At 32.7% G+C, this 44031-nt stretch carries 36 protein-coding genes; 19 read left to right on the forward strand and 17 right to left on the reverse strand.

The genetic code is table 11. From position 1 onward, the window contains the following. Positions 1-602: 602 nt before the first annotated feature. On the reverse strand, positions 603-1520 hold the full coding sequence (locus tag LQ679_RS13790) for a nucleoside hydrolase (protein WP_239763358.1): 918 nt from the start codon (positions 1518-1520) through the stop codon (positions 603-605). A 265-nt stretch (positions 1521-1785) separates the two neighbouring features. Between LQ679_RS13790 and LQ679_RS13795 the strand changes: the two genes are divergently transcribed. Both LQ679_RS13795 and LQ679_RS13800 read left to right on the forward strand, forming a co-directional pair. Further along, on the forward strand, positions 1786-2148 hold the full coding sequence (locus LQ679_RS13795; RefSeq protein WP_206166687.1) for a helix-turn-helix domain-containing protein: 363 nt from the start codon (positions 1786-1788) through the stop codon (positions 2146-2148). 18 nt (positions 2149-2166) lie between these two features. Then, the gene (locus tag LQ679_RS13800; RefSeq protein ID WP_239763365.1) at positions 2167-2727 is read left to right on the forward strand and encodes an RBBP9/YdeN family alpha/beta hydrolase; all 561 of its coding nucleotides are present in this window, start codon (positions 2167-2169) and stop codon (positions 2725-2727) included. Between the two features lie 82 nt (positions 2728-2809). Here LQ679_RS13800 and LQ679_RS13805 read toward each other — a convergent pair whose 3' ends face one another. Beyond that, a complete protein-coding gene (locus LQ679_RS13805) occupies positions 2810-3556 on the reverse strand; it encodes a transglycosylase family protein (RefSeq protein WP_232181121.1) in 747 nt (248 codons plus the stop codon). Between the two features lie 616 nt (positions 3557-4172). On the opposite strand from LQ679_RS13805, the gene isaB reads away from it, so the two are divergent. The 4 genes from isaB to LQ679_RS13820 all read left to right on the forward strand — a co-directional run bounded on the left by isaB (position 4173) and on the right by LQ679_RS13820 (position 8378). Next, positions 4173-4685 carry an immunodominant staphylococcal antigen IsaB family protein gene (gene isaB / locus LQ679_RS13810; protein ID WP_051575469.1) on the forward strand — a complete coding sequence of 171 codons (513 nt, stop codon included), beginning with the start codon at positions 4173-4175 and terminating at the stop codon, positions 4683-4685. Positions 4686-4918: 233 nt separating this feature from the next. Beyond that, positions 4919-6532, forward strand: a complete 1614-nt coding sequence (abc-f, locus tag LQ679_RS13815; RefSeq protein WP_239763368.1) for a ribosomal protection-like ABC-F family protein — start codon at positions 4919-4921, stop codon at positions 6530-6532. Between the two features lie 99 nt (positions 6533-6631). Then, positions 6632-6760: a hypothetical protein gene (locus LQ679_RS14870; RefSeq protein ID WP_275589953.1), complete on the forward strand. Its 129-nt coding sequence runs from the start codon at positions 6632-6634 to the stop codon at positions 6758-6760. 406 nt (positions 6761-7166) lie between these two features. Beyond that, entirely contained in the window at positions 7167-8378 is a 1212-nt protein-coding gene (locus LQ679_RS13820; RefSeq protein ID WP_239763371.1) for an MFS transporter, read from the forward strand. Between the two features lie 95 nt (positions 8379-8473). Here LQ679_RS13820 and LQ679_RS13825 read toward each other — a convergent pair whose 3' ends face one another. Then, positions 8474-9679 carry a S41 family peptidase gene (locus LQ679_RS13825; RefSeq protein WP_239763374.1) on the reverse strand — a complete coding sequence of 402 codons (1206 nt, stop codon included), beginning with the start codon at positions 9677-9679 and terminating at the stop codon, positions 8474-8476. Positions 9680-9744: 65 nt separating this feature from the next. Beyond that, positions 9745-10347, reverse strand: coding sequence for a GntR family transcriptional regulator (locus LQ679_RS13830; protein ID WP_239763377.1), 603 nt, complete (start codon positions 10345-10347; stop codon positions 9745-9747). 114 nt (positions 10348-10461) lie between these two features. Between LQ679_RS13830 and LQ679_RS13835 the strand changes: the two genes are divergently transcribed. The 5 genes from LQ679_RS13835 (at position 10462) to kynA (ending at position 15692) form a co-directional block, all read left to right on the forward strand. Then, positions 10462-11337, forward strand: coding sequence for an NAD(P)-binding domain-containing protein (locus tag LQ679_RS13835; RefSeq protein WP_239763380.1), 876 nt, complete (start codon positions 10462-10464; stop codon positions 11335-11337). A 9-nt stretch (positions 11338-11346) separates the two neighbouring features. Next, positions 11347-12714, forward strand: a complete 1368-nt coding sequence (locus LQ679_RS13840; RefSeq protein WP_239763383.1) for a four-carbon acid sugar kinase family protein — start codon at positions 11347-11349, stop codon at positions 12712-12714. 24 nt (positions 12715-12738) lie between these two features. Continuing rightward, the gene (locus LQ679_RS13845) at positions 12739-14100 is read left to right on the forward strand and encodes a gluconate:H+ symporter (protein ID WP_239763387.1); all 1362 of its coding nucleotides are present in this window, start codon (positions 12739-12741) and stop codon (positions 14098-14100) included. A 126-nt stretch (positions 14101-14226) separates the two neighbouring features. After that, positions 14227-14847: a cyclase family protein gene (locus LQ679_RS13850; protein ID WP_239763389.1), complete on the forward strand. Its 621-nt coding sequence runs from the start codon at positions 14227-14229 to the stop codon at positions 14845-14847. A 2-nt stretch (positions 14848-14849) separates the two neighbouring features. Next, complete coding sequence (gene kynA, locus LQ679_RS13855; RefSeq protein ID WP_025906919.1) at positions 14850-15692, forward strand: tryptophan 2,3-dioxygenase; 843 nt, start codon at positions 14850-14852, stop codon at positions 15690-15692. Between the two features lie 366 nt (positions 15693-16058). Here the strand turns inward: kynA and LQ679_RS13860 are convergent, their stop codons facing one another. Further along, on the reverse strand, positions 16059-16841 hold the full coding sequence (locus tag LQ679_RS13860) for a putative hydro-lyase (RefSeq protein ID WP_239763391.1): 783 nt from the start codon (positions 16839-16841) through the stop codon (positions 16059-16061). A gap of 132 nt (positions 16842-16973) precedes the next feature. Here LQ679_RS13860 and LQ679_RS13865 point away from each other — a divergent pair, with 132 nt between their 5' ends. The 4 genes from LQ679_RS13865 (at position 16974) to lrgB (ending at position 20685) form a co-directional block, all read left to right on the forward strand. Beyond that, positions 16974-18728: a sensor histidine kinase gene (locus LQ679_RS13865; protein WP_239763393.1), complete on the forward strand. Its 1755-nt coding sequence runs from the start codon at positions 16974-16976 to the stop codon at positions 18726-18728. Continuing rightward, complete coding sequence (locus tag LQ679_RS13870; protein WP_025906916.1) at positions 18728-19450, forward strand: response regulator transcription factor LytR; 723 nt, start codon at positions 18728-18730, stop codon at positions 19448-19450. Before LQ679_RS13865 ends, LQ679_RS13870 begins: the two co-directional genes overlap by 1 nt. A 120-nt stretch (positions 19451-19570) precedes the next feature. Beyond that, entirely contained in the window at positions 19571-19987 is a 417-nt protein-coding gene (gene lrgA / locus LQ679_RS13875) for an antiholin-like murein hydrolase modulator LrgA (protein ID WP_037590236.1), read from the forward strand. Further along, entirely contained in the window at positions 19984-20685 is a 702-nt protein-coding gene (gene lrgB, locus LQ679_RS13880) for an antiholin-like protein LrgB (protein ID WP_025906914.1), read from the forward strand. The genes lrgA and lrgB overlap by 4 nt, the downstream gene beginning before the upstream one ends. Before the next feature lie 50 nt (positions 20686-20735). Here lrgB and LQ679_RS13885 read toward each other — a convergent pair whose 3' ends face one another. The 10 genes from LQ679_RS13885 to LQ679_RS13930 all read right to left on the reverse strand — a co-directional run bounded on the left by LQ679_RS13885 (position 20736) and on the right by LQ679_RS13930 (position 31399). Further along, positions 20736-21113, reverse strand: coding sequence for a GtrA family protein (locus LQ679_RS13885; protein WP_107576659.1), 378 nt, complete (start codon positions 21111-21113; stop codon positions 20736-20738). A 27-nt stretch (positions 21114-21140) separates the two neighbouring features. Next, complete coding sequence (gene kynU, locus LQ679_RS13890; RefSeq protein WP_239763395.1) at positions 21141-22424, reverse strand: kynureninase; 1284 nt, start codon at positions 22422-22424, stop codon at positions 21141-21143. Positions 22425-22740: 316 nt separating this feature from the next. Continuing rightward, positions 22741-23871 carry a zinc-dependent alcohol dehydrogenase family protein gene (locus LQ679_RS13895; protein WP_204257006.1) on the reverse strand — a complete coding sequence of 377 codons (1131 nt, stop codon included), beginning with the start codon at positions 23869-23871 and terminating at the stop codon, positions 22741-22743. Positions 23872-23897: 26 nt separating this feature from the next. Beyond that, a complete protein-coding gene (gene ahlS, locus LQ679_RS13900) occupies positions 23898-24746 on the reverse strand; it encodes an AhlS family quorum-quenching N-acyl homoserine lactonase (RefSeq protein ID WP_239763396.1) in 849 nt (282 codons plus the stop codon). A 378-nt stretch (positions 24747-25124) separates the two neighbouring features. Further along, entirely contained in the window at positions 25125-25934 is an 810-nt protein-coding gene (gene phnE / locus LQ679_RS13905; protein ID WP_037590241.1) for a phosphonate ABC transporter, permease protein PhnE, read from the reverse strand. Continuing rightward, the gene (phnE, locus tag LQ679_RS13910; protein WP_025906908.1) at positions 25931-26728 is read right to left on the reverse strand and encodes a phosphonate ABC transporter, permease protein PhnE; all 798 of its coding nucleotides are present in this window, start codon (positions 26726-26728) and stop codon (positions 25931-25933) included. The genes phnE (LQ679_RS13905) and phnE (LQ679_RS13910) overlap by 4 nt, the downstream gene beginning before the upstream one ends. Further along, positions 26729-27502 (reverse strand): phosphonate ABC transporter ATP-binding protein, encoded by a 774-nt coding sequence (gene phnC, locus LQ679_RS13915; protein ID WP_025906907.1) that lies wholly within the window; start codon positions 27500-27502, stop codon positions 26729-26731. Between the two features lie 69 nt (positions 27503-27571). Next, on the reverse strand, positions 27572-28528 hold the full coding sequence (locus LQ679_RS13920; protein ID WP_025906906.1) for a phosphate/phosphite/phosphonate ABC transporter substrate-binding protein: 957 nt from the start codon (positions 28526-28528) through the stop codon (positions 27572-27574). 265 nt (positions 28529-28793) lie between these two features. Further along, the gene (locus tag LQ679_RS13925) at positions 28794-30332 is read right to left on the reverse strand and encodes a bifunctional metallophosphatase/5'-nucleotidase (protein ID WP_239763397.1); all 1539 of its coding nucleotides are present in this window, start codon (positions 30330-30332) and stop codon (positions 28794-28796) included. 431 nt (positions 30333-30763) lie between these two features. Further along, the gene (locus tag LQ679_RS13930; RefSeq protein WP_025906904.1) at positions 30764-31399 is read right to left on the reverse strand and encodes an FMN-dependent NADH-azoreductase; all 636 of its coding nucleotides are present in this window, start codon (positions 31397-31399) and stop codon (positions 30764-30766) included. A gap of 172 nt (positions 31400-31571) precedes the next feature. On the opposite strand from LQ679_RS13930, the gene LQ679_RS13935 reads away from it, so the two are divergent. Then, a complete protein-coding gene (locus tag LQ679_RS13935) occupies positions 31572-32162 on the forward strand; it encodes a histidine phosphatase family protein (protein WP_206166698.1) in 591 nt (196 codons plus the stop codon). A 42-nt stretch (positions 32163-32204) separates the two neighbouring features. On the opposite strand, the gene LQ679_RS13940 is transcribed toward LQ679_RS13935, so the two are convergent. Then, positions 32205-32906, reverse strand: a complete 702-nt coding sequence (locus LQ679_RS13940; protein WP_025906902.1) for a GntR family transcriptional regulator — start codon at positions 32904-32906, stop codon at positions 32205-32207. A 143-nt stretch (positions 32907-33049) separates the two neighbouring features. Between LQ679_RS13940 and LQ679_RS13945 the strand changes: the two genes are divergently transcribed. Then, complete coding sequence (locus LQ679_RS13945; protein WP_107576652.1) at positions 33050-34492, forward strand: 6-phospho-beta-glucosidase; 1443 nt, start codon at positions 33050-33052, stop codon at positions 34490-34492. Positions 34493-34670: 178 nt separating this feature from the next. Here LQ679_RS13945 and LQ679_RS13950 read toward each other — a convergent pair whose 3' ends face one another. After that, on the reverse strand, positions 34671-36713 hold the full coding sequence (locus tag LQ679_RS13950; protein WP_239763399.1) for a helix-turn-helix transcriptional regulator: 2043 nt from the start codon (positions 36711-36713) through the stop codon (positions 34671-34673). A 492-nt stretch (positions 36714-37205) separates the two neighbouring features. On the opposite strand from LQ679_RS13950, the gene LQ679_RS13955 reads away from it, so the two are divergent. Then, positions 37206-40880, forward strand: a complete 3675-nt coding sequence (locus LQ679_RS13955; RefSeq protein WP_275589955.1) for a fibronectin-binding protein FnbA — start codon at positions 37206-37208, stop codon at positions 40878-40880. Positions 40881-41255: 375 nt separating this feature from the next. Beyond that, positions 41256-44031 (forward strand): YSIRK-type signal peptide-containing protein (locus tag LQ679_RS13960; protein ID WP_239763407.1); only part of this gene is annotated, 2776 nt, incomplete at its 3' end.

Genomic DNA, 44031 nt, shown 5'->3' on the forward strand with positions numbered 1-44031 from the left:
ATCAAGATTGACCAAACAAGATAAATAGGAGCTCTGTATTTATCAAGACTGGCCAAACAAGATAAATAGGAGCTCTGTATTTATCAAGACTGACCAAACAAGATAAATAGAGGCGTTGTATTTATCAAGACTGACAAAACAAGATAAATAGAGGCGTTGTATTTATCAAGACTGAGCAAACAAGATAAATAGGAGCGTTGTATTTATCAAGACTGAGCAAACAAGATAAATAGGAGCGTTGTATTTATCAAGACTGCCCAAACAAGATAAATAGGAGCATTGTATTTATCAAGACTGAGCAAACAAGATAAATAGGAGCCTTGTATTTATCAAGACTGTCCAAACAAGCAACATAGAACGCTCGTATGTTGCAAGACTACTTAAACAAGCAACATAGAACGCTCGTATGTTGCAAGACTGCCCAAACAAGCAACATAGAACACCCGTATGTTGCAAGACTGCCTAAACAAGCAACATAGAGCCACCGTATGTTGCAAGACTCTCCAAACAAGCAACATAGAGCTCGTCTCCCTCAAATTTCCCATATGAAAGAGACTGGAATGCAATATTCCAGTCTCATTATTTTATATAAACAAGTATGGTTATTGATCTTGATGTATTGCTTTAATAAAGTCTACAAATTTTTCTCGGAATTGTTCGTTTTGTGCATGCATACATACTTCTACTTTACCTTCATCGCTAAATTCTGTGTATGTACATCCTGCTGCTTGTCCTTCTGTTATGACAGATACATCGGCACGCTCTGTTGTAAACATTTCTGGATATAATAAGTAGAAAATTGTACATAAGTCATGAATGATATGTTCATGTTCTTCGCCGGCATTAACATCGTTGTAAGAAGATAACATATCTATAATGATGTTTCCAAAGTCTCCTTGTGTTTGAATGATATTTAAATCATCTTTATTGATCATAGTTTCTCTCGTTACATCAAGTCCACACATTACGATTGGGACATCTTGATCGAAGACAATTTTTGCTGCATGTGGGTCTACAAAAATATTAAATTCTGCAACGGGCGTAGCGTTTCCTCCAACTGCTGCGCCACCCATTAATACAATTTGTTTAATGTTCTTTTTAGTTTCAGGAAATAGTGAGAATAACAGTCCTATATTTGTTAGTGGTCCAATTGGTACGAGTGTAATAGGTTCTTCAGAATTTAAGATGGTATCTCTCATTGCGATAACAGCATGTTCTTCTAAAATATCATTATGTAAATTGGTCTTGATGTGAGCATTTCCTATACCATTTTGACCATGTACATGTTCTGCTGTTTCAAGTGTATTGATGAGTGGTTTGTCTACACCTTTAGCAACTGGAGTATTTAAATGAAAGTAACTTACAATATCTAATGCATTTTGTGTTGTACGTTCAATGCCTACATTACCACCAATAGTTGTGATTAATTTTACATCTAATTCTTTACTATGTAGTGCTGCAGAAATCGCTATAATATCATCAATTCCAGGGTCCGTGTCAATAATAATCGGGATTGTCATGTTGTTCGCTCCTTTATCGATATGATATATATAGTATAACAAAGTACAATTATAATTACGGAATGTACGATTAATAGCATTTTTTGAAAATAAGACAGAAGGCAGAGTAACCTCTAAAAATAAATGACGTATTGTTAAAAAAGTATATAATGGTGTTAAAGGTTAGTATCATGCGTTTGCAACTTCAAGTTGCTCAGGGTGCAAAGTATAGTATCGGGATATTTTAAAGTAGTCGTTATATAGTAAACATAAGGAGTTGGTTGATATGAATATTGGAGCTAGAATTAAAGAAGAGAGAGAAATTAATGGATGGTCTCAAGAAGAACTTGCTAACAAATTACATGTCACAAGACAAAGTGTTTCTAAATGGGAACTCGGCAAAGTATATCCAGGTATAGATATATTGGTACAAATGAGCGATATCTTTGATGTATCTTTAGATGAGTTAATCAAAGGGGATAAAAATTTAAAAAACACGATTATTGAGACTTATCGAAATGACCCTAACCATAATCAAAATTATTATGATCGTCCGATGAATGGTTGGGAGTTCTTATCAAGATTTTGGTGGCTCGTATTTCCATTCGGAGGTATTATAATAGGTATCATTAACGCGCTCTTACAATAAATAGAATAGGTGATGAATATGGATAAACATTTATATATAGCACATGGCTATACTGCAAACAGTAAAAAGCATTGGTTTAAATGGTTAACAGAACAAGTTGACGATATAGATAGTAAAATATTGGACTTTCCTAATTCATCAAATCCAGTGTTAGAAGATTGGAATTCAACTTTACTAAATGAAGTAGATATAACGAGTGGTAATAATGTAATCGTTGCACATAGTTTAGGTGTTGTGACTGTATTAGATTATCTATCTAGATATGAAGGAGAATGGAATGTTAAAGGACTTGTTCTTGTGGCAGGCTTTTATGAAAAGATTCCTAACTTGAATAAAATTGATACTTACATGGATCAAACACAAGTAGATTTTGAGAAGATTATTAAACAAGTACCCAACATTGTGAGTGTCATAGCGTCTAATGACCGTTTAGTCCCGAGAAATTTAAGTGAACGATTGGCAGAAAAGCTTCAATCTACAGAGGTTATTGTTGAACATGAAGGGCATTTCTGTGATTCAGACGGTTATACTGAGTTTCCAGAAGTTGCTGAAATCGTAAATGATATGTTTCATAAATAAAATATATACAAAAAAACGCCCCTGGCTATTGCCGGGGGCGTTGGATTAATGTGTTGAATAAAATTTTAATACTGCTTATATATTATGCAGTTACCCATTGTGAAGGGCCTGCAGTGTTGTATAATTTAACAGCTGCTGCATCTTGTACTGATTCTGGAGCTTCTGTTGGAGATTTACCTACCCATTCAGATGGTGCTACTGAATCCCAAGTGCTTTGTAAGAATTGGTATTTACCTGCTGCACCTGAAGTTGGGTTAACAGCTTTTAAGTCTCCGCCAGATTCACGTTGAGCAATAAGTTTTAAGTGATCATTAACATTTACACTTGAACCTTCAGAAGCTGAAGATGAAGTTGTAGATGTTTGAGTTGTTTGTGTAGTAGTTTCTTGAGTTTGTTGAGTTTGTTGTGTTTCTTGTTTTGGTGCTTCTACTTGTTGAGGTGCTTCTTGAGTTGCTTGTTCATTAGCTGTGTTGTTTGCTGCTGGAGCTGGAGTTTGTTCAGCTACGTTTTCTTCAGCTACTGGTTGTTGTTGCTCAGCTACAGGAGCTTGAGTGCTTTCAGAGTCAGCTGCATTAGTTGCATGGTATTCCCAAGTAAAGTTATAACCATCTGATTGGAAGTTATACTCGAAACCATCTAATACGAAGTTAATGTTATATGCGCCTTCTTGAATCGCATGTTCATTAAGTTCTGGTGAATTAGATTGAGCTAATTGAGCTAATTGCTCTTTATTTACGTCCTGTTCAGCTGCGTCTGCTACTTGTGTAGATGCAACACCTGTTGCTCCGATTGCTACTGCTAATGATGAAGTTAAAAATGCTTTTTTCATAATTTTAAAACCCTCCGAATAATTTTTTTATTTATAGTATCTTTTTTAAGATGATAATTTCTTTGTTAGTTAAAAATTCTTCCCTTAAATTTGGGACAAGACAACAATAACACATATAGAGGCTTTGTAAATTACAGTCAAATAACAAAAGATTACAATGTAGAAGAAATAATGTAATAATGAATTACGCTCGTTATATTTTGTAATATTACACCTAAGTTTACCGATTGTATACAATTGGATGATAAAATAGTCGGATTTTATATAATGAAATAGAATCCTTTCATGACGGTTTTGAAAGTAGATATATAAAATTTTAAAGTCGATTTCATTACTAAGAAATAAGATCATAGAATAAAAATGTAAAATTTTAGATGTGTAAAATGAATCAATTATATTTTGATTATGAAAAGTTCATAGCAAGAATTTAATATTTCTTATAATGCTTCTATAGTTAGTGCGCGTATGTTTCAGCATGATTATGACAATAATAGACTGAATTATCAGTAATATTACTAATGCTATACCTACAATCCATTTGTGTAATATTTTTGATATCATTGTAATATTGTTGTAACATTAAGGTGTACAATTATACTAAAAGGGAGTGATGATAATGAATAAAATAACTAAATTAACAATTGCAACAGGAATTTCTTTCGGAACAATTTTTGGCATTGTAGATTTTCCTGGTCAAGACAGTCATGAAGTTGAAGCAGCCACAACACCTTACTACACTTATAAAGGTTACACCGGTCATGACGGTAGTTTTATTTTAGATTCAGCTTTCATCAATGCTTTAGTGTATAAGAACGTTACAATGAATAATTATAGAATTGTTCAACCACAATCTTATGAAGGAAATATTTATACGCATAGAACTTCATATGATCAAACATTCTATTTCGGTGGAAAATATGAAGAAGAATATGCTGCAAGTGCTAAATTCCCGGTGAAAAAGCATCACATTTCAAAAGCACAAATTCTTAAAGCTTACGGAAATGATTATACTATAGAAGAAACTCGTAACGGAGATGAATATAGATTCCTAGTAGGTGGCAATCTTATCATATTTACAATAGATGATAATTACGTCACAACAGTTAATATTGGTGAGAATTTAAAATAGCATAAAGACATTGAATTATTATTTTTACAACTATATAATGAAACTAACTTAAATGAACGGAGGTGTTTTAGATGTTTCTTTTAGCTCAAAGTTGCAGATTTTTCGTAATCGTACGCAACAAATTTGCGGATGTTCTTCCAAAATTGGCGGAGTATGTCTTTTTTGAAGAAAAATATAGCTATAAGGAATGTCTAACACCAGCTTCCTTATAGACCGATTTTGGAGGAAGCAAAATGAATGTTATTAATATGTCTAAACTATCAAAGTCTTACACAGGTGATCTCATCTTTGAAGATATTAAATATGACTTGAATGAAGGAGATTGCGTTGGACTAGTTGGAAGAAATGGTGAGGGTAAGAGTACATTATTGAAATTGATGGCTGGTATCGAAGTGCCGACAGAGGGGCAAATAAGCTGGCAAAAGAACATTTCAATTGGATATCTAAACCAGTTACCACAGTATGAAGCAGATAAAGAAATTTATGAATGTTTATCAGAAGTATTTAAAGAAATCAATTACGTCTCTAAAAAAATGAAATTTTTAGAAGATGAAATGGCAAATAATACGGATGATTTAGAAAGTTTATTAAAACAATATGGCGCATTACAAGAAACATTTGAAGAAATAGGTGGGTATGAAAGGGATGCACTTATAAGAAGAGTTAGTCATGGTTTGAAAATTGATCAATTATTAAATCAAACTTGGGGGAACCTCTCTGGAGGAGAACGTACTAAAGTAGGACTCGCACAAATATTATTGCAACAACCTAAACTACTATTATTAGATGAACCAACCAATCATTTAGATATTTCATCTATTGATTGGTTAGCAGATTTTATTAAACAATATAATGGTGCAGTTATGATCGTGTCACATGATCGATACTTCTTAGATGAAACAGTCAATCAAATATTAGAAATCGATCAAGGACATCTGCACATTTATCACGGTAATTATAGTTATTTTGTGAAAGAAAAAGAAGCACGCATTATACGTGAATTTGAAGCATATCAAACACAACAGAAGAAAATTAAAAAAATGGAAGACTCCATTAAACAATTAAGATTGTGGGCGAGTCAAGCAAAGCCACCGAATGCTGCAATGTATAAACGTGCGAAAAGTATGGAAAAAGCATTAAATAGAATTAAAAGGTTAGAAAAACCTGTACTAGAAAATAAAAAAATGAATGTAAACTTAACAGAAGGACAGCGTGTCTCAAATGATGTAATTGAATTCAAAAAAGTTTCTAAAATGTATGAAGATATACTATTCGAAGATATCGATTTACTTATCAGAAGAAAAGAACACGTATCCATTATCGGTAACAACGGTACTGGGAAAAGTACATTATTAAAAATGATGATGCATCAAGTAGAACCAGACGATGGAGAAGTTCATTGTGCTTCAAACTTAAGAATAGGTTACTTATCTCAACATACGTTTGAAAATATAGAAAATCAAACAGTCATAGAAACTTTTAGGGATGTCGTGCATGTAACAGAAGGACAAGCAAGACACATACTTGCACAATTTATGTTCTATGGAGAAGATGTATTTAACAAAGTGGAAAGTTTAAGTGGTGGAGAAAAAATGAGATTAAGATGGGCACAAATCGTTAACCAAGACTTTAACGTGCTCATACTTGATGAACCAACAAACCATTTAGATATAGATTCAAAAGAAACAATAGAAGAAGCACTGTTAGAATACGAAGGTACCGTAATAGCCGTATCACATGATCGATATTTCTTAAATAAACTATTTGATATAACGTATTTACTACAAGATAAACAACTCACAAAATATGAAGGAAATTATGATTACGTAAAAGAGAAGTTATCATGATAAAAATAAAGCGACGCCAGGAAAAGGCGTCGCTTTTCATATTATATATAGGTTTTGTAAGGGGTTTGTATCGGATTTTGGACCGGCTAACGCTCAAGAGTGGAAAACAAGATCGTTAGCAAACGTGAACCAGCGCAAAAAATGAAAAAATGTCGTTCTAACGCTCAAGACTGCAAAACAAGATCGTTAGAAATTCTAACGTTCAAGAAACCGAAACAAGATCGTTAGCGCATGAGAATCAGCGCAAAAACAGAAAAAATATCGCTCTAACGCTCAAGAGTGGAAAACAAGATCGTTAGAAATTCTAACGCTCAAGAAACCGAAACAAGATCGTTAGAAATTCTAACGCTCAAGAAACCGAAACAAGATCGTTAGCGCAACATTTTTCATTTAAATTTAATGCGAAGTAAATCTATTTATAGCTGTTTCTAAGATGATTTGAACAAATCATGTTTCTAGTCTATTATATTTTTTAAGAAGTAACGATTTTATATGCTTATGTATAATCAAATAATTTTTTTATGCTATATTCAAACGTATATGTAAAATTAAATATATAGTTGGAATACAGAGAAGTCTAACGAATTCAACAGGCTGGTAACACTTACTTTTATCAGAAAGGGAGCGAGTATATATGAAGAAATTTTTAAAAATTAATGATTTTTATTTGATATTATCTTCTTTAGCTCTTACAAGAATTAGTGAATCTTTATTAGGAATAGCTGTATTGTGGAGCTTATATGTTTATACAGATTCAGTGTATTTAGTGGGCTTATTAACACTTTTTCAAGTTTTACCAATTATAATCTTTTCTTTTTATTCTGGTGCACTGGCTGACTATTATAATAATAAATCGATCTTAATTATAACGAATCTATCACGCTTTGTTCTTTTAATGGTATCAGGACTACTTTTTTATACTATTCAAAGTGATTTGTTAAACATTATATTGTTATACATATTAGTTTTTATTTTGGCTATACTAACTTCTTTTTATCTTCCAAGCTTCCAAGCAACAATTAAGAAAACGATAAGTAATCAAAAACTTATAAATGCTAATAGCTCGGTTGAATTTATCAAACATATTTGTAATATTTTCGGATTACTATTAGGGGGATTACTTGTTGATTCACTAGGATTAATTAACACACTTTTTCTAGGTGGCATATTATTTTTAGGTGGAGCAATACTTATGAAAATAGCATATATTCCAATTTTTTCTCAACAAATCATTGATAAAAAAATTAAAGGAAGTATATCAGAATCTTTTAGTTACTTAAGAAGAAGTTCAAATTTATTACAACAATCTATATATTATTTAATCATTATTAATATATCTGTTGCTCCTATTAGTTTAATATTTGTCTTAATGTCTGATCAATTAAAATTAGGATCAATAGGTTTATCTGTTTTAATGATTAGTTTTTCTATAGGCTCAATAATAGGAACAATTTGCGCATCATATATTTTAAAAATAGTAGAAGAAAGTAAAGTTAATTATTTATTAATCGTGATGTATTCAGTATTTGTGATATTTACAGTATTAATATCTAATACATTACTAGTAATATTATTAATATTTTTAACAGGTATAACTTCAAGTTTAAGTGTCATATTTATTAATACCTTTATTCAAAGAGAAACAAGTAATGAGTTTATAGGTAGAGTTAGTAGTTTTAGGTCACTAGCACTAAGAATACCACCTCCAATAATAGTTATGATATTTAGTTACTTAGTCGATATATTAAACATAGTTTACGCTGCAATTATTATAAATAGTATTACCATAATTTTAGCTACATTTGTATTTATAAAAAGACATAAAAAGATGGTTGGAAATGAATAACTCTTAATAATTAATATAAGAGACTGATCATTTTCAACCATTTATTTTATGTTTCAATAAAACAAGATCGTTAGCGCAACATTTTTCATTTAACTTTAATGTGAAGTAAATCTATTTATTGCTGTTTCTAAGATGATATCTTTTTCAAGTTCTTCTGGTGTCCATGGAATATAGTGGTCTACTGGTATACCTGTTTTTCCCATACTCTTACCTAAATCTACATTTCCGTCTTTAGAGTGTGGGACGCTTAATTTATATTTACCGTTAATATCGACAAACATAACATTACTATAATCGTTCATACCTTTAGTAGGTCTACCTATAATTTCAATGTTTTTAAATTCATGTGCAAATTTTACAAAGTTATCTCCTGAACTGCCGCATTCAAAGTCCGCTAGTACCTTTACATCTGGACAATTTTCTTGAATGCCTTTAATCGTATCAGGTTCTGGATTGTTATTGATATTAACAAGTCCTTTATCGTAGTTATCTTTAAATAATTTTAAAAATGATTTATATTCATCAAGATCATCTGAATCTGGTATCTGTTTTATGAGTTCAGAAATTGCATGTATTCTTTCATCGCAATATGCTTTTGTAAATCTATGATAATAAGGCGTATCATCAGTTATTGTAATACTTTCGCTTGTTAAATAAGGTAATAACTTTAAATAAGCTAAATCTGAACCACCGCGATTACCTCGCACATCAATAATGATTTGTTTCGCATTTAAAAGTAGTTTTTTATGCTTATCTATTAAGTTAGAGATTTTTAAATGATCAATAAAGTCGGTAAATTTTAAATAAATATAGGTATGTTTATTTTCGATAATGTATGATTGTTCAAAGAAATCCGGTTTATCCTTTTGTAAAATAGATATTTCTTTAGAATCGGATACGATATATTTATATTTTTTAAGTACGTCTGACCATTCCATTCTTTCTGGGTTACTGGATTTTAATAAATCATGATCATTTTCAAGTATATATTTGATTGAGTAAGAACCTAAATTATGAATAACAGTACCCGTAGGAATTTGTGAATTTCTGGAGTCTATCACATATAATTGATCATTATGTAATTGAACTCTAATATTTGGATAAAGTCCGTTAAGTTCAACTAATTTAAGATGTGGATCGTGAAATTTATTCAAATATTTAGTCATGTAAAAATAAAATTCTTCTTCACTAATATTAGAAATTTTAGATGGAAATTGTGTTATAAGTTCTTTTTTATCAAAGTAACCTGCATATTCATTAATGAGTTGATTTTCAATGATGTTAAATTCTTTTAATGTCATATGATGCACTCCATTCATTTTAATATAGTTGAATATTGTTTTTCCCTTCCCCACACTACATCTTCCTACGATTTCAAATAGTATAGACTGAATTCTAAGTCGTTTAATAAGTGTTCTTTCATGAGTTCTATTGCCGCTTCGGTTTGTCTTTTTTCTAGCATTTCTGCTATTTTTTGATGTTCTTCTATAAGACATGGGCGTTTTTTATTGATAACTGTTTTGCTGAATAGGTATATATAACTTTTTAATTTACTATACGTATCTATTATAAAACTATTTTTTGTGGCGCTCATGATTTTTTGATGGAATTGATCGTTGATTTGTATGATTTCTTCTTCTGTTTTGTCGTCTCCGATTGTTGCGTAACTTTTTAATTCTTCGATATCGTCTTGTGTGAATACGATACTCGCTTTTTTGATTGCGTGTGTTTCTATTAAAATACGCATCTCAAAGATATTTCGATATTCTTCTACTGTTGGTACATAAATATAACCATCTCTTATGAAGTATTCTAATTCTAGTTGTTTTATAGCTTCTCTTATCGGTGTTCTACTAACATTATATCTTTGTGCAAGTTTACTTTCTGTTATTTTTTCATTTTGCGTTAAGTCACCATTTATAATGTCATTTCTTATTTTTTGATATATGGATAATTCCTTATTTGCCATCGTTTTCACCTCGTTAACTTCATCTTACTATAAAAAAATTTGAAATAAAATGTATACATTTATTAAATTTTGGTATACAATACCTGTAAACGTTTACAGAAAAGGAGCATAAAAATGAAAATTGGATTTGTTGGATTAGGTATTATGGGTAAGCCAATGGTGAAAAACTTAATCAAAGCTAATAAAGAAGTATTAGTGAATGATTTAAATAAAGAAGCTGAAAAAGAGGTAGAAGCATTAGGTGCGAAAGTTGTAACTATTGAAGAAATGGCTAGAGATGCCGAAGTGATGATTACAATGTTGCCTAATGGCGCTATTGTTAAATCAGTTTTATACAGTGGTGAAACGACCGTATTAAACCAAAGTGAAATTAATGTCAAAATGGTTATTGATATGAGTTCTTTAACACCTAATGAATCTTTAGAAATTAGTAAAGTACTTGAAGAAAAAGATATTCAGTATGTAGATGCACCAGTTAGTGGAGGAGAACCACTTGCGATTACAGGAGAATTAGCTGTAATGGTTGGTTGTGATGAAGGTTTATTAGAAGATATTAAAGAAGTGCTTCGTCCAATTGCTGGATCTGTTGTAAGAGTTGGTCATGTTGGTTCTGGTAGTGTCGTTAAATTGGCGAATCAAATTATCGTGAATACAAATATTGCAGCATTGTCTGAAGCGGTTGTACTCGCTAAGAAATTTGATATAGATTTGACAGAAATGCATGAAGCAATCAAAAATGGTTTAGCAGGTTCAGCAGTTATGGAAGCGAAATTCCCTAAAATGATTGAACAAGATTATAAACCAGGTGGCACTTTAAACATTAATTTAAAAGACTTAAAAAATGTATCGTCAACAGCAGATACAGCAGGTTTAACTTTACCAGTTGTTAATCAAATTAAAGAAATTTATAAATCAGAAGTTGCACAAGGTAATGGTTTAAATGACCATTCAGGTATCATTCAATACTTCGAAAAAATCAATAATATGTAGGTGATAATGATGTTAACAAAAGATTTAATAAATGAATTTAAACATGATGATATAAACAAACATTTACCAGATTTAAAATATAAAATTATTGTACTAGATGATGATCCTACAGGCACTCAAACAGTTAAAGATTTACCTGTATATACGAAGTGGACTGAGGAATGGATTGAAGATGGTTTTCTTCAATCCCATAATATGTTTTACATTTTGACGAATTCTAGAGCGTTAAATGAACAAGAGACGATTTCTTTACACCAAGAGGTAAGCGCTAACATACAAAAAGTAGCTAATAAATTGGATATACCTTATTTAATTATTAGTAGAGGAGATTCTACATTAAGAGGTCATTTCTATTTAGAACCTAAAGTGTTAAGTGAATCTAGTGACCAAGATTTTGATGCTGTATTCTATATTCCAGCTTTCTTTGAAGGCAATAGATATACATATGAAGGCATTCATTACCTTAAAGAAGGCGAGCAATATATCCCAGTATCTGAAAGTGAATTTGCACAAGATACAACATTTGGATTTAAGTCTAAACATATGAATGACTTTATAAGCGAAAAAAGTTATGGCGAAGTTCAATCTGACGAAGTTTATCACATCACATTAGAATATTTACGACAAAGAGATAAAGAAACGATTTTTAATGTATTTTCAAATTTAAATGACTTTGATCAAGTCGTAGTAGATGCTGTAAATGATGAGGATATGGATTTCTTTGTAGCTTGTCTGACTGAATTTTTAGCACAACATGATAAACGCTTTATCTTTAGAACAGCGGCATCTTTTGTTAAAGCAATTTGTGAAACACCTGGAGAAATTATCAATTTAAATTCTTATAAAGAAAATGATAATGGTGGCATTATTGTTGTTGGTTCACATGTTAAAAAGTCATCAGACCAACTGAAATATTTATTAGACCATTCATTTATTAGTGAAATAGAATTTGACGTTACGCAAATAGCGTCATCCAATTTACAAGCTTATGTTGATGACATTACACAACTCGTTGAGCGATATATTGATAACGGAGAAGATGTTGTCATTTATACGTCAAGAGATGTTATTAGAACTGAGAACTTGCAACATAATTTAAGTATTTCTACTGCTATTTCAAATAGTTTAGTATCAATCGTTTCAAATTTAGATGTACAACCGAAGTTTATTATCGCTAAAGGTGGTATAACTTCAAGCGATGTTGCGACAAAAGGATTAAAAATTGAAAAAGCAAAAGTCATCGGTCAAATTACACAAGGGGTTCCAGTATGGCTAACAGGTCCTGAAGCGAAATATCAAAATATACCTTATGTTATATTCCCAGGAAATGTCGGAGATGAAGAAACTTTAAGCAGTGTATATGAATTAAATCGTTAAATATATAAAGAGAGAGGGATTTAAATGTTGGGAGAGTACTGGCCACTGGTTAGTGTTGTAATTGGTGTATTAATTTTATTAGCGCTTATTATGTACTTTAAATTAAATACGTTTGTTGCTTTAATTATCACTTCAATGTTAACAGGTATTATTTTAGGTATGCCACTTGATAAAATTGTGGAAATCATTGAAAAAGGTATGGGCGATACACTCGGTCATATTGCGATTATTTTTGGATTAGGTTCGATTTTAGGTAAGTTATTATCTGACGGTGGTGGTGCAACAAGAATTGCAGATACACTGATTAATACGTTTGGTAAAAAATATGTAACTTGGGCAATGATTATTGCATCATTTATTATCGGGATATCTTTATTTTTAGAAGTTGCATTTGTATTATTAATTCCTTTAGTGTTTACGTTGGCTAAAAGAATGAAAATTTCTAATTTACAAGTTGGTATTCCAATGGCAACTTCAATTGCTGTAACGCATGGATTTCTACCGCCACATCCAGGTCCAGTAGCGATATCAGAAGCGGTTAATGCCAATATTGGAGAAGTATTGATGTATGGTCTTATCATTGGTGTACCTTTAGCAATCGTAGTCGGTGGTATCTTCCCTAAATTTGCTTATGCTATTGCACCTGTAGCATTTGAAAAGAAAGGGAACACAGCAAGTATAGGTAAAATGAATGATTTTAGTAATGAAAAATTACCGAACTTTGGTATTAGTTTATTAACAGCATTATTCCCAGTTATTTTAATGTTATTTGCTACAGTAGTCCAACTTATAACTGGTCATGATCAAGAACCAACAAACTGGTTTGAATCTATCGTGTACTTACTTGGTTCATCTGTTACAGCAATGTTATTAGCTGTATTATTTGCGATATATTCAATGGGTATTAAACAATCTAAGAATATGACAACGATTATGAAATCATTTGAAGAAGCTATTGGACCAATAGCAATGTTACTTTTAATTATTGGTGGGGGCGGTACATTTAAACAAATCCTCATTGATGGTGGTGTTGGTGACACAATTTCAGAAATATTCCACGGTACAGAAATGTCACCAATTTTTCTAGCATGGTTAGCTGCTGCTTTATTAAGAGTAGCACTTGGTTCAACGACAGTAGCAGCAATATCTTCAGTAGGTATTGTATTACCATTATTACAAGCATCAGATGTGAATATTTCACTTGTCGTACTTGCGATTGGTGCAGGTAGTATATTCTGCTCACATGTAAACGATGCAGGATTCTGGATGTTCAAAGAATACTTTGGTTTAACAATTAAAGAAACGTTCTTAACATGGACACTTCTAGAATCTGTACTTTCTGTATTAGGTTTGATATTAATATTAATCGTCAATTTAATTGTATAATTTTAAAAAAGGCTGGGACATACGAATATGTCTCGGCTTTTACTTTTTTCATTATTACAAATTAATGTACAAAAGTTGGATTAAAAGGTAATATGGTAGCGATTACATTAATAAAGGAGCATGATTATGTGGATTGATATTACACAACAATTGACGAACAATATTGCACACTGGCCAGGTGATGAGCCATTTCATTTTAAACTTTCAGCGACTAAAGAAGAAACGGGTTCTGTAAATATTGGTAGTATTTCAACAAGCACACATATAGGCACACATATGGATGCGCCATATCACTTTGATGAAGAAGGTATCAAGATTCATGAAATTGACGTCAATCGTTTAATTGGCGATGCAACATTGATTGAAATTATGGATGAAACTTTAATCACCCAGGAAATACTCAAGAAATATGAGATTAAAGGGACGATTATAATGATTAAGACTAAAACAGAAGCACATTCTGAAGTGTTTCCAGAGTCAGTACCTGTCTTAACAGAAGATGCCATTCAATATTTATCTTCAATAGGGATTAAAGTATTTGGAATTGATGTGCCATCAGTAGATGATATCGACTCTAAAACTTTAGACAATCATCATGCATTTAATCAATACGACATCATTAATATTGAAAATCTATTATTAGAAAATGTATCAGAAGGTTATTATAACTTCATTGGATTACCTTTAAATATAGTAGGTGCAGACGGTTCGCCAATAAGAGCGATCATTTCTAAAAAGGGGGAGTAGTTGTGAGCGAATTTCAAGATGAATCACTTAAAGGGGAAAGTGTGAAGACGGATTTTTCGAAGGACATGACTTATAGTGAATATTTAGGTTTAGATAAAGTATTATCAGCACAACATACATTAACAGATGCGCACGATGAGAAATTATTCATAATTGTCCATCAAGTATCAGAACTGTGGATGAACTTAATTATTCATGAATTAAATTCTGCAAGTGATGATATTAAATCTGATCAATATAAACAAGCATTTAAAAAATTAGCTCGTGTAGGTAATATACAAAAACAACTCATTCAAGTATGGGAAGTATTATCAACCATGACACCAAGTGATTATTTGAAATTTAGAGATGACTTAGGGAATTCTTCAGGATTTCAATCTTTTCAAAATAGAATGATTGAATATAGCTTAGGATATAAAACAACACACGCTTTAAAAATCTATGAAAAAGACCCAAATATATATCAGCAGTTGAAAACACAACTAGAACGACCAAGTATTTATGATGAAACAATTAAAGCAGTACATAGAGCAGGATTTAACATAGATTCCGAAGTGTTAAATAGGGAAGTTACGCAAAATTATATGCGGAATGATTCAGTGAAAGAAGCTTTTAAAGCAATATATTTACAATCAGACGCATACTTTGAATTGTATGAACTACTAGAGAAATTAACAGATGTAGAAGATAGATACAGTCAGTGGCGATTTAGACATATGAAGACCGTACAAAGAATAATAGGATTCAAAACAGGAACAGGTGGAAGTTCAGGAGTAAATTATTTAAAACGGGTTATTGACCAGAACTTCTTCCCAGAATTGTGGGAATTGCGTACAGAATTATAAGTTGGGAATAGGAGTGTAGGGATTTTCAGGCCGATAAAATAAATTACCGGTCCAGAAATAGAAAATATGGACCGATAAATAAAATTACCGGTCCAGAAATGAAAAATATGGACCGATAAAAAATATTACCGGTCCAGAAATAGAAAATATGGACCGATAAATAAAATTACCGGTTCAGAAATAAGAAATATGGACCGATAAATAAAATTACCGGTCCAGAAATGAGAAATATGGACCGATAAAAATAAATACCGGTCCAGAAATGAAAAATATGGACCTATAAAATCAATTACCGGTCCAGAAACAAAAATGAAGCTGAGGCAATGACCGTTGCCTCAGCTTTCTGCTTTTAAAGTCCTTCTAAGTCTAGCTCATTTCGCTATCTTTAACATCTGTTATAAACATATGTCCTGGTGCATGCGTAATCATGATGTCTGGTTTGGCATCTAATGCGACAGACTGTGGTGTTACACCGCATCCCCAGAATACAGGAACTTCTCCGTCTTTAATTGTTACAGCTTCACCGAAATCAGGTTGGTCAATGTTTCCGATACCGATTTCACTTGGATTTCCAATATGTATTGGTGTACCGTGTACTTCTTTGAAATGTGTTGTGATTTCAGTAGCTTTAATTGCTTCTGCCATCGTCATAGGTCGCATGCTTACTGTAATGTTTCCTTTAAAAGTACCACTTGGTTCAGCTGGTATATTTGTGATGTACATCGGCACGTTATGATTTTCTTCTATATGACGTACTGGAATGCCCGCTTCAAGCAAAGCATGTTCAAATGTAAAGCTACATCCAATCAAGAAGCTGACCATATCTTCTGTATACAACGCTTTAATATCTTCGTATTCTTGTACGAATTTGCCATCTTTATAAAGTCTGTACAATCCAACATCTGTTCTAATATCCGCTTCTTTTCCATATTTACTAAATGACGGCGATCCTACTTCGGATACATCAAGTAATGGACATGTCTTCGGATTTTTAAAGCAAAATTTCAAAAAATCATAAGCATATTTAGAAGGCAAGATGACGACATTTGCTTGGACATACCCTTTAGCCATCCCACTAGTTGGTCGTGTTAATGCGCCTTGTCTTATACTTGCTCTAATTTCCTCTGGTGATGCAGTTTGTAAATTCATGATATTATCCCCTTTCTGCATGGTTCTCCTTATTATATCATTTAAACATTATTCCGAGATTTCTAACAATCATATGGTAAAATATTTGTTGGTATGAACGTATAGAAAAGTAAAGAAACGATAGGTGTTTATATGTTAAATTTATTTGTCTTATTATTAGAACGTGTTGGTTTAATTATACTCGTTGCCTACATATTAATGAATACCACGTATTTTAAAAATATGATGGGTGAACGCGAAAAATGGTATGTAAAATGGCGATTGATCATTGTATTTTCATCATTTGCATTGCTATCTAATTTTACAGGTGTCGCGATTCATAATGGTGAAATTGTATCGAGTATGATTTATTTACATCTCGGACCAGAAGTGTCACTTGCGAATACACGTGTGTTAACAATAGGCGTTTCAGGGTTGATAGGTGGACCATTTGTAGGTCTGTTCGTAGGTGTGCTATCAGGTATATTTAGAGTTTATATTGGCGGTGCTGATGCATATACATATTTAATATCATCTATCGTCATTGGACTTGTCGCAGGTTACTTTGGTGCACAAGCAATGAAGTCAAAAAGTTATTTATCCGTGAAACAAAGTGCATTAGTAGGTGCATCTACGGAAGTTATTCAAATGATTTGTATATTGATATTCTCATCGCAAAAAGCAGATGCATGGGAACTTGTTCAACTTATTGCATTGCCGATGATTATCATTAATGGATTAGGTACTGCGATATTTATGTCTATAATTATTTCGACAGTTAAACAAGAAGAACAAATGAGAGCCATCCAAACGCATGATGTATTAAAGCTCGTCAATCAGACATTGCCTTATTTTAAAGAAGGATTAACAGAATCATCTGCACATCAATCAGCAAAAGTTATCAAAGATCTCATGAAAGTTTCTGCTGTTGCTATTACAAATAAGACGCATATATTGGCGCATGTTGGTGTAGCTAGTGATCATCACACACCTGATAAGACCATCATTACTGATTTATCTAAAGCAGTTATTGAAACTGGTCAACAAAAAGAAGTCTATTCTAGTAAAGATATAGGGTGTCAACATCCGAACTGTCCTCTTGAAGCGGCGATTGTTATTCCATTATATGTACATGATGATATTGTAGGGACATTGAAGTTGTATTTTACAGATCATCATGATTTAACATTTGTAGAGAAACAACTAGCTGAAGGTTTAGCTAAAATATTCTCTAGTCAGTTAGAACTCGGTGCTGTTGAAACACAACGAAAATTATTACAAGATGCTGAAATTAAGTCGTTACAAGCTCAAGTTAATCCGCATTTCTTCTTTAATTCGATTAATACGATTTCAGCATTAGTTCGAATTGATCATGAGAAAGCACGTCAATTGTTATTACAATTGAGTCATTTCTTCCGTTCGAATTTACAAGGTGCGAGAAACAATACGATTACAATTGAAAAAGAATTAGAACAAGTACGCGCTTATATTGCTTTAGAGCAAGCAAGATATCCCGATCACTTCAAAATTGAATTTGATATACCCGAAGAACATTATTCTGCACTTGTGCCACCTTTTGTTATACAAATATTAGTAGAGAATGCAATTAAACATGCCTTTACAAGTAGAAAAGAAGACAATCGCATTTGGGTTAAAGTGAGTCGTAATCATCAATCGATTCAACTATGTGTAAGAGATAACGGGCAAGGAATACATGAAGATAAAATTGCTATTTTAGGTAAGACAACAGTTGCCTCTCAGTCAGGAACTGGAAGTGCGTTAGAGAATTTAAATAGAAGATTAACAGGATTATTTGGAAATCATGCAGAATTACAATTTGATTCAAGTGATAAAGGAACGAAAGTATGTACGATTATTCCACACAAATATCGAGAGGAGGAAATGTAATGCATGCGTTAATTGTTGATGATGAACCATTAGCACGTAATGAACTGAAATATTTATTGAATCAAATTGGTTCATTTAGTCAAATTGAAGAAGCAGAAAATGTTGAAGAAACTTTGGAACAACTATTGTCGCACGAATTTGATGTTATATTTTTAGATATTAATTTGATGGAAGAAAGTGGCTTAGATTTAGCGAAGAAAATCAACAAAATGAAACATGTTCCGCATATTATCTTTGCGACTGCTCATGACACATATGCTGTACAAGCATTTGAATTAGAAGCAACAGACTATATTTTGAAGCCTTTTGAGAAAGCAAGAATTGAACAAGCGATTAATAAAATTACGAATATCGAAACACAACAATCAGTTGAGCCGAAACCGGTCAATCACGATGAAGTCTTGCCTATTGAAATTGATGATCGTATTTATGTATTGAATGTAGATGATATTATTGCGATATCTGTCAATCAAGGTATTACGACGATTAATACGACTGACAATGAATATACGACAAACGAGCCACTCAGTTTCTACGAGAAAAAGCTCAGTCACGCTAAATTTATTCGTATTCATCGCGCAAGTATTATTAATAAATGGCATATACAATCGGTTGAACATTGGTTTAATTCGACGTATCAAGTGACGTTGACGGGGAATATCAAATTACAAGTCAGTCGATCATATATGAAGTCGTTTAAATCAGAAATAGGGTTAGTATAATTTTCAGAGCATAGATTTTGTAACTTAGAGGTCAATTATTGCATTTCGCATTGAAAACGCTTTAAAAAATGATTTTCATATTAAGATAACCTTAAGAGATTACTTCGGGAGGTTGTCAAAATGAAAAAAGTCAATAACTTCTTTCATCAAGTATTAACAATATCAATTGTATTATTAATTTCACATGTCATAGAAAGCTTTATGCCTATACCAATGCCGGCATCAGTTATCGGATTAGTACTAATGTTTATCGCATTGACAACAGGTATTATCAAGTTAGAACAAGTAGAAGCGGTTGGTACAGCATTGACGAATAATATCGGATTCTTATTCGTTCCAGCGGGTATTTCAGTGATCAACTCATTAGGTATTTTAAGTACGAGTCCAATACTTATCATATTACTAATTATTATTTCTACAATTTTATTACTTGTTTGTACGGGTATCTTTTCACAAATGATCATTAAACCAAGTGAAAAATCAGCTAAACGTACGAAAGAAATTAACAATAAACGCGTGGCAGGTGATTATGCATGATGGAACATTTAGGCCTTAATACACCATATTTCGGTATCGGATTATCTGTAATATTATTCTTAGTCGGTACTTATTTATTTAAAAAAACAAATGGATTCTTCTTGTTTGCGCCATTATTTTTCAGTATGGTTGGTGGCATTGTATTTTTAAAAGCGACAGGCATACCATATGAAAATTACAAAATAGGTGGAGATATTATTAATTTCTTCCTAGAACCAGCAACAATTTGTTTCGCAATTCCTTTATACAAAAAACGTGAAGTACTTAAAAAACATTGGCATCATATCATGGGTGGTATTGCAATTGGAACAGTAGCAGCACTTGTTATTATTTATATTGTAGCGAAAGCATTCCAATTTGGTGATGATATTATCGCATCAATGTTACCACAAGCAGCAACAACTGCAATTGCATTGCCAGTTTCAGAAGGTATTTCAGGTATTAAAGAACTCACATCATTAGCCGTGATTTTAAATGCCGTTATTATTATGGCATTAGGAAATAAATTATTGAAACTCTTTAATATTACAAATCCGATTGCAAGAGGATTAGCCTTAGGTACAAGTGGACACACACTCGGTGTCGCAGCAGCAAAAGAATTAGGTGAAGTAGAAGAATCAATGGCCAGTATTTCACTCGTTCTTGTTGGTATCGTAGTCGTAGCAGTCGTTCCATTCTTTGTTATGTTCTTATTATAGAAAAAATGACAAGCGCCAGTAACATGTTTATGTTACAGGCGCTTTTCGTTTTATTTATCTACTAAAATCCATCTAGATAATATAAATGTTATTGGAATTGTAAAAATTAATCCGATAAATGGTGCAAAAGTTTCGTTTACATGAAGTAACTGTACAAACACAAATAATAATAATGTTTGTAATCCCATATTTACAACTTGTGTAATAGGAAATTGAATGAATTTTTTTACGGTAGGTTGAACACGATAAACAAAATAACAATTCAAATAAAATGAAATGATAAAGCTTATTATGAAACTCAATATATGACTCACTAAATATTGAATGTCGAACACTTTTAATAATAATAAATATATCCAGTAATAATTAACTGTATTGATGCCACCTACAAGTATAAATCGAATGATTTCTCCGTGTTTCTTGGACATATAGCTACTCCTTAAGTACGCAATTTATTATACGACCAGGCCACGTTTAGTACTATATTGTTCGTATAAATGATCTTGTGCAATTTCTTCTAAAATCTCAACGACTTTATAGACTTCTTCATATGATGTATATAAAGCAATAGGTGCTAATCGAATCACATTCGGTTCTCTAAAATCTGGAATCACACCTTTATCTTTCAACGCTAAACTGATTCTATATGCTTCATCATGTACTAAACATACATGTCCACCTCGTTTAAAATCATCACGTAAGTTCCCAACTGAATAACCATAGTCAGTTAACTTTTCATCAATTAAATACATTAAGTATGACGTAATATGAAGTGATTTCGTTCTAATAGCATGCATACCAACTTCGTTGAAAATGTTAAGCACACCTTCTAATGGTGCCATAGATAGAATATTTGGTGTTCCAACTTGCCACCCTGAAGCATCTCGTTGATGTTCAAATGTATGATTAAGTTGGAATTGTGTTTCGTCTTTATTCCCAAACCAACCGGCAGTACCAGGACTGCGATTAAAGTGTTTCTTATTGATATATAAGCCAGCAGTTGAACCAGGTCCACCTGATAAATATTTATATGTACACCATACAGCAAAGTCTGCATCAATTTGGGCTAAGTCCATTTCAATCGCACCGATTGCATGACATAAGTCCCATCCAATGATGATTTGACGTTCCTTCGCAGCCATTGTTATTTTTGCCATGTCTAATACTTGAGCACTTCGATAGAGTACAGTAGGCAATAGAACAAGTGCAATATCATCCGTCATTGCTTCAATAATGGCATTTTCATCAATGAATACACCATCTGAACTTTTAACAACTTTAACTGCATCGTTTGGATCTAATCCTTTTAGACGCACTTGACTATCTACTGCATAACGATCAGTAGGGAAGTTTAAGTCATCAACTAATATTTTGTATTTATCTTTAGTCGGTTCGTAAAAAGTACTAATAGCTTGATGTATATTGGATGTCGTGCTACCAACTACTACAACTTCTTCAGGACTCGCACCAATTAATGGCGCCATGTTTGAAGCAATGTGCTTAGAATAATGATAATATTTGCTGTCTTCAATATTCCAAATTTTGATGCCTTCTTTTTTCCAATCTTCTAACGCATTGAGTAATGATGCCTCAGCATCTTTAGAAGCAAGACCTAAAGAATTCCCATCCATGTAAATTTCGTTAGGTTGTATATAAAATCGATCACGAACATGATGTAACACATCCGCTTTATCCAAAGCTTCGGCAAATTCTTTTGTTGTATTAAATGAAGTATCCATTTGTTCATCCCCTTATAAATAATGAATCATTCTTTAAATATAATTGTATACTTTCCATGTAAAAGTCACAAAGATAATGATATTTGGGATGGGTGGATGTAGGAATGTGGGTGTGGGCAGAAAGTGAGGAGGTAGGATTGTAGTTTTCAGGCCGATAAATAAAAATAGAGACCCGGAAATGGAGTTTTCAGGCCGATAAAATAAAATAGCGACCCGAAAATTGGATTTCCCGGCCGATAAATAAAATTAGCGACCCGAAAATGGAGTTTCTGGACCGATAAAAATAATTACCGGTCCATATTTTGTATCTCAGTCATCAATTATTCATTTTGACTACTAGTCTTGCGGCGTCTCCTTTTGCTAGTCGGTCGAATCCTTCATTAATTTCATCTAGAGGCAGCGTGTCTGTTAGTAATGAATCAATATCTAAGCGACCTTGTTTATAAAGTGCGATAAATCTAGGTATATCTCTCATTGGTACACAGCTACCTACATATGAACCTTTAATAGTTCTTTCTTCCGCCGCTAAAGTAACTTGTGGAAATGAAAATTCATGTTTAGGGTCTGGTAATCCGGTTGTAACTGTTGAACCTCCACGTTTAGTGATTTTGTATGCAACTTCCATTGCTGGCACGACACCGGCAGTTTCAAATGCATACTCAACGCCACCTTTTACATAAGCTTTAACTTGTTCAACAACATCATCGTCTCCTGAATTAAAAGTTGCAGTTGCACCGAGTTTTTTAGCTAATTCAAATTTGCCTGGATTAATATCTAATGCAATGATTTCTCCTGCTCCAGCTAATTTAGCGCCTAAAATTGCATTCAAACCGATACCGCCTAATCCAACAACTGCGACTGAGCTGCCTGGTTTTACTTGTGCTGTATTAATAACTGCACCTATACCTGTAATAACAGCACATCCAAATATGGCTACTTTTTCAAAAGGAATGTCTTTATCAACTTTAACAATAGAGTGTTGTGAAACAACAGCATAATCTGCAAAGCCAGAAACGCCTAAGTGATGATGCATATTATCTTCATCATTATGTAGTCTTATGCCGCCATCAAGTAGTTCTCCTTGCTCATTAGAAGCAGCGCCATTCTCACATAGTGCAGGTCTACCTTCACTACATGGTAGACAATGACCACAGTTTGGAATAAATGTACAGACAACATGATCACCAACTTCAAAGTTTGTTACGTTGTCTCCAATTTCAATGATTTCTCCTGCAGCTTCATGTCCAAGTGCCATAGGAGTAGGGCGTGGTCTACTTCCATTAATAACAGATAAATCTGAATGACATAAACCTGCCGCTCCAATTTTAATGAGCACTTCATTTTGATTCGGTTTATTTAATTCAAGTGTTTCAATTTTTAACGGTTTACTTTCTGAATATGGACTAGGTAAACCCATTTCGTGCAATACTGCTGCTCGTGTCTTCATTAGCTTTCACTCCTATATGATTAACATTATTCGTAATATCCATCTGTTGATTTTCTAAAGCCTTCAAATTGATTGCCATCATGGCCGAACCAAATTTGTGCATTTTTCTCTTTAGCGAGTCTTTTAATCTTTTCAACAGATCTTGCCCAACCAATTGAATCATATAAAATACCAGGTGGCTTTAAAATGTCTCCCATACTTTCAGCTGTGTAAATAGCATCTGAAGCCAATATCAGTGTACCGAGTTCCTGAGTTTCTACTTCCAGTCCAATCATGCCCCATGCATGACCACTACCAAAATTCAGTACTTTAACTCCTTTAACAATTTCTAAATTATCTTCATAAGGTTTAATCGTTTTCCATGATAAATCATTTTTAATCCATGCATCAATATCCGCCCAAATATAAGCACCAGCTTTTTGGTTACGCGCATAAGTTTGCATCGTTCCATTAAGTTCATCATCATGCACAATTACAGTTGCGTTTGTAAAATATTCAAGACAACCTGCATGATCTAAATGAAGGTGAGAAGCTACGACATAATCAACTTCGCTTGGATCGACATTAATTTGTTCAAGTCTATTAGGTAAGTAGCAAGATTCATCAGCAGTATACGGGAATGCTTTTTGAGTTTGGTTAATCCATCTACCGTTTTCCCCCATAGAGTTAGGATTACAAGCTGTGTCGAACAAAATCTTTGCTTCAGGATGATCAATAAATACGGTGTAAATAGGGAATTCAAACATTTCATTAGGTGCATTAGGATTATCCAAAGTAGCTTGATTAGACCCAGCAATCATTAGATTCTTGTCCATTCTCATACGACCATTGTCGAGCACATAAAGCCTTATTCCTTGATTATTTACATTTACCATAAATCATCACCTCAATCTTTAGTGTATAATTACATTATAGTTGTAATCGTTTTCAAGAACAAACAAAAAGACAAATGTATTAGAGATTGAATAGGGTGATGAGGTTTGAATATGGACCGATAAAAAAATTTACCGGTCCAGAAAAGAGAAATATGGACCGATAAAATAAATTAGCGGTCCAGAAAAGAGAAATATGGACCGATAAAAAAATTTAGCGACCTGAAAACGGGATTTGCAGGCCGATAAAAATAATTATCGACCCGAAAACAGGATTACCAGGCCGATAAAAATAATTATCGACCCGAAAACAGGATTACCAGGCCGATAAATAAAAATAGCGACCCGGAAATCGAAATTTCCGTGGTCGCTTCATCTTTGTTAAACGAGTTTCTTCCTAATACTACCTGATATAAAATCAACTACTGCTACCATTATGACTAAACCTATTAATATTATGCCTACTCGATCCCAAGTTCGAGTTTGCAATGCAAATATTAATGGTGTACCGATACCGCCAGCTCCGATTAAACCGAGTATTGAAGCGGATCTTAAGTTTAACTCAAATCGATATAATACTAATGATATGTATGAAGGTAGTATTTGTGGTACTACTGCAAACATAAGTGTCTTAATCGAATTGGCGCCACTTGCTACGAGTGATTCTGTTGGGCTTAAATCTAGATTCTCTAGATCTTCAGCGAACAATTTACCCATCATACCTATAGAATGAATACCTAGTGCAAGTACACCTGAAAATGAACCTGGACCTACAGCTTTAATAAAGATAATAGCCATAACAATTTCAGGAAACACTCTTATAACACTCAAAATAAATTTACTAATACTAGAAACAGGTTTAAATTTAACCATGTTTTTAGCAGCAATAAATGCAAGTGGTATAAATAAAATGGCTGATAAAAATGTACTAATAACAGCAATTGCAAATGTTTCTAATAAACCTCTTAGAAGGTCCTCACCTTCAGGAATATATACATAATTCCAATCAGGATGAAATAATCCATCTACAATAGATTTCATAATTGTTCCTGACTGTGATTTGATTTCGAAAGCGGGTAATCCTACAAAAGCCCAAATTAATAATACGACAAGAATGATACTTGTAATCCATCGAGAAATAATGGATTTGCGTTGTCTTTCCGGCTTTAACTGATAATGAGTTTGTGTCATATTAATTTTTCCCTCACTTTCGTACTTACTAAGTCAATGATTACAACAATAACAAGTGTTACAAGAATGATTGTTAATGTCTTAGGATATTGGAAAAGACCTAATGTTTGATCATAATACAGACCAATACCACCAGCACCTACTAAACCTAATACTGCTGCTGCTCTTATGTTAATTTCGAATGCGTATAATACATAAGACATATATGGTGCAATAGCTTGTGGGATTATCGCATATGTAATCCATTTTAATTTATTTGCACCAACTGCAGTCATAGCTTCTAAAGGACCATCATCAATACTTTCTAATGATTCATACATCAATTTACATATGATACTAATAGATAAAATGATGATTGCGAGTACCCCTGGAATTTGACCAATACCAAAAATTGCAACGAATACTGCTGCAAGTAATAAGTCAGGGATTGTTCTTACAATATTCAAGATAAATCTACAAGGATAAGTTATCCAACTTGAACGAATAACATTTCGTGCACAGAGTATTGAAATAGGAATTGAAAGTAGACCACCTATAAATGTCCCTACAACTGCCATTCGAATGGTATCTAGCATTGGTTTAGTGATACTAGAAATATAACTTAAATCTGGTGGAACCATACTTTTGAACAGTTCGACCATTTGTGGAATACCATACATTAAATCACCAATACTAAAGTTCGTAAACATGAAACTCCAAACGACTAATATAGCGACGATAATGATTGATAAAACAACTTTTAAAGAAGTCTTACGACGTAAGTAAGGTTCAAAGCGTTCTTGGTTAGAGTCCATTTACTGCACCCCTAACTTCTCGTCATTTTTAATATGGCGTCCATAAATTTCGGCAAATGTTTCATCCGTTGCTTCTGAAGCCGGACCATCATAAACTAATTCACCAGCACGTAGTCCAATAATTCTAGTACCGTATTCTTTTGCTAAATCTACGAAATGCAGGTTGATGATAATCGTGATACCTAATTCTTCGTTAATACGCTTTAAGTCATCCATAACTTGTTTCGTTGTAAGTGGGTCTAATGACGCGACAGGTTCGTCTGCAAGGATGATAGACGATTCCTGACATAAAGCACGTGCAATAGAAATACGTTGTTGTTGACCACCAGATAATTCATCAGAACGGTTATACGCTTTTTCTAGTATATTTACTCTATCTAATGACTCTAATGCTTTTATCTTATCTTCTTTCGGAAATAAACCGAGTACCATTTTCCAAGTAGGGTGGTATCCGACTCTACCACTCAACACGTTTCTAATAACAGATGATCGTTTTACTAAATTGAAATGTTGGAAAATCATACCTATATTGCGGCGCATCATCAGTAATTCTTTACCTGATGCTTTAGAGATGGATTTACCATCAATTAAAATATCGCCTTCAGTAATATCATGTAAACGATTGATTGAACGTAGTAGGGTAGATTTACCAGCACCTGATAAACCTACAATTACTGCAAAGTCACCTTTTTCAATATTTAAATTGATATCCTTCAGGCCTTGGTGACCATTTTTATATATTTTGCTCACGTTTTTAAATTCTATTTGACTCATATGTATCCCCCTTAAAAAATAAAAGCTCTGCTCATAATAGGAGCTGAGCTTTTATATTAAATCTCATCATTATTTTTCGTTATCGTTTACTTTTTTACCGTATTCACGTACGATATCGAATTCAGAGTCTTTGCTATCAACATAGCCTTCATGACTATAAACTTCACTTACAATTTTGTGACCTTCTTTAGTTTTTGCGATATCTTTAAAAGCTTTTTTAAGTTTATCTCTAAATTTGTCATCCATATCGCTTCTTACTGAAATTGTATCGTTTGGAATATCTTCAGTTAATTCTACGATTTCAGTATCTTTGAAGACGTTTGGTTGGTCTTTCTTAACAATGTTACGAGCATCTTGGAATGTTACTGCTACATCAACGTCACCATTTAATAATGCAATAATAGCTTGGTCATGTCCTTTAACATTTGTAATTTTCATGTCGTTAATTGGATTGATGCCTTCTTTTAATAATTCAGCTACTGGATAAGTGTATCCTGCAGTTGATGTAACATCTTGTAAGGCAATTTTTTTACCTTTCATGTCTTTTAAAGATTTAATGCCAGAATCTTTTTTAACAACAAATTGTGATTTATAACTTTTAACGAGTTTGTCATTATTAGATCCGTCTTTGTTAACGCCATAACGTTGTGCTTGTAGTAATACATCAGCAGCTTTTTGATCGTGTGCTAATGTGTAAGCAGTAGGTGGTAAGAAACCAACGTCTACTTTTTTAGATTTCATTGCTTCAACGATTGTGTTGTAATTTGTAGAAACTGAAACTTTTACTGGAATATCTAATTCTTTTGATAATAATTTTTCTAACGGTTTTGCTTTTGCTTCTAATGTGTCAGCATTTTGAGATGGAACGAATTGAATAGTAAGTTCTTTAGGTTTATAGCTGTCCCCTTTGCTATCCCCATCACTTGACGATTTTGAATCAATACTTGATTTCCCGTTGCCACATGCAGCTAGTAAAATCATTGCCCCCAACAAAAGTATGGTTACAAAACTAAAACTTTTTTTCATGTCCATTAATTAAACCTCCAAATATGTATTATCACTACAAATAAATAAAATCTCGATACAAATTTAATTATACCCTTCGATTATGTAAAATTACAATATGAATATGCATATATTTTCTATTTAATGCCATAATTTGTATGGACTCCATTTACATAAAAATATTACCACAAAATCTTATGCTTTTTTACATAAAAATAGAAAATTTTGTTAAATGATTGTAAGGATATTAAAGATTTGTCTGATGCATCATATTTCTATGGTTTAGTTAATATTTAATTTCAAAATTCATTACTTCTGGCACATCTTCTATACTGTGTTGTTCTAAGAAATCAATCAGCATTTCAGCGCCTTCAACTTGAATATCTTTGATGATTTTATCAGCACTATACATGTTAAAATCACCGCCACCAACTGCTCTATAATTATTAAGAACGATAGAATAATGTGTATCTAATTCTATAGGTTTGCCTTTAAATAAAACATTTTCTACACGATTGCCAATAGGTTTTTGAATATTGAATGTATATGAAATACCTGCGTACATATCATAGTTATAATGTTGTGGTTTAGGTTCAATGAAAGCATTATTCACAACGAGTTCACCTTGTTCAATATCGAAGTATGAAGCGGTTCTTTCTAAGGCTAGTAATAAATCTTTACCGGTAATATCTAATACATAGAAAGTATTTGGGAATGGGTAATTGTTAATAACGTCACGCATCGTAATAGTTTGTCCAAACCCAACACCACTATCAAATAAGGCTGAAGCGGATATGTCAGCTCCACTAAGCTTCATTTGCGCATAATTAATAAAGTTAATCAGTGGGTGTGGCTCTATTCTTGCTTTAAAATGATCGTCGACATACATCGTTTGAGATTGTTGTGAGATTTCAGTATCTAACCAGTCATTAATTTCTTTTTCTAAGTTTGTAAGATTTTGTGGAATTGAAATTTGTGGTTGATAGTCTTTAACAAATAATAATTCTGAATCTGCTGATAACACTTTATTTGTTTCTTCATCAATTTTCAATGTGATTTTACCGAGACAATCTCCTTTACCACCAGGTTGAATGACTGCTGTTTGATTAATGACTTCTGCAATTTCTCTATGTTGATGACCGGTTATCAATACATCAACACCTTCTAATTCTGTTAGTAAATCATAGCCTTCATTTTCACCAGTCAGTAATTCAGTTTCTTCACCAGTATGTAAATCACGCTCAAATCCTCCGTGATAGCACACGATAACAATATCCGCGTTACGTCTCACTTCTGGTATCAGTTCTTTCGCAGTTTCAACAGCAGATTGGAAACTTAATTCAGCTATTGTGTCGGGTTTCTCCCAATGTGGTATATATTGAGTCGTTAAACCGATAATACCGAAAGTTATTTTGTCTTTTTCTAAATAAATGACATCATTACCAGTGAAAGGTTGATGATCTTTAAAAATATTTGACGATAACACGGGGTAGTTTAAAGATTTAATCGCGTCATAAAGGTAAGGTAAGCCATAGTTAAATTCATGATTTCCAATAACACCGAAGTCAAAACCAATCTGGTTGTATAGATCCGTTAAAGGCTTGCTTGATTTTGTTTCCGAAGCCAAATATGAACATAGTGGTGAACCTTGTAGAAAATCACCATTGTCCATTACGATGACATGTTCATGAGTTTGTTTGATATCTTGAATCATTTGGTTAATTTTAAGTAACCCCTTAGGTAAGTCTTGATGAGCCTCTTGATAATCAGTAGGGAAGATATAGCCATGAATATCACTCACCGTTAAAATTACAATCTCTTTCATTATGAAAAAGCCTCCAATCATAAAATAATTCCTTGATAAATATAGTATAAACGAAACTTTTGAATAAAATGTAATATATTTTAGGATTAGAAGGAAATTTGCGGAGGATGTGTGCGGAATCTGGACCGTTATGAAAATTTACCGGTCCAGAAAATGGAAATATGTACCGATAAAAAAATTTACCGGTCCAGAAAAGAGAAATACGGACCGATAAAAATAATTACCGGTCCAGAAATGAGAAATACGGACCGATAAATAAAATTATCGACCCGAAAACGGGATTATCAGGCCGATAAAAAAATTTATCGACCCGAAAACGAGATTACCAGGCCGATAAATAAAATTATCGACCCGAAAATGAGATTATCAGGCCGATAAATGAAAACCTGAGTCATCACACGATGACTCAGGTTCAATATTACAATATTAAATTAGAATGTTTGTCCTAATGCTTTTGCACGTTCGATTGCGTCTGCTTTGATTTCTTCTGCTTTTTCTGGGTTAGCATTGTGGCCTTCAACAATTAAACCGTCAAAGTCAGTAATTCCGTAGAAGTTCATCATTTGCCCAATGTAACGGTGACCCATTTCTAAGTCAGCAGCTGGACCTTCACTATAGTATCCACCACGTGCTTGAATGTGTAATGCTTTTTTATCTGGTAATAAACCAACTGGACCTTCAGCTGTGTATTTGAATGTTTTGCCAGCTACTGATACTGAATCTAAGTATGCTTTCATAACTGGTGGGAATGAGAAGTTCCAGAATGGTGTAACGAATACATATTTGTCTGCATTAACAAATTGATCACTTAATTCGTTTAAGCGACGTACTTTACCTTGTTCGCCTTCTGAAAGTTCTTCAAATCCTTGTCCTGATTGTAATTTACCCCAACCAGCAAATACATCTGCATCAATTTGTGGAATGTATGAATTGTATAAATCGATATGAACGACTTCATCATTTGGGTTTGAAGCTTTATAACTTTCGATAAATGATTTAGCTGTTGCCATTGAAAAAGAAACAGTTTCATCATGTGGATGAGCTGTAATAAATAATACTTGTGACATAATAATATTTCTCCTCTGTGATAAAAATTAAACTAACTATAAATATTATACTTAAATTCTTTAGCAAAGCAATAGGAATGCTCATGAAAATAAATGTTATTTTACACTTAAGTTTTAATAATGGTAGGATAAATGTAATGAATGATATTTTGAATAAGAGGGATGATGGATTTTGAGTAAGAAATTATACTTAATGAGACACGGACAAACATTATTTAATGAGAAGAAAAAAATTCAAGGTGCATCTGATTCACCATTAACACAATTAGGTATTGAACAAGCGCGTATGGCAAAAAAGTATTTCGATGAATCGAATATAACATTTGAGTCGTTATACGCATCTACACAAGAACGCGCGAGTGATACGCTTGAAATTATATGTCCAGAAAGGACGTATGTAAGATTAAAAGGATTGAAAGAATGGAACTTCGGGCTTTATGAAGCTGAAAGTGAAACTTTAAATCCGCCACATAAGCCAGGTGAAACTTCATATGGAGACTTCTTTGTTGATTATGGCGGTGAGTCTAGTGAAGAACTGCAAAATAGAATGAATGAAACTTTAACAGATATCATGAATACAGATGAAGCCAATACAATTTTAGCAGTAAGCCATGGTGGAGCATTATATATGTTTTTACAACTATGGTTACCATTTGAAAAAGTTAAAGAAGTGAAATTCTCCAATTGTTGCATACTCGAATTTGAATTTGAAAACAATACATTTAAATTTATACAAGCCATTAATCCCACAGAAATAGCATGAAAAAACGGGACAGCCATCGTACATGATGACTGTCCCGTTCTATTATTTAATTGAAGGTATATAGAATCTAGAATTTTCATAATGGAATATGATTTTAGAGTAGTCGAAAGGAATACCTGTACTTGTGTAGAATATTTGTTCATATTCTAACGATGGATCACCTTCATTTAATTCCAAATGAGTCGCATCTTCTTTATTTAATTTACCAATATTGAAATATATATCAGTGAATCCTACTTTGACTTTTAAATTATTTTCAATGTAATGAAAGATAGAACCATTGGCAATTTCTTCATTCATGTATAAGACAACATTTTTACTAAAATAAGAAGTTTCAATACAGAATACTTCTCCATCAAGATATCTAACACGATCGACAAGATATACAGTATCGTTATCTTTTAACTTTAATTGTTGTTTTACTTCATCTTCAGGTTGAATCTCCGCGACTTTTAAGATTTTACTCGTTACATCGTGTCCTTTAAATTCATCTGAAAATCCATCAGCAGTAAATAAGTTAACAAATCCATCTCTTTTCGGATTTCTTACATAGATACCACTGCCTCTAGCTTGATAGATTAAACCTGTTTTTTCTAGATTTTTGAGAGCATTGATAATTGTGCTCTTGCTCACGTTAAATTCACTTCTTAAAACTTCAACACTCGGTAATTTATCCCCAGCTTCATAATGCCCATTATTGATAAGCGACTCAATACGTTCAGCAATAAGCTCGTACTTAAGCATATTAATCCCCACTTTATGATAGATATTACTCATATTATAGCACTTGTTAAATTAATAACACCAACTAAATATATACCTATCTTTACAAATTGTATCGGTATAATTATAATGTAAGTGTATACAAAATATCCGGAGGTAATCAAATGGCTAAATTAAACAAAGACTTTTTATGGGGTGGCGCTTTAGCTGCTAATCAATTTGAAGGTGGATATGATCAAGGCGGTAAAGGGTTAAGTGTTCATGATGTGATGACTGCTGGTGAACATGGTAAAGCACGTGAAATTACTGAAAAGGTTGAAGCTGACAAATACTATCCTAACCATGAAGGTATTGATTTTTATAATAGATATAAAGAAGATATTGGTTTGTTCAATGAAATGGGATTAAAATGTTTAAGAACATCTATCGCATGGACACGTATTTTTCCAAATGGTGATGAAACTGAGCCTAATGAAGAAGGTCTAAAGTTCTATGATAATGTTATTGACGAGCTTTTAAAATATAATATTGAACCTGTATTAACGTTATCTCATTTTGAAATGCCATTACACTTAGCAAGAGAATATGGTGGTTTTAGAAATCGTAAAGTTGTAGACTTTTTCGTGCGTTTTGCTGAAACTGTCTTCAATCGTTATAAAGATAAAGTGAAATATTGGATGACATTTAACGAGATTAATAACCAAATGGATACAAGTAATCCTATTTTCTTATGGACGAATTCAGGTGTCACTTTAACAGAAGAAGATGATGCTGAAGAAGTACTATATCAAGTTGCGCATAACGAATTAATCGCAAGTGCACTTGCTGTATCAAAAGGTAAAGAAATTAATCCAAACTTTGTTATTGGGAACATGATTTCTCACGTACCTATTTATCCATATTCATGTAACCCTAAAGATATTTTAGAAGCGGAAATTGCAAGTCGTTTGAGATATTTCTTCCCAGATGTTCAAGTAAGAGGATATTACCCAGGTTATGCATTAAAAATGTTTGAGAAAAAAGGTTACGATATTAAGTGGCAAGAAGGCGACGATGAAATCTTAAAAAATGGTACGGTAGATTATATCGGTTTCAGTTATTATATGTCTACAGTCGTTAAACATGATGCAGAACAAAGTGTTGATGGTAATGTTGTGAATGGTGGATTACCAAATTCAGTAGAGAATCCATACATTAAAGTCAGTCAGTGGGGTTGGGCAATAGATCCAGTTGGTTTAAGATATACTTTAAATGCGTTGTACAATCGCTATCAGTTACCATTATTTATCGTTGAAAATGGCTTCGGTACAACAGATGAATTTAAAGAAGACGGTACAATAGATGACCAAGAAAGAATCGATTACTTGAGAGAACATATTCAAGCGTCTATAGAAGCGGTTGATGAAGACGGTGTTGAACTAATGGGTTACACACCTTGGGGCATAATTGATATCGTATCATTTACAACTGGTGAAATGAAAAAACGATATGGCTTAATTCACGTAGATCGTGATAATGCAGGAAAAGGAACATTAAAACGTACTAAAAAGAACTCATTCTATTGGTATAAAAATGTCATCGATACAAACGGTGAAGAACTTAAATAATACAACTAATTAAACAATTTGTAAGATTAGGAATGATTCCTAACCTAAAGAAAATAACATCTCATTTTAATGATTTAATCGTTAAAAATGAGATGTTATTTTGTTTTTGTTAATGTATTAAAAAATTATTCCTTTTCATTAAGTAAAGGGGGATTATTTAATTCCTCTAATAGAAATATTAATGATATATAGTAATCATCATTACCGATTTTGGTGGAACATTTGCTATAAATGGTCCCAATTTAAAGTTGTGTTTACCTACTTTAAATAGTGGAGCATTGTACTGACTAATTTTATATTTTAAAGTATTTGGAAGGGAATTTCTTTCTGTGAGGTTGGAACTTATTATACCATCTATACTGCCAAATTTAGTATTTAATAATTCGCTAGTAATAATCATATTTGATGAGTTAATATGAACAAAATCAATAAAGTATTTTTTAGTGAATTCTCTTATATTGTTAGTGTCTGAGTCATCGCTATTGTATAAAAGTATATTGTAACTGTACATGTTTTTAGTTATTAAATATCCGTCTCCATAATAACAATTAGCTTTTGAAAAATTATATAACATCAAACCAAGAAAGAAAAATGGTGTTTTGTTTTCTGTTTCATCAAAAATAGATATTAGATTCATACTACTTTTTTCTTTTGAAAAAGGAATGCTTGCCCCAGCAATATATTTAACAATTGAAATTGAGTTTTCTAAAAAATATCCTATATTATATATGGAGAGTTCATTATATAAATTATCATAATTTAATATAATTACATTTTTATTCGCATTAATTTTAGAAATATATTTTGGTAAAGACTTATTCAGAATATTGTAAGTATCATTTTGTTTTTTTGTTCTTTTACCATCATAAAATAAAAAATCAATTGTAAAATAATCTGGAGACAATTGAAGCAACCTTGAATCTACCTCCAAATTTTTAATGTAGTATTCCGTAATATCAATTGAAATTTGAATACTTTTACCGTATGAATCTCTTTTAATATGTTTAATATCATCAATAGAAAAATATTTTAAATCTAATAATAATAAAATTTTTCTATCGCTAAATGAGAAGGTACCCAAATGTTCATCTTCTAGTATTTGTAATTCTTTTATCACTTTCAAAATGAAATAAAAGTACTTTAAACTATTAATTTTTAAAGCGACAGAAAATTTCGTTTTTAATAATTTTCTAAGTCTTAATACTATATTGTGGAAATCATTGTTAATAAAATTTTTTATATTTTCACTTATATATATGTATGAAGGAAGTCGATAATTGTTAAAATTTTTATAAGTAAAGATTGCTTCATTGATAATTAGGTCTAAATTCTTGTATTCCCCAATATCTATCAAATTAAAAAATGAAAATGCAGGTTGAGTAATATTTTTGTCATTAATTAATATATCAACATTACTTAAATGTTTTTGTAAATCAAAGTTTACTTTAGATAATGTAGCTAAATCTTCTTTAATACCTTCTATATTTAATTTCTTATTTTCAATAGGCATATGTCTGTACTTTTTTGGTGTAATACCAAATTCTTCTTTAAAATGTTTTATGTAAACAGTTGTATTTGCATACCCCCATTTTCTTGCAATGCTTTCGATTTTTACTTTTCCGTTTCCAATATCTTTCATAGATTTTGAAAGTCTGAGTGATCTAGTGTATTCATAATAATTTAAATTAGTGTTGCTCTTAAATAATGTAGAAACACTAGTTGTAGACATATAAAATTGTTGAGATAAATCTTTAAGCGTAATTTTATCAGCTAAATGGTTAGAAATGTAATTAGTGATATTTGAAAAAGTGTCGTTAGTATTAGAATTAATATTTCTTCTATATTTTGTAATGGAATTTATAATTTTTTTAATTAGTCTAGTAGTTTCAGTTTTATGGAAATTTCTACTTAGATAGCTTTTGAATAGAATTGATAAATCGTACATCAATTCTTCGCGTTCTAATAAAGAATACTTTTGGTTAAATATATTTATATTATATTCTTTAAAAATTGAGCTAGGTAAATATAACAACAAAACATCATTAGTATTAATATAATACAATTCTGATTCATTTATAATATATAAATTTTTGCGATTATAACTATTTCCCTCAATATAGATTTCTACATTTCCCTTCAAAGATATTACTAAGATTAAACCATCATAAGCACGACTTGGGTATTTCATAGGATTATCTAAATAATAGAATTTTGGAATCATTCAGAATCCCTCCTCTTTTAAATCAGATAAAAACGGTAAGGATAAAATATTTTTAAATGATTATATCATAATTATAATGAATATTTAATGATATAGAATTTACAGGAATAAAAACATAAGTAAATAAAAACTTAATATAAACAATTTGTTGATAATCATTTTACAAGTTAATAGGATATTTTTATGTATATAAGATATTTTTAGCCTATAAAAATATACATTTTTTTAGAAAAGTAATTTTTAGACGATTATTTTATTACTATGTTATACATTCAACGTCTATAAAAGCATTAAATATATTAGTAGAAGTGCATCTATAGAACATATATTGCATATTCACTTTTCAATAACTTTAGTAAGTTAGTATATTTGTTTATTTATGAATTCATTCGAAAAAGCAATTTGAAAATAAGGAGGTAGAATAAAATCACTATTGTATAACACGGGAAAGTTAGAAGGTTAATTTGTATAAAATAAGAAAGGGTTTGACTTATGAATAATAAGCAATATGTAAAAAGGAAACAAGTTTTTGGAATTAGAAAATTATCTTTTGGAACTGGATCAGCTTTATTAACTACACTTTTATTCTTCGGTGTGAGCAATTCTGTTTATGCAGCAGAAAATGGAAATGATATAAGCAGTGAAATTAATGAGTCTCTATCAGAAGAAACAAATAAGGTTGTAACGGAACCGAAAAATTCAGGAGCAAGTGAAGTAGCAGAGCCAGAAAGAGCAGAAGTTACAGAACCAGAAACAAGTGAAGTAGCAGAGCCAGAAAGAGCAGAAGTTACAGAACCAGAAGCAAGTGAAGCAATTGAGCCAGAAAGAGCAGAGGTTACAGGACCAGAAGCAAGTGAAGCAACAAAGCCAGAAAGAGCAGAGGCTACAGAACCAGAAACGAGTGAAACAGCAGAGTCAGAAAGAGCAGAGGTAACTGAATCAGAAACAAGTGAAGCAACAGAGCCAGAAAGAGCAGAAGTTACGGAAACAGGAGCAAGTGAAGTAGCAGAGTCAACTGAAGCAGAAGGTAAGGATGTAGCAGAACCAGTATTAAGAGTGGCAGCAGAACCAGTTAGTTATATTAGTAATTATAGTGCGACAGATAATTATGTATTATCAGATAATATAAAGGTAATTGGAGGAGGGGGAGTCAATGTAACTCCAGGTGTTGCTAGAGTACAGAAAAACGGGAGAGTTATATATGACTATATAGTTTCCTTAAATCCAGTTCAATCAAGTGACCATATTCAAACTGCTAGTACATTTAATATTACAATTCCAAAGTTTGCTGAAAATGTAAAATTCACTTTGATTGGTACAAGGGAGAAAGAAAGTTATAAACCACATAATGTTGATTTAGAATTAGGAATAATGAGCTTCGATGAATATGATGAGAATCAAGAGAGATATAATAATATTCCAACGTATGAAGAATACTTAGAATTTAAAGAAAGTGGTAATATCCCTCTTTCAGTTGTTGAGAAAAAAATAGAAAAAGAAGATGGTGAAGATACGTATTATTATACAGGTGGTTCAACATTTAATGATTTAGTTCGTCAATTTAGTGTTAATACGATTGTTTTTGGCCCAGTTGGTATCAAAGTTGAATTTGATATTTCAAAAGAACAATTTGAAAAAACAAAATATTTACCTTTAGATGCAAGGCTAGCGTGGAGAGGAAAATTTGAACCAGCTATTCTCTTAAGCTATGAGAATGGTGCTCAATCTATGGATGATTATAGGCCGAATACAATTGGTAATTCAAGGAACTATGGTGAAGGATCTTCATACCAGTTTATAGAACATCCAGAATTAATAAGACCAGGAGATTTTGATGAACACGGCTTGTATACTCAACCTGGTATTGCAGTAACGCGTAATACTGGAAGTTGGGATACGATTGGTCCAGATATATCAACAGGAATATTTGATTATGTAAAAATATTTAATTTACGTGCAAATCCTGCTGTTACTTATTATGCTCCTGTAAATGAAGATCACGCGGATATTGGAGTTGTATCGGAGGTTATATTACCTGACGAAGATATTATCGATTCAGATGGCAACTCTGATACAGACAGTGATTCAAACTCAGATAACAACTCTGATTCAGATAGCAATTCAAGTGAAGATAGCAATTCAAACACTGACAGCGATTCAAACTCAGATAGCAATTCAGATTCAGACAGCGATTCAAGCTCAGATAGTGATTCTGATACAGAAAGCAACTCAGACTCTGACATGAACTCAAATTCAGACAGCAATTCAAACACTGATAGCAATTCAGATTCAGACAGCGATTCAAGCTCAGATAGTGATTCTGATACAGATAGCAACTCAGACTCTGACATGAACTCAAATTCAGACAGCGATTCAAACTCAGACAGCAACTCTGATACAGACAGCGATTCAAATTCAGATAACAACTCTGATTCAGATAGCAATTCAAGTTCAGACAGTAACTCTGATACAGACAACGACTCAAACTCAGATAGCAACTCAAATTCAGATAACAACTCAGATTCAGATAACAACTCAGATTCAGATAGCAATTCAAACTCTGATATGAATTCAGATTCAGATAGCAGTTCAGACTTAGACAGCAACTCAGACTCTGATATGAATTCAAATTCAGATAGTGACTCAAACTCAGATAGTGACTCAAACGCAGATAGCAACTCAGACTCAGTTAGTGACTCAGACTCTGACATGAATTCAAATTCAGATAGCGACTCTGATACAGAAAGCGATTCAAACTCAGACAGCGACTCTGATACAGAAAGCAACTCAGACTCAGATAGTAGCTCAAATTCAGATAGCGATTCAAACTCAGATAGCGACTCTGATACAGAAAGCGATTCAAATTCAGATAGCGATTCAAATTCAGATAGCGACTCAAACTCTGACAGCGATTCAAGCTCAGATAGTGACTCAAACTCAGATAGCAACTCATCTTCAGATAGCGACTCAGACTCTGATATGAGTTCAAATTCAGACAGTGACTCAAACTCTGACAACAATTCAGACTCAGACAGCGATTCAAATTCAGATAGCAATTCAAATTCAGATAGCGACTCAGACTCTGATATGAATTCAAATTCTGATAATGATTCAAACTCAGATAGCAATTCAGATTCAGATAGTGACTCAGACTCTGATATGAATTCAAATTCAGACAGCGACTCAAATTCAGACAGCGATTCAAGCTCTGATAGTGATTCTGATACAGATAGCAACTCAGACATGAACTCAAATTCAGACAGCGATTCAAACTCAGATAGCAATTCAAGCTCTGACAGCAATTCAAACTCAGATATTGACTCAAACTCTGACAGCGATTCAAGCTCAGATAGTGACTCTAACTCAGATAGCAACTCAGACTCAGTTAGTGACTCAAACTCTGATATGAATTCAAATTCAGATAGTGATTCAGACTCAGATAGTGATTCAAACTCAGATAGTGATTCAAACTCTGATATGAATTCAAATTCAGATAGTGACTCAAACTCAGATAGCAACTCTGATTCAGATAGCAACTCAGACTCAGTTAGCGACTCAAACACTGACAGCAATTCAGACTCAGACAGCGATTCAAATTCAAATAGCAACTCATCTTCAGACAGCAATTCAAACACAGATAGCAATTCAGATTCAGACAGCGATTCAAGCTCTGATAGTGATTCTGATACAGATAGCAACTCAGACTCAGATAGTAGTTCAAATTCAGATAGCGATTCAAACTCAGATAGTGACTCAAACACTGATAGCGATTCAAACTCAGATAGTGACTCAAACACTGATAGCGATTCAAATTCAGATAGTGACTCAAACTCTGACATGAATTCAAATTCTGACACTGATTCTAATTCAGATAGCGATTCAGACTCTGATATGAATTCAAATTCAGACAGTAACTCTGATACAGACAACGACTCAAACTCATACAGTGATTCAGATATGGGTATGGATTCAAATGATTCAAGCACTAATAGTGGATCAGGTGTTGCTAAAGCTGCAGCTATAAATGATTCTAATAAGTTAGATAAAGAAAATGATTTACCAAGTACAGGAGAGCAAACTCTAACTAATACAACATTAATAGGTGGTTTATTCGCTGGTATTGGTTCATTATTCTTATTTGGTCGCCGTAGAAATGAAGATAAGTAAATAAAATATTTAAGATATTTGCTAAAACGTACTAAGAAGAATTCATTCTATTGGTATAAAAATGTCATCGATACAAACGGTGAAGAACTTAAATAATATAATCAAGATCTTGTCATTTTTAATGACAGGGTCTTTTTTTATGCAAGTAAATTGGTATTTGAAATTTGTCGGAAAAATAATTACCTATATTAATAATAAAATAAATTTTAGATATTCTTAAAATTAAAACGTTGTATTATACAAAATATAAATACAAATAATAACTTTTCAAAATAAATGTTGTACAATTTAAAGCGCGCTAGTATAATTTTACATGATAAGTGCTTGATGTTCGAAATACTTATCGAATATCCAAAAAATTCTGGAGGTATATAAATGGAACAAAAGAAAAGAAAAAGAGTTAAAAAATTAGATTTTTTACCTAATAGATTAAATCATTATTCTATTAGAAAATTCACGATTGGTACGGCTTCAATCTTAGTTGGTTCAGCTTTACTTTTCGGTATAGGTAGTGAAGCTAAAGCGGATGAACAATCTAGTCATTCAACTGTTCAAGATGAAGGTGTGAATAAGGATAAAGCAAACATAGATGATTCTGTTCAAGAATCTGCCTCAACAGAAGAAGTGAGCACAGAAGAGAAAGCGTCAGAAACTGAGTCAACAGAAGAAGTGAGCACAGAAGAAAAAGCGTCAGAAACTGAGTCAACAGAAGAAGTAAGCACAGAAGAAAAAGCACCAGAAGCTGAGTCAACAGAAGAAGCGAGCACAGAAGACAAAGCACCAGAAGCTGAGTCAACAGAAGAAGCAAGCACAGAAGAGAAAGCACCAGAAGCTGAGTCAACAGAAGAAGCAAGTACAGAAGAGAAAGCACCAGAAGCTGAGTCAACAGAAGAAGCAAGTACAGAAGAGAAAGCACCAGAAACTGAGTCAACAGAAGAAAAAGCATCAGAAGCTGAAAAAACAGAAGAAGTAAGTACAGAAGAGAAAGCACCGGAAGCTGAAAAAACAGAAGAAGCAAGTACAGAAGAGAAAGCACCAGAAACTGAGGCAACATCAAAAACTACAAACAAAGTAGCACCAGAAAAAGCTCAGTCAGCTAAATCAACTTTAGAATCTAATACCGCAAATAAAAACGACGATTATTCAATCTCACAAGTTCGTGATGAAGAAACAGCTGCTACATATTATAAAAAAGCTGCCAACGTTTCTGATAAACAAGCTCGTGAAGTAATCAGTAATTTAAATTTAGATACTAAAAATTTAAGTGAACAAGAATTACAATATGAATTGATCAAAGCGTTAGCAAACAAGCAGAAAAACAATAAACCATTAGCAACTGCATTAAGAGCGGCATCACCAAAAGATGAAGAATCTTTAAATATTGCTTCAAATGAATTAATCAATACATTAGCAGTAACAGATAAATCAAAAGTAATCGAAGCAGATGCGATTAAGAATGGATATATCAAATCACAAACTGACGCAACTAACGCTGTAAATACTTTGTCAGGAAGAGCCTGGATTGTTGATAAAGGAACGCCTGCAACAATGTCTAATGGACTTACAGCAGTTCCTGAAGGTACGAAAGTATACTTACAATGGATCGATAAAGATGGAGCTGTATCACCAACATATATGGCTACAACATCTAACAAATTAAGCTCTTCAGATGGTTCTCAAGTAGGTCCAGGTGCATATGCATTTGACTTAAGAGACGCTTGGACTGACGCAAATGGAAAAGAGCATAAATATAATTCTTCTGGTGGTCAATTATATCGTCTATGGATTGAAGATTTTGAAACAGAGAACGGTAATACTGCAACAATGATACGTCAAGCTGGTGGATTTTATCCTGGAAGATATACAAATTCAGTAAGTAATTCTAATTTAGGGCAATTCCCACTAATTGGCACTAACATGCAACGTACTGGTATATACATGGGAGTTAAACCTACTAATGATTATATGACTACAGATAAATCTAATTGGATTCATGATGAAGAAGGTCCGATTAGTAGTCCAGCAGTAGATACAAAAGCAAAAAATTCAGTTTCAGGACAAGTTTGGTTTGAAACAGGTGCTGGAGACTATGCTAACTCAGCTACAGGACCAAATAATAATAGTAAAGATCCAGAAGCTGCTGGTTATACAGTTGTTATGTCTTCATTAACTGAAGAAGGTGCCAAACAATATAAAGCTCAAGTTAATAGTTTACCAGAAAAAGAAAGAGCAGCAGCAGCTAAAGCATTATTAGAAGCAAATCCTGACTATATTTCAGCAACTGTTTATGGTGAAACAGATGATACCGGTCGATATACTTTGAGATTCCCAGATGGTACGTTAAATACAAGCTATATGTATGGTTATGTGATGGATCCAGATGGTAATGTAGTGAATGCATATTCATCTTATACAAGCCCTCAATTTAGAGCACCAAACAGTAACTTGTCATGGGCACCACAAACAGCACCGGCTCAAAACTTAGTTGCTAATCCAATGTGGTATAACGTTAACTTTGCATTAGTTCCATCTAATGATATTAACTTAGATGTGTTGGAATATAATAATACAGATAAACCGGCAGTTCCAGGTGATGAAGTTCACATTGACTTAACAGGTTCAAATATTTCACCACTACCAACGCGCGTTGAGTGGAGGGATAAGAACGGAAATGTAGTTCAAAAAACTGGCGACATTAATACGTTAGAAGATGGTGAACAACAAGGTACATTTATTGTTCCAGATAGTGCGGTAGATGGAGATATTTACACGGCATATTTAGTAGTAGGAGACAATGATGTAGCAGCTGATTCATTTATCGTAAAAGTTATGGATAACAGACAATACGAACCAACTACAGACGGTGTAACGAAAGATCATGGCACACCAACGACAACAGACGATGTAACAGGTTCAGTGACAATCCCAGACTATCCAACGGATAAAGATCAACCAACAATTACGGTGGATGACGAAACACAATTACCAGATGGCAATACACCAGGTACAACAGATGTTGATGTGACAGTGACATACCCAGACGGTTCAACAGACCACATTAAAGTACCTGTAACAGTAGGAGAACAAGCAGACAATGATGCTTATGAACCAACAACAGACGGTGTAACAAAAGACAATGGCACACCAACGA

Source organism: Mammaliicoccus sp. I-M35, from assembly GCF_022386455.1.
GTDB lineage: Bacteria > Bacillota > Bacilli > Staphylococcales > Staphylococcaceae > Mammaliicoccus > Mammaliicoccus sciuri_A.

Excerpts from the sequence above, each read along its gene's own strand:
- LQ679_RS13790 (WP_239763358.1), bottom strand. The coding sequence starts at position 1,520 with ATGACAATCCCGATTATTATTGACACGGACCCTGGAATTGATGATATT.
- LQ679_RS13795 (WP_206166687.1), top strand. The coding sequence starts at position 1,786 with ATGAATATTGGAGCTAGAATTAAAGAAGAGAGAGAAATTAATGGATGG.
- LQ679_RS13800 (WP_239763365.1), top strand. The coding sequence starts at position 2,167 with ATGGATAAACATTTATATATAGCACATGGCTATACTGCAAACAGTAAA.
- LQ679_RS13805 (WP_232181121.1), bottom strand. The coding sequence starts at position 3,556 with ATGAAAAAAGCATTTTTAACTTCATCATTAGCAGTAGCAATCGGAGCA.
- isaB (WP_051575469.1), top strand. The coding sequence starts at position 4,173 with ATGAATAAAATAACTAAATTAACAATTGCAACAGGAATTTCTTTCGGA.
- abc-f (WP_239763368.1), top strand. The coding sequence starts at position 4,919 with ATGAATGTTATTAATATGTCTAAACTATCAAAGTCTTACACAGGTGAT.
- LQ679_RS13820 (WP_239763371.1), top strand. The coding sequence starts at position 7,167 with ATGAAGAAATTTTTAAAAATTAATGATTTTTATTTGATATTATCTTCT.
- LQ679_RS13825 (WP_239763374.1), bottom strand. The coding sequence starts at position 9,679 with ATGACATTAAAAGAATTTAACATCATTGAAAATCAACTCATTAATGAA.
- LQ679_RS13830 (WP_239763377.1), bottom strand. The coding sequence starts at position 10,347 with ATGGCAAATAAGGAATTATCCATATATCAAAAAATAAGAAATGACATT.
- LQ679_RS13835 (WP_239763380.1), top strand. The coding sequence starts at position 10,462 with ATGAAAATTGGATTTGTTGGATTAGGTATTATGGGTAAGCCAATGGTG.
- LQ679_RS13840 (WP_239763383.1), top strand. The coding sequence starts at position 11,347 with ATGTTAACAAAAGATTTAATAAATGAATTTAAACATGATGATATAAAC.
- LQ679_RS13845 (WP_239763387.1), top strand. The coding sequence starts at position 12,739 with ATGTTGGGAGAGTACTGGCCACTGGTTAGTGTTGTAATTGGTGTATTA.
- LQ679_RS13850 (WP_239763389.1), top strand. The coding sequence starts at position 14,227 with ATGTGGATTGATATTACACAACAATTGACGAACAATATTGCACACTGG.
- LQ679_RS13860 (WP_239763391.1), bottom strand. The coding sequence starts at position 16,841 with ATGAATTTACAAACTGCATCACCAGAGGAAATTAGAGCAAGTATAAGA.
- LQ679_RS13865 (WP_239763393.1), top strand. The coding sequence starts at position 16,974 with ATGTTAAATTTATTTGTCTTATTATTAGAACGTGTTGGTTTAATTATA.
- LQ679_RS13870 (WP_025906916.1), top strand. The coding sequence starts at position 18,728 with ATGCATGCGTTAATTGTTGATGATGAACCATTAGCACGTAATGAACTG.
- lrgA (WP_037590236.1), top strand. The coding sequence starts at position 19,571 with ATGAAAAAAGTCAATAACTTCTTTCATCAAGTATTAACAATATCAATT.
- lrgB (WP_025906914.1), top strand. The coding sequence starts at position 19,984 with ATGATGGAACATTTAGGCCTTAATACACCATATTTCGGTATCGGATTA.
- LQ679_RS13885 (WP_107576659.1), bottom strand. The coding sequence starts at position 21,113 with ATGTCCAAGAAACACGGAGAAATCATTCGATTTATACTTGTAGGTGGC.
- kynU (WP_239763395.1), bottom strand. The coding sequence starts at position 22,424 with ATGGATACTTCATTTAATACAACAAAAGAATTTGCCGAAGCTTTGGAT.
- LQ679_RS13895 (WP_204257006.1), bottom strand. The coding sequence starts at position 23,871 with ATGAAGACACGAGCAGCAGTATTGCACGAAATGGGTTTACCTAGTCCA.
- ahlS (WP_239763396.1), bottom strand. The coding sequence starts at position 24,746 with ATGGTAAATGTAAATAATCAAGGAATAAGGCTTTATGTGCTCGACAAT.
- phnE (WP_037590241.1), bottom strand. The coding sequence starts at position 25,934 with ATGACACAAACTCATTATCAGTTAAAGCCGGAAAGACAACGCAAATCC.
- phnE (WP_025906908.1), bottom strand. The coding sequence starts at position 26,728 with ATGGACTCTAACCAAGAACGCTTTGAACCTTACTTACGTCGTAAGACT.
- phnC (WP_025906907.1), bottom strand. The coding sequence starts at position 27,502 with ATGAGTCAAATAGAATTTAAAAACGTGAGCAAAATATATAAAAATGGT.
- LQ679_RS13920 (WP_025906906.1), bottom strand. The coding sequence starts at position 28,528 with ATGAAAAAAAGTTTTAGTTTTGTAACCATACTTTTGTTGGGGGCAATG.
- LQ679_RS13925 (WP_239763397.1), bottom strand. The coding sequence starts at position 30,332 with ATGAAAGAGATTGTAATTTTAACGGTGAGTGATATTCATGGCTATATC.
- LQ679_RS13930 (WP_025906904.1), bottom strand. The coding sequence starts at position 31,399 with ATGTCACAAGTATTATTTATTACAGCTCATCCACATGATGAAACTGTT.
- LQ679_RS13940 (WP_025906902.1), bottom strand. The coding sequence starts at position 32,906 with ATGCTTAAGTACGAGCTTATTGCTGAACGTATTGAGTCGCTTATCAAT.
- LQ679_RS13945 (WP_107576652.1), top strand. The coding sequence starts at position 33,050 with ATGGCTAAATTAAACAAAGACTTTTTATGGGGTGGCGCTTTAGCTGCT.
- LQ679_RS13950 (WP_239763399.1), bottom strand. The coding sequence starts at position 36,713 with ATGATTCCAAAATTCTATTATTTAGATAATCCTATGAAATACCCAAGT.
- LQ679_RS13955 (WP_275589955.1), top strand. The coding sequence starts at position 37,206 with ATGAATAATAAGCAATATGTAAAAAGGAAACAAGTTTTTGGAATTAGA.